The 57,671-nt window shown below is 68.6% G+C and carries 42 protein-coding genes (1 of these 42 running past the window's edge); 21 read left to right on the forward strand and 21 right to left on the reverse strand.

Features of this window, described 5'->3' with window-relative positions; all coding sequences use genetic code 11:
* The 3 genes from ON21_RS05110 to ON21_RS35600 form a co-directional block, all read right to left on the reverse strand.
* On the reverse strand, window positions 1–14,326 hold a 14,326-nt coding region (locus ON21_RS05110), incomplete at its 3' end, for a LuxR C-terminal-related transcriptional regulator (RefSeq protein ID WP_039796184.1).
* Window positions 14,327–14,489: 163 nt separating this feature from the next.
* Window positions 14,490–14,924 carry a YbaB/EbfC family nucleoid-associated protein gene (locus ON21_RS05115; RefSeq protein WP_157170711.1) on the reverse strand — a complete coding sequence of 145 codons (435 nt, stop codon included), beginning with the start codon at window positions 14,922–14,924 and terminating at the stop codon, window positions 14,490–14,492.
* Window positions 14,925–15,072: 148 nt separating this feature from the next.
* Complete coding sequence (locus ON21_RS35600) at window positions 15,073–16,764, reverse strand: hypothetical protein (RefSeq protein ID WP_051020359.1); 1,692 nt, start codon at window positions 16,762–16,764, stop codon at window positions 15,073–15,075.
* 218 nt (window positions 16,765–16,982) lie between these two features.
* On the opposite strand from ON21_RS35600, the gene ON21_RS05125 reads away from it, so the two are divergent.
* Window positions 16,983–17,447: an NUDIX hydrolase gene (locus ON21_RS05125; RefSeq protein ID WP_218004041.1), complete on the forward strand. Its 465-nt coding sequence runs from the start codon at window positions 16,983–16,985 to the stop codon at window positions 17,445–17,447.
* A 126-nt stretch (window positions 17,448–17,573) separates the two neighbouring features.
* On the opposite strand, the gene ON21_RS05130 is transcribed toward ON21_RS05125, so the two are convergent.
* Together ON21_RS05130 and ON21_RS05135 are read right to left on the reverse strand one after the other, a co-directional pair.
* Complete coding sequence (locus ON21_RS05130; protein ID WP_039796187.1) at window positions 17,574–18,455, reverse strand: phosphotransferase enzyme family protein; 882 nt, start codon at window positions 18,453–18,455, stop codon at window positions 17,574–17,576.
* Entirely contained in the window at window positions 18,452–19,759 is a 1,308-nt protein-coding gene (locus ON21_RS05135; RefSeq protein ID WP_039796188.1) for an NsdA family TPR-like regulatory protein, read from the reverse strand. The genes ON21_RS05130 and ON21_RS05135 overlap by 4 nt, the downstream gene beginning before the upstream one ends.
* 322 nt (window positions 19,760–20,081) lie before the next feature.
* Between ON21_RS05135 and ON21_RS38120 the strand changes: the two genes are divergently transcribed.
* From ON21_RS38120 to ON21_RS38130, 3 genes are read left to right on the forward strand one after another with little or no spacing between them, the layout of a single operon-like run.
* Window positions 20,082–20,363 (forward strand): hypothetical protein, encoded by a 282-nt coding sequence (locus tag ON21_RS38120; protein WP_157170712.1) that lies wholly within the window; start codon window positions 20,082–20,084, stop codon window positions 20,361–20,363.
* Complete coding sequence (locus tag ON21_RS38125) at window positions 20,360–20,551, forward strand: hypothetical protein (protein WP_157170713.1); 192 nt, start codon at window positions 20,360–20,362, stop codon at window positions 20,549–20,551. The genes ON21_RS38120 and ON21_RS38125 overlap by 4 nt, the downstream gene beginning before the upstream one ends.
* Complete coding sequence (locus ON21_RS38130; RefSeq protein ID WP_157170714.1) at window positions 20,548–20,739, forward strand: hypothetical protein; 192 nt, start codon at window positions 20,548–20,550, stop codon at window positions 20,737–20,739. The genes ON21_RS38125 and ON21_RS38130 overlap by 4 nt, the downstream gene beginning before the upstream one ends.
* A gap of 84 nt (window positions 20,740–20,823) precedes the next feature.
* On the opposite strand, the gene ON21_RS05140 is transcribed toward ON21_RS38130, so the two are convergent.
* Genes ON21_RS05140 through sdhC form a run of 4 tightly spaced genes read right to left on the reverse strand, consistent with a single transcriptional unit; the run spans window position 20,824 to window position 24,213 of the window.
* Window positions 20,824–21,597 carry a succinate dehydrogenase iron-sulfur subunit gene (locus ON21_RS05140; protein ID WP_039796189.1) on the reverse strand — a complete coding sequence of 258 codons (774 nt, stop codon included), beginning with the start codon at window positions 21,595–21,597 and terminating at the stop codon, window positions 20,824–20,826.
* Window positions 21,597–23,366 carry a succinate dehydrogenase flavoprotein subunit gene (gene sdhA / locus ON21_RS05145; protein WP_039796190.1) on the reverse strand — a complete coding sequence of 590 codons (1,770 nt, stop codon included), beginning with the start codon at window positions 23,364–23,366 and terminating at the stop codon, window positions 21,597–21,599. The genes ON21_RS05140 and sdhA overlap by 1 nt, the downstream gene beginning before the upstream one ends.
* A 15-nt stretch (window positions 23,367–23,381) precedes the next feature.
* Complete coding sequence (locus tag ON21_RS05150; protein ID WP_039796191.1) at window positions 23,382–23,813, reverse strand: succinate dehydrogenase hydrophobic membrane anchor subunit; 432 nt, start codon at window positions 23,811–23,813, stop codon at window positions 23,382–23,384.
* A 1-nt stretch (window position 23,814) separates the two neighbouring features.
* Complete coding sequence (gene sdhC / locus ON21_RS05155) at window positions 23,815–24,213, reverse strand: succinate dehydrogenase, cytochrome b556 subunit (protein WP_083880403.1); 399 nt, start codon at window positions 24,211–24,213, stop codon at window positions 23,815–23,817.
* Between the two features lie 276 nt (window positions 24,214–24,489).
* On the opposite strand from sdhC, the gene ON21_RS05160 reads away from it, so the two are divergent.
* The 4 genes from ON21_RS05160 (at window position 24,490) to ON21_RS05175 (ending at window position 28,260) form a co-directional block, all read left to right on the forward strand.
* Window positions 24,490–24,891, forward strand: a complete 402-nt coding sequence (locus tag ON21_RS05160; protein ID WP_039796192.1) for a cytidine deaminase — start codon at window positions 24,490–24,492, stop codon at window positions 24,889–24,891.
* A gap of 60 nt (window positions 24,892–24,951) precedes the next feature.
* Complete coding sequence (locus ON21_RS05165; RefSeq protein WP_174372125.1) at window positions 24,952–26,241, forward strand: thymidine phosphorylase; 1,290 nt, start codon at window positions 24,952–24,954, stop codon at window positions 26,239–26,241.
* A gap of 167 nt (window positions 26,242–26,408) precedes the next feature.
* Entirely contained in the window at window positions 26,409–27,506 is a 1,098-nt protein-coding gene (locus ON21_RS05170; RefSeq protein WP_039796193.1) for an adenosine deaminase, read from the forward strand.
* A 97-nt stretch (window positions 27,507–27,603) separates the two neighbouring features.
* Window positions 27,604–28,260, forward strand: a complete 657-nt coding sequence (locus ON21_RS05175; RefSeq protein WP_039796194.1) for a hypothetical protein — start codon at window positions 27,604–27,606, stop codon at window positions 28,258–28,260.
* Here the strand turns inward: ON21_RS05175 and ON21_RS05180 are convergent, their stop codons facing one another.
* Genes ON21_RS05180 through ON21_RS05200 form a run of 5 tightly spaced genes read right to left on the reverse strand, consistent with a single transcriptional unit; the run spans window position 28,261 to window position 31,654 of the window.
* Window positions 28,261–29,520 (reverse strand): SatS C-terminal domain-containing protein, encoded by a 1,260-nt coding sequence (locus tag ON21_RS05180; RefSeq protein WP_039796195.1) that lies wholly within the window; start codon window positions 29,518–29,520, stop codon window positions 28,261–28,263. It lies immediately after the preceding gene.
* Window positions 29,521–29,546: 26 nt separating this feature from the next.
* The gene (locus tag ON21_RS05185) at window positions 29,547–29,894 is read right to left on the reverse strand and encodes a YbaB/EbfC family nucleoid-associated protein (RefSeq protein WP_039796196.1); all 348 of its coding nucleotides are present in this window, start codon (window positions 29,892–29,894) and stop codon (window positions 29,547–29,549) included.
* Window positions 29,891–30,232, reverse strand: coding sequence for a hypothetical protein (locus tag ON21_RS05190; RefSeq protein WP_039796197.1), 342 nt, complete (start codon window positions 30,230–30,232; stop codon window positions 29,891–29,893). Before ON21_RS05190 ends, ON21_RS05185 begins: the two co-directional genes overlap by 4 nt.
* Window positions 30,229–31,338, reverse strand: coding sequence for a C40 family peptidase (locus ON21_RS05195; protein WP_039796198.1), 1,110 nt, complete (start codon window positions 31,336–31,338; stop codon window positions 30,229–30,231). The genes ON21_RS05190 and ON21_RS05195 overlap by 4 nt, the downstream gene beginning before the upstream one ends.
* 4 nt (window positions 31,339–31,342) lie before the next feature.
* The gene (locus ON21_RS05200; protein ID WP_444543658.1) at window positions 31,343–31,654 is read right to left on the reverse strand and encodes a hypothetical protein; all 312 of its coding nucleotides are present in this window, start codon (window positions 31,652–31,654) and stop codon (window positions 31,343–31,345) included.
* Window positions 31,655–31,806: 152 nt separating this feature from the next.
* On the opposite strand from ON21_RS05200, the gene upp reads away from it, so the two are divergent.
* On the forward strand, window positions 31,807–32,430 hold the full coding sequence (gene upp / locus ON21_RS05205) for a uracil phosphoribosyltransferase (RefSeq protein ID WP_039796200.1): 624 nt from the start codon (window positions 31,807–31,809) through the stop codon (window positions 32,428–32,430).
* A gap of 18 nt (window positions 32,431–32,448) precedes the next feature.
* Here the strand turns inward: upp and ON21_RS05210 are convergent, their stop codons facing one another.
* Both ON21_RS05210 and ON21_RS05215 read right to left on the reverse strand, forming a co-directional pair.
* The gene (locus tag ON21_RS05210) at window positions 32,449–33,945 is read right to left on the reverse strand and encodes a phospho-sugar mutase (protein ID WP_039796201.1); all 1,497 of its coding nucleotides are present in this window, start codon (window positions 33,943–33,945) and stop codon (window positions 32,449–32,451) included.
* Window positions 33,946–34,725 carry a purine-nucleoside phosphorylase gene (locus ON21_RS05215; RefSeq protein WP_039796245.1) on the reverse strand — a complete coding sequence of 260 codons (780 nt, stop codon included), beginning with the start codon at window positions 34,723–34,725 and terminating at the stop codon, window positions 33,946–33,948. It lies immediately after the preceding gene.
* Between the two features lie 131 nt (window positions 34,726–34,856).
* Between ON21_RS05215 and ON21_RS05220 the strand changes: the two genes are divergently transcribed.
* The 3 genes from ON21_RS05220 (at window position 34,857) to ON21_RS05230 (ending at window position 38,224) form a co-directional block, all read left to right on the forward strand.
* Window positions 34,857–35,561 carry an enoyl-CoA hydratase-related protein gene (locus ON21_RS05220; protein WP_039796202.1) on the forward strand — a complete coding sequence of 235 codons (705 nt, stop codon included), beginning with the start codon at window positions 34,857–34,859 and terminating at the stop codon, window positions 35,559–35,561.
* A gap of 156 nt (window positions 35,562–35,717) precedes the next feature.
* Window positions 35,718–36,959 carry a M20 family metallopeptidase gene (locus tag ON21_RS05225; RefSeq protein WP_083880404.1) on the forward strand — a complete coding sequence of 414 codons (1,242 nt, stop codon included), beginning with the start codon at window positions 35,718–35,720 and terminating at the stop codon, window positions 36,957–36,959.
* A gap of 59 nt (window positions 36,960–37,018) precedes the next feature.
* Window positions 37,019–38,224: a M20 family metallopeptidase gene (locus ON21_RS05230; protein WP_051020363.1), complete on the forward strand. Its 1,206-nt coding sequence runs from the start codon at window positions 37,019–37,021 to the stop codon at window positions 38,222–38,224.
* 234 nt (window positions 38,225–38,458) lie between these two features.
* On the opposite strand, the gene ON21_RS05235 is transcribed toward ON21_RS05230, so the two are convergent.
* Window positions 38,459–38,932: a gamma-glutamylcyclotransferase family protein gene (locus tag ON21_RS05235; RefSeq protein WP_039796248.1), complete on the reverse strand. Its 474-nt coding sequence runs from the start codon at window positions 38,930–38,932 to the stop codon at window positions 38,459–38,461.
* A gap of 174 nt (window positions 38,933–39,106) precedes the next feature.
* Between ON21_RS05235 and ON21_RS05240 the strand changes: the two genes are divergently transcribed.
* The 4 genes from ON21_RS05240 to ON21_RS05255 all read left to right on the forward strand — a co-directional run bounded on the left by ON21_RS05240 (window position 39,107) and on the right by ON21_RS05255 (window position 44,278).
* Entirely contained in the window at window positions 39,107–40,510 is a 1,404-nt protein-coding gene (locus ON21_RS05240; RefSeq protein WP_039796203.1) for an NAD(P)H-quinone dehydrogenase, read from the forward strand.
* A gap of 466 nt (window positions 40,511–40,976) precedes the next feature.
* The gene (locus tag ON21_RS05245; RefSeq protein ID WP_245562469.1) at window positions 40,977–41,867 is read left to right on the forward strand and encodes a hypothetical protein; all 891 of its coding nucleotides are present in this window, start codon (window positions 40,977–40,979) and stop codon (window positions 41,865–41,867) included.
* 73 nt (window positions 41,868–41,940) lie between these two features.
* A complete protein-coding gene (locus ON21_RS05250; RefSeq protein WP_245562470.1) occupies window positions 41,941–42,963 on the forward strand; it encodes a DUF8176 domain-containing protein in 1,023 nt (340 codons plus the stop codon).
* Window positions 42,964–43,099: 136 nt separating this feature from the next.
* The gene (locus ON21_RS05255) at window positions 43,100–44,278 is read left to right on the forward strand and encodes an aminotransferase-like domain-containing protein (protein WP_039796205.1); all 1,179 of its coding nucleotides are present in this window, start codon (window positions 43,100–43,102) and stop codon (window positions 44,276–44,278) included.
* 27 nt (window positions 44,279–44,305) lie between these two features.
* Here ON21_RS05255 and glpK read toward each other — a convergent pair whose 3' ends face one another.
* Both glpK and ON21_RS05265 read right to left on the reverse strand, forming a co-directional pair.
* Window positions 44,306–45,805 carry a glycerol kinase GlpK gene (gene glpK, locus ON21_RS05260; RefSeq protein WP_039796206.1) on the reverse strand — a complete coding sequence of 500 codons (1,500 nt, stop codon included), beginning with the start codon at window positions 45,803–45,805 and terminating at the stop codon, window positions 44,306–44,308.
* 77 nt (window positions 45,806–45,882) lie between these two features.
* Window positions 45,883–46,812 carry a zinc-binding dehydrogenase gene (locus tag ON21_RS05265; RefSeq protein WP_039796207.1) on the reverse strand — a complete coding sequence of 310 codons (930 nt, stop codon included), beginning with the start codon at window positions 46,810–46,812 and terminating at the stop codon, window positions 45,883–45,885.
* A gap of 123 nt (window positions 46,813–46,935) precedes the next feature.
* Here ON21_RS05265 and ON21_RS05270 point away from each other — a divergent pair, with 123 nt between their 5' ends.
* Together ON21_RS05270 and ON21_RS05275 are read left to right on the forward strand one after the other, a co-directional pair.
* Window positions 46,936–47,604 carry a TetR/AcrR family transcriptional regulator gene (locus ON21_RS05270; protein WP_039796208.1) on the forward strand — a complete coding sequence of 223 codons (669 nt, stop codon included), beginning with the start codon at window positions 46,936–46,938 and terminating at the stop codon, window positions 47,602–47,604.
* Between the two features lie 205 nt (window positions 47,605–47,809).
* The gene (locus ON21_RS05275) at window positions 47,810–49,543 is read left to right on the forward strand and encodes a glycerol-3-phosphate dehydrogenase/oxidase (RefSeq protein ID WP_039796209.1); all 1,734 of its coding nucleotides are present in this window, start codon (window positions 47,810–47,812) and stop codon (window positions 49,541–49,543) included.
* A 37-nt stretch (window positions 49,544–49,580) separates the two neighbouring features.
* On the opposite strand, the gene ON21_RS05280 is transcribed toward ON21_RS05275, so the two are convergent.
* Both ON21_RS05280 and ON21_RS36735 read right to left on the reverse strand, forming a co-directional pair.
* A complete protein-coding gene (locus ON21_RS05280; protein ID WP_039796210.1) occupies window positions 49,581–50,363 on the reverse strand; it encodes a DNA-formamidopyrimidine glycosylase family protein in 783 nt (260 codons plus the stop codon).
* Between the two features lie 36 nt (window positions 50,364–50,399).
* Window positions 50,400–55,445: an ATP-dependent helicase gene (locus ON21_RS36735; protein WP_444543659.1), complete on the reverse strand. Its 5,046-nt coding sequence runs from the start codon at window positions 55,443–55,445 to the stop codon at window positions 50,400–50,402.
* Between ON21_RS36735 and ON21_RS05290 the strand changes: the two genes are divergently transcribed.
* The 3 genes in view from ON21_RS05290 to ON21_RS05300 are tightly spaced (at most 47 nt apart) and all read left to right on the forward strand, a layout consistent with a single transcriptional unit that may run on beyond the window.
* Entirely contained in the window at window positions 55,410–55,958 is a 549-nt protein-coding gene (locus tag ON21_RS05290) for a histidine phosphatase family protein (RefSeq protein WP_039796212.1), read from the forward strand. The two genes, ON21_RS36735 and ON21_RS05290, sit on opposite strands and share 36 nt — an antisense overlap.
* A gap of 47 nt (window positions 55,959–56,005) precedes the next feature.
* The gene (locus ON21_RS05295) at window positions 56,006–56,953 is read left to right on the forward strand and encodes a patatin-like phospholipase family protein (protein ID WP_039796213.1); all 948 of its coding nucleotides are present in this window, start codon (window positions 56,006–56,008) and stop codon (window positions 56,951–56,953) included.
* On the forward strand, window positions 56,950–57,671 hold the 5' portion of the coding sequence (locus ON21_RS05300; RefSeq protein WP_039796214.1) for an SDR family NAD(P)-dependent oxidoreductase. The gene runs 115 nt beyond the window's last position; 722 of the gene's 837 nt are visible here — the first part of the coding sequence; its start codon is at window positions 56,950–56,952; the stop codon falls past the right edge of the window. The genes ON21_RS05295 and ON21_RS05300 overlap by 4 nt, the downstream gene beginning before the upstream one ends.

The raw sequence follows: 57,671 nt of genomic DNA on the forward strand, positions 1-57,671 counted from the left end.
TATAGAGAGCGACCCACGGAAGGTCACCATTCTTTGCGGCAATTGCGGCGAGCTGGGCGCGTGAACCACGACCATACACCTCGCGGGCATTGGCCAGGTGGGCTTTCACGGTCTCCCCCGTGATGCCGAGGATCGCCGCGATCTCCCGAGTCGTTCGGCCGGCGGCTACCAGCGCCAGTATGTCCAGTTGGCGGGCTGTCGGTGCGGGCGGGTTCGCTCTCGGTCCCTCCGAATGCTTTTCGTCCCGGCCCTGTGCGGTCCAGTTGTGCTGCTCTGCGGAATCCCCGGCGCGGGGAAGGGCGCCTTCCTTCTCGGCGACGGCGGCAAGCCGGGCGCGGGAACCGGACCCGTACAGCTTGCGGACGTTGTCGAGATGCTTTTCCACGGTCCGCTTCGATATGTGGAGGGCGGTGGCGATTTCGTGGTTCGTCAGGCCGGCGTCGACCAGTGCGAGTATCTGCTGCTGGCGGGTGGTCAGTCCGGTGCGCGGTGGTTCCGGTGTTGCGGGGTTCGTCGTGTCGGTTTCGTCGAGGTCGATCGCGACAGGGTCGATTGGGTTGCCGGGCGTGGGCGGGTGCTGGCTGTCGGTGTCCGCGGGAGGGTTCGGTGGTTGATCGGTGATGTTGCCGAGGTGGATCTGCGGCACGTCGGGTGCGTCGGTGCCGGATCGGGCAGCGGCATCGTTCCCGTACTGGTTGCGCTGGGAGCTCGCCGGGCTGCCGACATTCAGATCAACCCCTCTGCGTCGCGCCACCTCCAACATTTCCGCCCATTGATTGGTGCCCAGTTTCGCCGCGATCGAACGCATGGCGGTCTCGATCTCGCGGCGCGACAGTGACAGCAGCGTTGTGATCTCGCGATGGGGATGGCCCTTCGCCACGAGGGTGAGTACGGCGATTTCGCGATCGGACAGCTCGAGATTCTCTGTGTCGGAGAATGATCGGTTGACGCCCGTGGAAGGTACATGGGGTGCCGTATCGGTACGCGATGGTCTGGTGACGGTGGCTGCCGGGGCATCCGGGAGCGTCGAGCCGTCGGCTCCGTGTGGCGCGTCCGCGACTCGCAGCAGAACGTTCTTCTCCAGGCGCGACAACGATCGGATGCCTCCGCCGTGGCGGATGCTGTCCGCTGCCTCCAGAAACTTCGAACGTCGGTTGTGTTCGGCCTGGTCGAGGTTCCGCCGCAGCTCGGTGACGCTCAGGCCGGCAATCCGACGGTACCGAGGATCCGATTCGGCGATGCCATCGGTGCGCATTACTGCAAGAATCTCGGCGCGGAGCGGGTGGAACCATCTGTGTTCCACTAGTTTTCGCGCGGTTTCCAGCAATCGGTGGGCGATATCGCCGTCCCGGTTCGTCTCCGAGAATCGGAATACCTCGTCATTGATCTCCAAAGCCAACTGCACGGCGCGCGCCTGCCGTGGGCTTCGTGTACCGCCTGCCACCGTCGGTACTCCGAGCAGAGACAGCACGTACCGGAAGGTGTCGAGCCCGTATTGATCCCGCAGATCTGCCGAGGTTGCGGGCGGGGCGGTGTCGGGTATGGGGGGTGTCGGCTGCAGCTCCGCGTTCGACACCGACGGCGACGAGGCTGACTCGGTAGGACCGGTTGCGGCAGCTTCTCCGACCTTGTCGGTGCCGGGCAAAATACCGGCGTGGATGGCGACGGCTACCGTCTGCGGCCGGTTGCGGGTGCCGAGTTTCTCGCGGATACGGGTGAAAGCCTTGTCCACAGCGCTCGAGGACATGTCGAGGTCCTTCGCGATATCGGCGTTCGTATCGCCGTGTGCGATGCGGGTGAGCAAGTCGATTTCGGCGGTGGCCAACTCGGGCACTTCCACAGCCCTGTCCGTGCGAGGAAAGAGCTCGGAGCGGATGGCGACGGCTATCATCGCCGCCCGATTGTGCACGCGGAGTTTTCGGCAGACCCGCATCAGGTAGTCGTCCACGATGAGCGAGGACAGGCCCAGCGCCTGCGCGATGTCCTTGCTGGTCTCACCGTTCGCGACCCGAATGACCACGTTGGTTTCGTAATCGGCCAGCCATATTCGTCCGGTGCCCGGGACGGCGTCGGTAGGGTCGGCGAGCGGGAGGTCGCCGATTCTTACGGCGGCAGCCACGATTCCAGGACGGTTGCGTGCGCCCAGTTTCCGGCCGGCTCGACCCACCAACTGGTCCACGCTTCTCGGAGAGATCTCGAGGTCTTGAGCGATGTCGTCGCTGGTGTCTCCGTTCGTGATCCGCCCGAGTACGTGGATTTCGCGACTGGTCAGCTGGAGATCTTCGCGACCGGGTGTCTCTCCGTCGGCGCGGGGACCGACGGGGAGGATGCCTGTGCTCAGTGCGATGTACACCGCTTCCGCCCGGGTACGGGCACCGAGTTTCTGGCGAACCTGGGTCGCGTAGATGCTCACGGTCCCGGGGGACAATCCCAGCTCCGCCGCGATCTCCGGGCTCGTCATATCCGCGGCCATCAACTGGAGCACCGTGAACTGACGGTTGGTGAGCCCACTATCCGTCTGCTGTGACGAGTCGGTCGCGGGCGTTTCGGCGTCTGTTATCACCTGCTCCCCGGCGTCGACCAATCTGTTGAGCGCACCTCTTTGCACCACGCTGATCGCTGCACCACGACGCATTGCGTCCACCGCCTCGGTGACGTGTTTGCGCTGCGTGGCATTCATCCCGAACCAGCCGTCTACCAGGCCTCCCGCGATGCTGTGCAGCCATTCGCCGGGATTCGTGCCCGCATCGGCACGCCATCGGTGCGCCTCCGCGATCCGAAATGCCATGCGGTTGAGCTCCTGTGCCACCTGCAGGAGCGGCCGCAAGTCGCGGGCGGTCGGCGAGGCTGGAACCCCTAGCCGGGCAAGCACTTCCCGGAGTGCGGCCCGGCCGTATCGCTCGCGCAGCTCGTCGAACGCCGTCGCGTCCCCTTGCCGCGCGCGTTGCAGAACGGTGTCCAGCTCGTCGGACTCGCCGAGGTCGATCGCGACAGGATCGATGCGGGTGCCGGATGTCGTCTCATGGTCGCCGGCCGACAGCGCGACCGCGTCGACAGTTCCCATCGGCCCGTCCGGGTGATACCAGAACCCTATCTCGTCGGCCGCCGCACGTACCAGCCCCATGTTCTCGCTGGTGCCCGTCCCTTTCACCGCATCACGGACCGTGGCCTTGGCCGCGCCCGCTGCTTCGGCCAACGTCTCGCGAGATGGCTGCGGCTTGATCCGCGCGGGGACGAACTCGTCGCCGATCCAGCGCGCCGGGCGAACACGACGCGTCACGAAGTTCGGATCGGTGAGGGCCGCGATGTCCGCGCGGTCCGGCGGTACACCCAACCGGTGCGCCGCGGCCAGGACGCGTTGCGTAGTCTCGCCGTGCCACGGCTTCTTCGGGCCGAACCGTCCGTTGAAAACGCTGCTGACGTACGCCTCGCTCACACCCGCGAGCCGGGCGATATCGGCCCGCATGGGTTTCCGCACCGCTTCGATCCGGCGCAGGGTGAGGTAGCGCTCCGCCAGGCGGCGCGTCTGTGGCGCAACGGTCTCGTCGGCGGCCAGCGCTTCGGCGTGCGTGCGGGTCAGTTCGTCGTCGGCGACGCCCACCTGCTGCGCCAGCTGGTTGCGCAGCGTGTGGATCTGGACCGCGTCCAGCGGGGCTGCCGCCAGCGGTTCGAGAGTGGCACACAGGAAGGTCTCACTCGCGGCCACAAGGTGTTCCAGCTCCGGCGAGTCCGTCAGGCTCGTGAGCCAGTACAGCTCGGCCAGCACCTCGCCCGTCGTCATCGGCTGGGGTGGGCTCAGGTCTTGCAGTCCCAGCAGTGCCCGCAAGTCTTGGTCGAGGGCCCGGCGCCGGTTGTCGAAACCGTTCTGGTCCAGGGGATCAGCCTCAGGCTCGGCCGCATCCCGGAGACCGGGTTCTTCGCCGTCGCGCCGCTCCAGCTCGGCAAGCGCGCGCTCGTGAGTGGCCGCTTCCTGATCCGCGTGCAGTTCGAGCTGGGACCGGATCCATCGGCTCAGCGCCTGACCGTCGATGCCGGTCACGGCGGTGGGCATGGCCTGTGTCTGTTCCGCGACGAGGGCGAGTGCCAGGCGTACCGCTCCCCGCGTCACCGCACCGGGTGGCAGCCCGAAGTGCTCGGCCAGCGCGGTCTGGGCCGGGTCCGAGGCCGCTTGGGCGGGCCGGGCCGATTGTGCCCCGCGGGATCTGTCGATGTCGGTGGGGAGGGTCGAGGCCTCCTGGGAGTCGGGCGCCGACTCGTCTCGGTCGTTGTCGGTATCCGTCGCCGTTGCCCGCCGCAGCGCGTCCGTGACGCGCGCCTGCAACTCCGGGTCCGGGGCCTCCGCGGGATCCTCGGCGGCGATACCGCTGTGCACTGCCCAGGCGACCAGCCCGGCGGTGTCGTCGATACCGAGTTTGGTACGCAGGCCGCGCCGGATGTACTTGACCAACGGCACCGAGATGCCCAGCTCTGCCGAAATAGCCGGGTTCGTGAACCGCCGGGCCACCAGGCGCAGGACACTGGTCTCCTGCGGTGTCAGACCGACGTCGGCAGTTGGTTCGGGTATCGGTTCCGGATGGTCAGCCGACCATGCCCGCTGCGCCGCCATCAGGAGCACGCCCCGATCGGGGGTTCCGAGCTTCACCGCGATGCTGTCGAGTTCGTTGATCACGGTGGCGTGCGATCCGCCCAACGTGCGAGCGATCGCTTTGAGTGACAGACCCTGTGCGGCCAGCCGCAGCACCTCGGGTTCACGCCCATTCAGTCCGGACGGGTGGGTGGCGATCCGAGATCGGAAGGCGTGCACAGTGGCCCAGGACACCGCTGCCGGATCACGGCTCGTGCCCGGCAGCGACTCGGCGAGCGCTTCGAGCCGCTCGCGCTGCGATGACGGTTCTCCTCGCTGCGCCGACACCCGGATCCTGCCGCGCGTACCGATCTTGTCGGCCAGTTGCACCAGCAAGGGATCCAACCGGCTCTGCGACATGCCGAGTGCGGTTGCGAGGGCCTCGGATGGCGCTCCCTTGGTGACCAGGTGGAGGAGGAGCGCCTCGACTTCGCTCACTTCGACGGTCCGCGCCTCTGCGTGAGGCGACTGGAGGCTACGCGCCCGGGCTGCGAGTTCCTCGTGATCCGAGGTGCCCAACTTGGCCTGTATTTGGCCCCGATACCCCCGTGCCGTAGATGCCGTGACTCCCAGCTGGTCACCGATCGCCTGATCGGTGAGACCGGCCGCGACCAGGTCGAGAACCTCGCGTTCGCGGGGGGACAGGTCGACGTGCCTCCGCGTTGCCGCGGAGTGGGGATCGCCAGGCTGGAACGCCCCCTGCCGCTGTGCCGCCAGCAGACCGGGCAGCCTGCCCTCGACACCCAACCGGCCGGGGAGCGCGGCCATGAACGTCCGCACTCGATACCGCGTCGTCGCCAGCTCGGTAGCGATCTCGCGATTGCCCAGGCCGTTCGCCGCCAGCTGGAGGATGGCGATATCGTCCGGGGAGAACTCGACATCGGTAGGTGGGCCGGATGGGTCGCCGAGCCAGCCCTCCCGATCCGCCGCGAGGACCGCGGGAATCAAACTCGGGCAGCGGAGTTTGGCGCAGGCATGTCGGGCATAGCTCTGGACGGTTTTGTGCGAGATTCCCATCAGAGGGCCGATCTCGGGGTACGACAGGCCGCGCGCACTCAGGCGCAACACCTCGAGCTCCCGGGGGGTCAGCCCGCCTCTGTCGGGTATCGGAGCGTCGGATTCGGTCCGATCTGGTTCCGTAACCGCCTGTGCGGGAGATTTCCCGGATGCCCGGACGCGAGCGATCGCCGAGGCGAATTTGCGAATCGGAGCCCACAGCAGAGGGTCCATGTCCTCGCCGGGAGCCGGTAGCACCGCTGCGGCCGTTCGGTCCGACTGGCCCGGCCAGAACTGGCGGAGTACCCGCTGCTGGGTCGGGTCGAGTCCGGCCTCGCGGAGAGCACGCCGCAGATCCTCGGGGTCGGCATCGGCCAGGGCGCGGGCTACCGCATCGCTCCGTTCGGTCGACGGGCCGGCGACGTAGATCGCCAAGATCTGCCGCCGGAAGCTGTCGAATGCAGCACGCCTCGACGCCTGGACCGAGCGAGGCACGGGTTCAAATTGCGTCGGGTCCGGTTGCGCATCGCCGAGGTCGATCGGGGCCGGGGCAGCTGCCCGCGCATGGGACTGACTGTGCTGCTGCCAGAACTCCGGTGGGAACGCCGACCTGCCGTCAGGGCGTCCGGGTGCGGTGCGTGATGAACCTTCTTGCTGCGCATGAACTTCCGGTGTTTGCGCGGTGCGATCCCGGGTCGATGCGACCGCGGCGCGGTGCTCCGCCTGGAGCCGGGCCAACTCGTCGAGCACGAACCCGGTGTCGGGGTTCAAGTATGCGATCTGCTGTTCCGCGTACTCGGCGCGGGCGGTGGGGGACATGGCGCGCCATCTCGCGGCCAGGGATGCCGCCGGGCCGTTCGAGGCGATGCTCGTGCCGGACTCGGACGCAGCCGGGACCGGACCGCGATAGTCCGCCTGCACCAGGGCATTGCGCTGCTCGGCTTCCCGCAACACCTGGAAATACGGGATGTCTCGAAGCAGGGCTTGCAGCACGTAGGCGGGATGTGTGCGATCGGCCGGTGCGGTCCTGCCGAACGCATTGTTCGCCTCGGCCAGTGCTTCTGCCGGATTGAACACTTTGAGGTCGCCCAGCCGGGGTTCGTAAGTGCCCAGTTCGTCCCTCTTCGTCGCCGCGTCCGGATCGGGATGGGCTTGTTCGAATTCGCCGGTGAGTATTTGTCTGCGAGTGTGGGGATCGAGCTGCTGCTGCCAAGCGTCGTATACGAGTCTCATATCGACCCAGCCCGCTCGATCGGCTTCTTCTGTTTGCTCGTCGAAAACCCGGCGCAGCGGACCGGTAACCCGTGAGATTCCGACTCGTTGCAGCCATTTGTCGAAAGCCGCCCGACTCTCGAATTGATTCGTCCACGATACGAAGGCCTTGTACAGGCGATCTTCTTCTGTGGACTTCTTCCTGCTGCTGCTGTACGAATCGAGCTGCCCCAGCCAATCGTCGAAATCGAGGTCCGGTGGCAGCATGCCGGCCTTTTTGAACTCAGCGAAATGCGTGTACAGGAATCCGAATGCTCGTGCCTCTTTGGAGTCTTCGTAGTCCTTCCCCTGGACGGCTCCGTCTCGTAGATGGGCAATCGGCTTTTTGTCGTAGAGCCCCTTCCGTGCGGCTCGATCCTGCAGATGGCCCATCTCGTGACTGACGGCGTCGTATGCTGGATCGCCGGTCGGGGCCATCAGGTGGCCTGCCTGCACCGCCTTCCGCATGGTGTTCCGGAATCTCTCCGGGTCACCGAAGAGGTTCTCGTTCAGCACCATGAAGGTCGGGGCGTCCTTCTCGATGCCTTCGGGAGTCCAGATACAGGCACCGGTATTGCCGACCATGGGGGCGACCAGTACGACGTCGAGCTTGATCTCCTGTCCAGCCGCGAAACCGTCGACTATCGCGTTCCTGATCGACAGAGCCGTGTCGACGGAGATCTCCGGCTTGTCCAGTCCGAGCACCTCGATGCCGAACCTCTTGAACAACTGCCGGGCGATGGCCTGCTTGGTTTTTCGATCGGCCTCGGCCGTCCTCGCGGAGTTCGCAAGGTCGCGGTTCTCGGCCGAGGGTTGCCGTTGCCGGGCGGTCGGGTCGGTCGCCTCTACTGCGATCTCCTGCGCGACCCACCCGAACAGGGCGACCTGAGCGTCGGTGAGGTCGTCGCCGCGGGTTCTGGGATCGAGCGCTTCGTTGACGAGTCGGCGTACGGCGGGATTCAGGTTATTGAGGCTGTCGAGCCACATATTTCGCGCTTGGCTGAGCAACCAGTCGCCGATGTCGACGCCCGGGGGGACTTGCCAGCCACCGGCGTCGGCGGCGCCGAGCGTGGCCCGGGCGACGGCGTGCGCCAGGAGTTGGATCCGCGCGGGTGGGGTGTCGTGCTCCGCATCCCCGCTGAGTACGGCACACATGGCCTGGGCGGTGGCGGGGCCGAAATGGCGGTCCAGCACCTGTGCGGCGGACCGGTCGCCCTGCTGCGCCCGCTGCAGTGTCTCGGTGCGGTCGCCGGGAGGCAGCTGGTCGAACGGGACGGTGGTACCCACCGGGGCCGCGAGGACGGGCTGGGCGGTCGGCACCTGCGCGACCAACTGGGCGACGGCCGCGGTGTGCGCGTCTTCGAGCCGGCGTCCTTGCTGCAGCAGCGTCCCGGCGTCGGTGACGAGTTGCCGCTGTGCAGGATCGAGCTGATCCAGGCTGGCGTGCAACAGATTTCGTGCGGTCTCGCGCACGTGGTCGGCGACGTCGGTACCGATGGGGATCCCTTGGGACTCGACCTGATCGAGTGCCGCGTCGCGGACGGCCTGCGCCACCGGCAGCAACGGTGCGGCCGCCTGTCCGCCGGGTGCGTCCAGCACCTGCAGGAGGTGGCGGAGGGTGCTGTCGCCGTGCTCGTCACGCAGGTTGGCTGCGACCGGTGGGTTACCGGAAGCCAGGTTGGATGCTGCCCCGGCGGCGAGGCCTGCGGCGGTCGGGACGGGGGTGCCGTTGTGGGTGGCGGCAGGGGCGTGCGAGGTCGCATGTGAACCGGTCGCATGCGGAGCCGCGGTCCCCGCAGATCGGGGAGGGGGGTGCTGGGGTTGCTGGGTCGCGGTGCCAGGTGCGTCCGCGGGTGGGGCGTTGGCTTGGTTGGCGCTCGCGTACTTGGAGGCGAGCTGATTCTGCTCGACAGCGTCCTTCATTGCAGGGACGGCATGCTTCCACAGGTCGGACTCGGCGTTTCGCAACGCCGTTTCAGTCCTGTTGAGTTCGATGCGCGTCGCCTCGGTGTTGAGGGCCTCGTGCTGTTCCTGGGCGGCCCGGTGGGCCTGGACGGCTTCTGTGTACTGGACGATCTGCTGTGTGACGCCGTGGTCGGTGACCCGGCCCAGAAAGTCCTCGGGGGAGACGTAATGCACCGCCGAACCCGGGGTGCCGCCGTGCTCCCGGTCGTCGCCGGATCCGCCACGGGCGCCACGACCATCGACCTGGTCGTTCACCCGCTCGGAGTACGACGGCCCGCCGCTGACCTTGACGTCGACACCGCCGAGATCGATCACCTCCTGCGACGGCGTCGGGTCGGCGCCGCGGCCTCCGTCCTTGTTGGTGATATAGATGGTGCCCTTGTCCCCGAATTCCTCGATCTTCTGCCTGACCAGGGCCTCGGCGTCGGCATTGCTACCGCCGTGCTCGGCGTAGAATTCCGCATCGACCACCTCGAACTTCAGCTCGAATTCCGCGCCGTGTTCTTCCTTCGCCGCCGTGCGGAGCAGGTCGATCAGTCCGATCCGCCCGGCATCCGGGTCGCCCCGGATTTCGCCGTTGTCCATGCACACGACCCACTGCGCACGGCCCGTTTGCTCCCCGTCGACCACATGGGCATCCCGCACGATGTCACGGGCCAGCTGCGTGAGTTTCGCATGCGTGTTCTCGTAGAATTTCGGCGGTTCCACGACCCGCTGCGATGTATAGAAAGTCGGAAGCTCCGGCACCGGCCCCACGCCGTACAGGTCGTAGGTGATGCCCTCGACGCCCTTCATGGTCCCCGACAGACCAGACGGATCGAACAGCAATTTGCTGCCGATCAACTGCTGATCCGACATGCGCAGCGAATGTTCCTGATTCGCCCGGACCGGCAGCCCTTCCTTGAGGTCGACGAACTGACCGACGTCCTGCCAGCGCACCTCGGTCGACTTCGTCCTGTCCCACATCGCCTTGTCGTTGGTTTCGTGCGCGAGGATGCCGATCTTCGCGCCCTCGCCTTCGTCCGCCCGGGTGATGTAGTGCGTGCCCTTCTCCAGCCCCCAGCGGGCGTTGGCGGCATCGGCATACAGCTTCAGCTCCGAGGCGGTGACCGGTCCACCCGCCACCCTCTCCAGCTTGGCGACCGCGGCCGGGGTCGTTTCCGCGGCCCACATTCCCCGGGTGTTCTCCGGCCTCTTGAAATCCGCTGCCGTCAAGCCGTGTTCGCGCTCTGCTGTCGTCAGCCGATCCCAGATCCCCTGTAGTTCGGCGCGCACCTCGGGTGGGGCCTCCTGCGCCGCCCCGGGGGAAAGTACGCATTCGGAATTGCCGTCGAAGATGGTGTCGAATTCGTCGATGGTGAGCTTGCCCGCCGGGAACGGGTCGTACCGGAGGTCCAGGCCGTGATCGGATGCCGCGGTATCCAGCCTCTCCTTGATCAGATCGATCGACGGCTTCGTGTTGAGGAAGTCCCGCAGTGCCGTCACCTCTTGGGGCGACATGCCACTGGCCGCGAGCTCGTTCATCATCGAATCCGCGACCTTCAACGCGCGGAACAGGTAGTCCTCTTTGGTGCCCACGACGATCCGGCTACGGCCGGGTACCGGATCCGGCAGCGGACCGTCCTGATCCATCCGGACCACATCGATCCCGGTGTCCGACTCCGGCCGCGCCACGAATGCATGCAACTCAGCGGCCAGCTCACCGGCGAGCAGATCACTACTGGTCCATGCATGTGCGGTGCCGTGATCGATGGCGTCGGACACCTTCTTCATCACCATGACGATGGTCTTGCCCTCACCGGTCTTCATATCGACCGGACCGTGCTCGAGCAGCAGGAACGCCGCGGCCTGTGTCTCACGCACCAGACGATGCCGGTCGTCACCCCGGCGAATCCATTCCGTCATCGCCGCGACGCGCTCCTCCCTCGACCCCCGCACCATGGTGTCGGCCAACGACTCCGGTGATGCGTGTGCCAACGGGCTCGTACCGTCGGCCGTACTGCCCGGCTTCCGCAACTCCCCGATCGCGCGACCGGCATCCAGGGCCGCGCGTACCCGCTCCTGGGCAACCACGTCGAACACGGCGTCGCGATCGGTGAGCACCCCGGCCTCGTAGTCGCTCATCAGCGAAACACCCGCGTTGTCCGAGATTTCGACGAGGTCACGGGCTCTGGCCTGGGCTGCGGCGTCATGCTGGGCTACCGCCGCCTCGTACGCATCCCGGCACTCGGCCAACTTCGCCTGAGCCTGGCGGAGTTGTTCCTGAGCGGCCCGCGCGGCTTCGACGGCCACCCGATCCTCCGCCGTGCCCGACCCGAACAGATCGCGTATCTTGTCGCCGAAGCCGACGCGGGTGGCCCGCTCATGCTGCTGCGCCACCCGCACGGCCTCCTCCTGCCGCTGCAGCTCGGCATGGGTGGCCCGCTCGCGCTCGGCCGCGGCTTCGACACGCTGCCGGTGGTGTTCGCGCACCAGCTCGTTCTGCTGCCGCTCGGCCGCATTACGCTGCTCTACCTCGGCTCTCGCCCTCGCACGCGCGTCCGCGGCGGGGTCTTCCTCGCGAGCGGTGGGCGGTGCTTGCTGCTCACTCGCACCATCGTCGCCCGCACGACCGCCGGGAACATCGTCTCCGCTGGTGTCGGACTCATCGGGCTTCGGTTGCGATGGTCCCGCCTCGTCTGCATCGGGATGACTCTTGGCCTGTTGCCCATCCGCGCTGTCGTCGGCGCGTGCGTGCTCCGGTGCGTTCGATTCATCCGGATGCGTGCCTCGCGCGGTCTCATCGCCTGTGGTGCCGTCGGCCGTGCGACCGTGCTCCGACTCCGGTTCGGCGGACGCGGGCGGTGTGTTCCGGCTGTCATTGTCGGGGCCGTGGGCGGTCGCCGACCCGGACGGGGTATGGCCGTCCTCGGCCTGCCCGCGCGCTCCTTCGACCGGTTCGACGGCGGGAGGGCGCTCCGCGGCGGCAGCCTTCGGGGCGGACACACGTGGCGGCCGATTGCCTCCGGCAGCAGCGGGCGAACCGGCAGCGGGTGTGCCGGGCTGGGCGCCTGCGGCCGGTCGCGCCGGGCCGCCCAACGGCTGCGCGGTCTGCCGCTGCTGCCCGCCCGCGTCCACGAACCTGTCTCCGCCGGGGGAGCGCGGACCGGAGTCACCGCGTTGTGGAGCAGGCGACTGGTCGATGGTGACCGTCATACTCGGGGACACGTCGTGGTCCGAAGACAGGCCGTCGGCCGATTCCTTGTGCGCCGCCGCCGGTACCAGCTCGGGCACGGCCGGTTCGGGGTCGGTGGCTCCGTCGGCAACCCGGGGCGCCCCTTGGCCCTCGGTCGCAGGCACGGCCGGGCTCTGTTGCGCTGATGCGTCGTGCGGGTCTGCCGTGACGGGGCGCGGACCGGCTTCCTCATCCGCTGCGGCACCTCGTTGCCGTGCCGATGACGACGGCCCGGCCGCCGGATCGTCGCCTCGTGCATCCGCGACGGCGCGGCCTCGCCCGGCCGGCCGCTCGCCCGCCGGATCGTCGCTTCGGGCATCCGCGACGGCGCGGCCTCGCCCGGCCTGCCCCTCGCCCGCCGTGTCCCGGCCGCCGGGATGCGGTCGGGCCGTGGCGGCGGCGTTGTCCGGCACCGCGGCGTGCTCCGGCGAATGCGGTACCGCCGGCGTTTCCTCGGAGCCGACCCGGTTGCCGTGAGCCGACCCGGGCGCGACATCTGCCGGTCGAGCACTGCCTTCGCCGGTATCCGTGGGGTGTGGCCGCACCGAGTGCTCGGGCCCGGCCGCGGGGTGATCATGTTCGGTGGTCTGCCGTGCTGTGCCCGCGTTCTCGCCGGTGCTGTTATTCGAGTCGTGCGGTGCTGGAGGCAGTTCCCCGTCGACAGGAGCTTCAGCGGCACCGACGGTTTCGGAATCCGGTCGTGCGGCGGGAGCGTTCCGTGACCCGGGCGCCTCCGCCGATGTCGGATCCGTCCCGATGCTCGGCACGCCGACCGGGTTGACGGTGGACGCGATGGCGGCCGCGGGGTAGGTGACGGTCTTGACGGGATTGACGTTGTCGATCAGGGCGCCGGGCATGCCTGCGGGCGCTTCCCAGTCCATGCTGTTGTTCGGCACGGAGAACGGCTGCTCCGGACGCGGCTTGTACTCTTTCGGCGGCGACACATCGAGCGGTTGATTGCCTCCGTCCGCTTTCGGCGTTGTCCCTGCGGGGGCCGGATCCGCAGGTGTGGCAACGGCGTCGGAGGGGGGCTTGACAGACTTGACCGGGTTGAGGTTGTCGGGCGACACATTCGGCACATTGGCGGGCTGCCAGTCGGCATTGTTCAATGGGAGTGCGGGACGGGCTGGCGCGTCCGCAGTTGGCCCAGCTTGGCGCAGCAGCGCCACAAGATTGTCGATCTGTTGTTGCTGATGAGTGTGGGAGGGGTTGTTCGGATCGAAGTCGGCGGTGACGATGCCATGCGAGCGCAGTGCGTCGACGAGCGAACCAGGCGACGGTTCGGCCGTGGTGACCTCCGGTGCGGCAGCGGGGTCGGCAGTCGTGTCGGGAAGTGGCGCCCGGCTGCGCATCCCCTGTGCCGCGAAGGCTGCCGCGCCGATGAATCCGCTACCCATACCGGGGATCAGGCCCTCGGTGAAGGCCTTGCGGCTGAACGGCTGGTCGGACAGCACAAGCGAGACGGCGGTGCCGCCGAGAGCGCCGACGGCTCCGGCTCCGGCGCCGACCATGGTGGTGCCGGCGAGCTGCAGGGCCACCCGCCCCGCGGTGCTGTTGGCGTTCACGCCGATGGCGGCGACCTTCGGCCCTGCCCAGAGTCCGAACAGCATGCCGAGTGCGCCACCCACACCGCCGGCGGCCGTTGCCACGCCGACGGATTTCCAATCGATCTGTTCGCGGTCGCCCTTGGCGACCTGGATCGCCTGGGCGCCGGCTTGGGTGCCGCCGCCCAGCGCTACTCCCATCACGACTCCGTTGCGCAGCAGCACCATCGAGCCGCGTTCCGCGGCCAGTTCCGCACCGCGTCCGGAAAGGAACGCCACGAACCTCATCCACGCGCGCTGCGCCGCGGTCCGGGTCGCCATCTGTGCAATGGCGGCCTGGATCGGACCACCGGCCGCGAACATCAGTGCGCACCGGGCCAGCTGGAGGGCCAGGATCACGGCCATGCTGATGATGACCATCTTCTGCAGCTCGGTGGCGTTGGCGCTCTCGTAGAGCTGCCTGGCGAGGCTGTCGCAATTGGTGGCCTGCTGCCGGAAGCGCTCGGCCGTGCGCCGGTGCTTGTCGGCGATCGCGGTGACGGTCTCGCCGTGTGAGCCCTCGGGCGGCTTCGCCTTGGCTTCGTGATATTCAGCCTGCTCACGGCACCATTCGGCCTTATCCGACCAGGCATCGGCGGCGCGTCGTTCCGCGTCCTCGTCGCCCAGCGGGAAGTGCCCGGCGACACACATCACTACGACCGGGGGGAGCCAGGCCGGCAAACGCAGCGTCATGTGGGCACGCGTTCATCGATGCGTGTCCGGCAAGCGGCTCCGGGAACGCTACTGCCGCCGCCATCGTACGGTCGCACCCGAATCCCATGCCCTTCCGCCGGCGGGAGGTTCCTCTCCGGTCGTCGGCAGGTACGCAGCATCATCTGCACTACGCGGCCCCGTACTATCTCGGGGAACCTTCGTTGTCCCTGCGGAAGAAGGCGCGAATCTCGTTGAGGCTGGGGGCGCCCGGCGAGATATCGGGCAGGTCGGGCAGGTCGTCGAAGTCGTCGTCGAGGGGTGCGGCGAGCTCCTCGGCGTGCTGCTTCGCCCGGTGCGCCGCGGCCCGGGTGACCTCCACGATGGCCCTGCTCAACTGCTCCGGTGTCTGGCGCATCGCCGCGGCCGTGAGGCGTAGGTCCGTCAGCACGCCGGCGGCGTCCACGGTCACCTCTACCGATTGGTCGGGAGAACTCGCCTGCGTGCGAGCATTCTCCAGTTCTCCGAACACATCGGCGAGCCGGCTCTGCTGACGTTCGAAGGAGTCGAGGAGGTGTTCGAGCTGGTTGCGCATGCCGCTGTTGGCCGAGCGCAGGCCTTCGCGCTCCCATCGATCCATGCCACGACCTTCCGACTCGAAATCCTCAGCGGACAGCGACGACCGCGGACCTCCGAACGTGCCCATAATGATGACCGACAGGTGCGTGGTTCACCGCTGGTGGGAAGGGAGAAGAACCAGACGCCGTCCGCCCAGGCCGCGACGGGTCTCATCGCCGGTCCGGCAACGCCCCACGCGACATCACCACCAGCAGCCGACCCAGCACCTTCTGTGGGCCGTTGGCCTCGTCCTCACTCGATTCGACCGCGGCGAATCCCTCGGCCAGCGCCCTGCCCGGAACGAACAGACCCTGCTCGAAACAGTTGTCGCCGAGCTGCGCCCGCCACCGCTTGTAGCCGGCGACCACCCGGCTCAGCGTCTGGCCTCGGGGGTCGTTGATCCGCACGTATTCGGTGATGAGCGCGCGTTGCGCCTCCTTGTGTGCCCGGAAACCGCCGGTGAGGTCGATCGCGGCGCCGAGTTCCCGCAGGATCGCGGCATACATCGGTCGCCGTGGAGGACCGGATCGGGTCGTCGCCCGGGAGCGGCCGGCCAACATCCGAGGATCGATCACAGCGGTGTGAGCCAGCACGATCCACGGCGCCACCTCTCCCGGTTGCTCTGCCCTGCTGCGATTCTCGACGGCAGACAGCGAATCCGTCACATCCCGGATCTCGATTCCGCGCAGCACGACCGGCATCCGCGGGAGGACGGTGTCGACAGCATCGGCGATGTCCTGGACCGTTGCCGCGGCGATACCCGCCGCGTCGAATCCGACGATTTCGATGTTGTGCCGAGCGGCCATCTCCCGAGCGATCCGCATGGCCTCGGCGTCGGTTGCTCGGCGCGCCGGTACGCCTGCGGGTTTCGGGGCCCGCTTCCGCTCGGTACGAGCCGGCTCCGGCTTCTTGCCCGCGGGCGGGCGGTCCGGGGTGCGTGGCGGAGATACCCGAGGCGGGGTTTCGTTCGCCGGCGCGCCCGAGGGGCTCGGAGCCTTTGCCCAAGGGGTGCCCGACCCGTTCCGCGTCCACGGCGTACCCGCAGGCGGCTTGCCGGCGTCGTTGCGGCCGCCCGGCATCGTCTGCGGACCTGCCTGCTGCCTCGTCGGTGTACTCGCCGGCGTTCCCTGTCGCTCTGCGCCGTTACCGGGCGTCGTCGGCGATCCGGTCTCGGCCGCCGGGGGTTGGTCACTGGATTTGTCCTCGGGCGATTCGGTTTCTCGGGAATTGCTCGTCGAATCGTCCTGCTGTCCGGGTTCCGGAGGTTGCTGTCCGGACTGCGCGGGCTGCTGGCCAGGATTCGCGGGCTGCTGACCGGATGTCGAGGGTTGCTGACCGGATGCCGTGGGTTGCTGTGTATCGACGCTGCCGCGGTCGTTCGGGGCGTCCGGCTGTGGACGGGCGGATTCTCCGTTCGCCGTGCGATCGAACGTGCCCGGCGACCGTACGAAATCGTCTGTGGGACGGAGGGATTCGCTAGAAGTCGCCTGCGGAATGGGTCCTGCCGGCCGGTTCTGGCTCGGTGCGTTCGTGTACGGGATGCCATCGTCGGCCGACTTTCGGATGTTCTGCCTGCCGTAGTGGTCCCGGTCCTCGAACGCGTCGGCCGCATCCTTCATCGCGGAACTCATCGCCCGTATGTCCGCGACGAGGTCGTCGAACCCATCCAACGTACGGTCGGCACCGGGCTGGTAGGTGTGGGCGAACGTCTCGCCGGCTTCGTCGTCACCCCAGAACTCGCCTTCGTCGGCGAGTGCCGCCTTCAGTTCGTTCGCCACCCGTTCGGCGTCTTCGGCCGCCTGCCGCAGCTCCTCCGCCGATTCGCGCAGCTGGGCCGGGTCGACCGCCAATGCTTCGGCCACGCGACCCCCTAGGTCGATATCGAGACGGCACGGCCGTCTTCGGCTGCTGAACGGGACGTCGCGCATCGGCGAATCGCCACGCGCCAGGTCGACCCGAGCCGAAGCATAGGCGACGTGCGCTGGTGTTCTCGTCGGCGGGAACGTGTGCGGTGGGCGCTGCTGCGCTGGTGATCTACTGCTGACTGCTGGACGAGAATCGCCATATCAAGTTGTCGACCGTGGACGTCGAGCTACCAGATGGAGTGAAGTTCACCCAGTATGTGGCGCGGATGCCTCGGTGCGCGATGAACTTGGTACTGAACGAGAGGCGCGAGGCGTTGCTCATGTACCGCCACCGCTTCATCATCGACCGCTGGGTGTGGGAATTGCCGGGCGGGTATGTGGATCATGCCGAAAATGTCACCGCCGCTGCCGCACGGGAAGTCGAAGAAGAAACGGGATGGCGCCCACGGTCGATGGAACGCCTGGTCACCTACCAGCCGGCGATCGGCACATTGGACCAGCCGCAGGAGATCTACCTCGCCTGGGGCACCGACCTGACCGACACCGAACCCGACGTCAACGAGGCAGAAGACATTCGCTGGATTCCGCTCGAGGAAGCGGCCGCGATGATTGATCGCGGCGAGATCGTCGGCGCGGCGACAGTGGTGGCGGTGTACCGGGCGCTCAGTCTGCCCGCCTAACGATCGGGAGCACCTGCTGGGAATTACCAGCCATCTCGAGTGCTATCAGAAGATGAATGCCGAGAGTTTTCGGCGAACGAGCGGGGTAACCGCCGCAATCCGGGTTCCCGGCCCTATGGGCTCCGCTTATAGCGCCTCCCACCGCCATGGCCGCGTTACCTTTCCGCGCAGACACGCGATCCGATGTTCGGCCTGTTGTGCAGCTGACTTGCCAGCTTCGGCTTGTCCTATGGCAAAGGCCGCCCACCGAAGTTCCTGGATGTCGGCGAAGAGTCGGAAGGTCGGCCATCTCGTGACGTCGTAGCCGCCATAGGCGTGCACGAAAGACAGGTAGTCAGCTTCGGAGACTCGTGCGAAGTCCGCGTAGTCGACGGCGAGTTGAATGAGGTCCCATTCCGGTCGGCCAAGCGACACCTTGTCCAGATCCAGCACCGTAGGAATGCCCGTGGGTGGCACGACCAGGTTGCCTTGCCAGGCATCGCCATGAATCACCGAGAGTCGCGAGGTCTCCGATAGCTCATCATATTGCCGCCGTAGCTCGTCGTAGCGCGTCAGCAGCCACGTTCGGTCATCTTCGTTCACCGTGCCCGCAGTGGCCAACCGCGTGCGAAGACCGCCGAAGGGGGCATATCTCGGCAAGCCGGGGTCGGTGGGTGGTGTCAACGAATGGAGCGCTCGCAGCATGGCTCCGAGTTCGGCAGGCGTAGCTGGCCGATGGTCTGGAACGAGATGCCACCAGGTGACCGGTCGGTCGTCCACCAGGATCGGCTGAGGCAGTTCTGATAACGCTTCCACTGTTGGGATGCCGGAGCTGTTGAGCCACTTCGACACGCGCAGCTCCCGCTCTGCATCGCTCAGACTTCCGGGCTTTCCGATCCGTGCGACGATGTCACCAACCCGGTAAATGGAATGGGATCCTTCGCGGATCACCTCTTGTTCAGTCAGTTTGAGGTCCGCTCGTCGAGCAGCTTCCGTCAGTATCGCCTCGGATGACGTCGCTGCGGTCATAACGATGCTTTCGCCGCAGTTCGACGGGTGATGACTTCGCGCAGTGCCACGACGTCGCTCATCCGCCGGTGACGTGACGAAGCAGCGGCCAATCGTTGAAGTTCGTTCTGGATACGATGCGAATCGAGCCGGCTGGCCTGCGTGGCTGCGCGAATCCCAAGGACAACTGCTTCCTTCGGATCGCCGATCTGCATAGTGAGGGTAGCCAAGCGCGTGAGCGAAAATGTCTGTGAACGGGGGTATTCCGCAGCCTGGAGCTCTACGGCTCGCCGAATTCTAGAGGCTGCCAATTCGATTCGGTGCCGCTTCTGCGCGATCGGGATCAGGGCCTTGCCGGTGCTGCCAAGGTGCTCCGCCTCGTCGTAGAAGCACAGCCAGGGGGCGTCGGTGGCGGGATTGCGCTCAGCAAACTGCTCATCGGCGCGTGCCACCTCGGAGAGTGCGTCGCCCGGTCTTTCCATGGCAGCCAAGTATTGGGCTCGCAGGGCACTCAGCATGGCGCGGGTTGTGGCGGACAGCCGGTCGGACCGCACCTGGGCCAATTCGATGAGCGACAATCCGCCATCAGCGTTGCCAATATATGCCGTCTTGCGTGCCATGTCGGCGAGCGCGCCGGCGCGCAGTTCCCAGGATCCGGCGGTGTCGGCGCACCAAAGTGCGAGCCGGAACCTTCGCTCAGCCGCCGTGTGATCGCCGATGTCGAAAGCGGCGTGCCCGGCGACGCTGGCGAAGTTGCCAATAGCTTCGAGCAGGGCCCGGCGGGTGCCCGGCGACGTCTTTCCTCCGAGTAGCCGCGCGAAGCGGCCGAGTTGTCTGCCCGCGACAAGGCTGATCGAGCCGCCGCCACGCATGTTCTCCACCGAAGCGATTGTGCGCGTTGCTGTTTGGATGTCGATGACCTCGGCCGTGCCGACACGGCTGATCGGCTTGTCGTCTGTGCTCGGGCCGAAAAATTGGGCAGGACCGATGTTTGGATCGAAAGGGCTGAGCAGGTTGATCGCGAGCGTGCCGTCCGACATTCCCGACGCTTTGCGGCGTTGACGATTCGGTACGAAGCCCAGTTCACGATCGGTGGCGTGCAGGATGGCGCGGAAGGCCTCGCGGTAGAGATCGTTGGGCCAGCGGACAGTGCCACGCTCGTAGCGTGCGATGGTGCGGGCATCTAGTTCGCGCCGCTGACCGTGCTGTCGCCAGATGTAGGCGTTGACGGCTTCTGCCAGCTCGGCGCGGCTCATCGTCTGACCAGATGTCATCCGCGACGGTGTGGCTTCCCGTCGCTGCTGGAGTTGCACGTTCGGCTGCATGCGTCCCCTCATCGGTATCGGTCGGTTCAGTCTATCCAGCGGCGCCGATGCTGGGTCGCGGCCGAATTATCTGCCCCGTAACTTGCCCTCTTTCAGAAGGGCTGCGTGCATGAGGCTGGAACCACGGCTCCGATGTCCGGGGCTGTCATGCAAAACGTAATCAGTCGGGGGAGTCGATGAGACCACTTGAATCCGTCCGAGGTGCTCTCGGCGCGGCGCGCCTTACTGACGACGGTATGCGAGCGGTCTTTTGAAAAGGTTCAGCGCCGTCCGGCTCTACCCACGGTAGGCCACAATACCCACACAATAGCCGAGGCCAGTCATGCACCCATTTGTCGCTATTTTGGTAGTCGCGATCCTCGCCACTGCCGCCGCCTTTTGTCTGGGTTTGCGTTTCCTCGATCGCGAGGATGAATCCCCTGCTGCAACGGAACGAATCACGGATGTCTTACCTCGTGTCTCCGTCGCGGAGGCGCACCGGATCATGCAGCAGTATCGCGATTGCCCGGCAGAAACCTGTGACATCAAACGGCTTGCCTACTGGACTTTGGTCGACGCCGGACACATCACACCGTCGCTGCGGGCAGAACGGATCAGCCGATGACCATTACCTTGGCGGACGTAGAGCAGTGGCGTCATTTCCATCGTAACTGTTTCGTGGAGGGTGCTTTTCGTTCCCTCGACGAGGCCAGGTTCGTCCTCAATGCTCATTCGGGGCACGGCCCGAACTGCCTGCAATATCTCGCTGCATCGGCGTACAGCAGCGGCTTGGCAGACGAGGCGCTGGCATGACCCGCATCGGTTGGCTGCGTTGGGATGACGGGACCTGGGCTGCGGTCGACCAGTATGGAATTCCGCATCCGATCGATGTCGACGATTCGGAAGCTGTCGACGACTGCGACGCAACGACGGATTGCCTGCCACCTCGAGTGCTGGCAGAAGATGAGTGCCGACAGCCTCCGGCGAACGAGCGGCCGTGACGAATACGGTCCGCTTCAGCAAACACGAAGGCCGCCTTCACCGGGTGGTGAAAGCGGCCTTCGGTTTCCGGCTGAGCCGGGAAATCAGCGAGTGAACAGCAGCGCTCGCTTGACTTCCTGGATCGCCTTGGTGACCTCGATGCCGCGGGGGCAGGCGTCGGTGCAGTTGAAGGTGGTGCGGCAGCGCCAGACGCCTTCGACGTCGTTGAGGATGTCGAGGCGTTCGCGGGCGCCTTCGTCGCGGCTGTCGAAGATGAAGCGGTGGGCGTTCACGATCGCGGCCGGGCCGAAGTAGCTGCCGTCGCTCCAGTACACGGGGCAGGAGGTGGTGCAGCAGGCGCACAGGATGCACTTGGTGGTGTCGTCGAACCGGGCGCGGTCGGCCTGGCTCTGGATGCGCTCGCGGGTGGGCTCGTTACCCGAGGTGATCAGGTAGGGCTTCACCGCGCGGAACGCGTCGAAGAACGGCTCCATGTTCACCACGAGGTCCTTCTCCACGGGCAGGCCGCGGATCGGCTCGACGGTGACGGTGATCGACTTGCCGTTCTTGGGCAGCATGTCCTTCATCAGCACCTTGCAGGCCAGCCGGTTGACGCCGTTGATCCGCATGGCGTCGGAACCGCAGACGCCATGCGCGCAGGACCGGCGGAAGGTCAGCGTGCCGTCCAGGTAGGACTTGATGTAGATCAAGACGTTCAGGAAGCGGTCGGTCGGCAGGGCGGGCACCTGGAAGGACTCCCAGTGCGCTCCCTTGCCGTCCTCCGGGTTGAACCGGGCCACCTTGACGGTGATCATGACCGAGCCCTCGGGGACCGGAGCGGGCTTCTGCGAAGAGGGTGCTTCGGCAACGGCAGTCATCAGTACTTACGCTCCATCGGCTCGTAGCGGGTCTGCACCACCGGCTTGAAGTCCAGGCGGATGTCCGACAGGAGCTCCGAGCCCTCCTTGTAGGCCATGGTGTGGCGCATGAAGTTCACGTCGTCGCGGTCCGGGTAGTCCTCGCGGGCGTGACCGCCGCGCGATTCCTTCCGGTTGAGCGCGCCGACCACGGTGACCTCGGCCAACTCGAGCAGGAAGCCGAGCTCGACGGCCTCGAGCAGGTCGCTGTTGTAGCGCTTGCCCTTGTCCTGCACGGTGATCCGCGCGTAACGCTCCTTGAGCGCGTGGATGTCGGTGAGCGCCTGCTTGAGCGTGTCCTCGGTGCGGAACACGGAGGCGTTGTTGTCCATCGAACGCTGCAGCTCGGTGCGGATGTCGGCGACCCGCTCGTCGCCGTGCTCGCTCAGCAACTGGGTCAGCCAGTCCTGCACCATCTGCGCCGGGTTCTCCGGCAGGTCGACGAACTCGCTGCGCTGCGCGTACTCCGCGGCGGCGATGCCTGCGCGGCGGCCGAACACGTTGATGTCCAGCAGCGAGTTGGTGCCCAGACGGTTGGCGCCGTGCACCGAGACGCACGCGCACTCGCCCGCGGCGTACAGGCCGGGGACGACGTCGCTGTTGTTGCGCAGCACCTCGCCGCGGATGCGGGTCGGGATGCCGCCCATCACGTAGTGGCAGGTGGGGAACACCGGCACCAGTTCCTTCACCGGGTCCACACCCAGGTAGGTGCGGGAGAACTCGGTGATGTCGGGCAGCTTCTCCTCGAGCACGTCCTCGCCGAGGTGGGTCACGTCGATGTAGACGTAGTCCTTGTTCGGGCCCGCGCCGCGACCCTCCAGCACCTCGAGCACCATCGAGCGGGCGACGATATCGCGCGGCGCGAGGTCCTTGATGGTGGGGGCGTAGCGCTCCATGAACCGCTCGCCGTCGGCGTTGCGCAGGATGCCGCCCTCGCCGCGGACCGCCTCGGAGATCAGGATGCCGAGCCCGGCCAGGCCCGTCGGGTGGAACTGGTGGAACTCCATGTCCTCCAGCGGCAGGCCCTTGCGGAACACGATGGCCATGCCGTCACCGGTCAGGGTGTGCGCGTTCGAGGTGGTCTTGTACATCCGGCCCGAGCCGCCGGTGGCGAACACGATCGACTTGGCGTGGAAGACGTGGATGTCGCCGGTGGCCAGCTCGTAGGCGACCACACCGGTGGCGACCGGGCCGCGCTCGGTCTCGGTGAGCACCAGATCCAGCACGTAGAACTCGTTGAAGAACTCCACGTCGTGCTTGACGCAGTTCTGGTACAGCGTCTGCAGGATCATGTGGCCGGTGCGGTCGGCGGCGTAGCACGCGCGACGGACCGGGGCCTTGCCGTGATCGCGAGTGTGCCCGCCGAAGCGCCGCTGGTCGATCTTGCCCTCGGGCGTCCGGTTGAACGGCAGGCCCATCTTCTCCAGGTCGAGCACCGCGTCGATGGCCTCTTTGGCCATGATCTCCGCGGCGTCCTGGTCGACCAGGTAGTCACCACCCTTGACGGTGTCGAAGGTGTGCCATTCCCAGTTGTCCTCTTCGACGTTGGCCAGCGCGGCGCACATGCCGCCCTGGGCAGCGCCGGTGTGGCTGCGGGTCGGGTACAGCTTGGTCAGCACCGCCGTCCGAACACGCGGGCCGGCCTCGATCGCGGCGCGCATGCCCGCGCCACCCGCGCCGACGATGACGACGTCGTAGCGGTGCTCCTGAACGGGTCGGGATTCAGTCATCGAGGGGGCCTGTTCCTAACTGATGTTGGGGTCGAAGGTGAAGATGACGTAGGTGCCCACGCCCATGATCAGGATCATCGAGACGGCCAGCAGGGTCTTGAGCCAGAACCGGGTCGAGTCCTTGCGGGAGTAGTCGTCGATGACGGTGCGCAGGCCGTTGCCGCCGTGCAACTGCGCCAGCCACAGCATGGTCAGGTCCCAGAACTGCCAGAACGGGCTGGACCAGCGGCCCGCGACGAAGGCGAAGTTGAGCCGCTTCACGCCGCCGTCGAGCAGCAGCATGATCGCCATGTGGCCGAGTACGAGCACGATCAGCAGCAGGCCGGAGAAGCGCATGAACAGCCAGGCGTACTTCTCGAAGTTGTTGTTCGAGCGCGCTCGCGGCGAGCGCGGCAGGTCCAGGCTGGCCGGACGGTCGTACGACTTTCCGATGACGGGTGCGCTCATTTCAGTGCTCCGTGAACAGGTAGAAGAACTGGCGCCCGATCGCCGGAACGGCCAGCAGGAACCAGATCGCGAGAATGATCCAGAGCATCAGGCGCTGGTACTTCGGGCCCTTGGACCAGAAGTCCACCAGGATCACGCGGACGCCGTTGAGCGCGTGGAACAGGACGACGACGACCAGGGCCATCTCCATCAACGCGACAATGGGCGTCTTGTAGGTCTCGATCGCTTCGTTGTATGTATCCGGGCTCACGCGCACGAGGGCGGTGTCCAGCACGTGGACGAAGAGGAAGAAGAAGATGGTGACGCCGGTGATCCGGTGCAGCGCCCACGACCACATTCCGGGGTCGCCTCGGTACAGCGTCTTCCGCTTCGGCTGGGCCGGAGCTTCAATCGTGGTCATAGAGTGCGGTGCCTCCAACGTCGTTGATGGACCCGGTCGCAGGTCCGACGCCGACGGCGTGGCGGGCGAATGCCCAGGTGGCTGTACTCCGGCCCGTCGCAGGGAACCTGAACCGATCTGTTCTGGACTCTAATCCTCCAGCAATCCCGGAACTAATTCGGCGTACCGTGCGTTGCGCGACACCGGATCGGGTTAGGCTTACCTTTCTTGATGGGTGCGGGGTTCCGTCGTGGCCCTCGCGCGGCCGTGATCGGGTCGATCCTGGAGGGGTCCCTTATGTCGGAAATCGACTGGAAACTGTTGCGTGACAACGCATTCCAAGTTATGCGCAACGCCTATGCACCGTACTCGCGGTTTCCGGTCGGCGCCGCGGCTCTCAGTGTCGATGGCCGAATGGTGAGCGGTTGCAATGTGGAAAATGTCTCATACGGTTTGGGCCTGTGTGCCGAATGTGTACTCATCGGTAACTTGATTTCGGGGGGTGGGGGGCGCCTTCGGGCCATCTCCGTCACCGATTCGCGCGGCGAAATCCTGATGCCCTGCGGGCGCTGCCGCCAATTGCTCCACGAGCACGGTGGGGCCGATCTCCTTGTCGATCACAAGGCCGGGCCGGTGCCGTTGCGCACGCTGTTGCCGGACGCGTTCGGCCCCGACGACCTGGACGCCGGGCAGGTGTAGGGGGCTCCATCCCATCGGCGAGAACCCGGGCACGCGCCGGCCCATGCCAAACTGGCGACCGTGACGGCACTGGACGCGGTTTCGATCATCACCACCAAACGAGACGGCGGGGAGCTGTCGGACGCGCAGATCGACTGGGTGGTCGACGGCTTCACTCGCGGCGCGGTTGCCGACGAGCAGATGTCCGCGCTGGCCATGGCGATCGTCTGGCGCGGGATGACGCGGCGTGAGACCGCGCGGTGGACCGCCGCGATGATCGCCTCCGGGCGGCGCATGGACCTCACCGGCCTGCCGCGCCCCACCGTGGACAAGCACTCGACCGGCGGGGTGGGCGACAAGATCACGCTGCCGCTGGCGCCGCTGGTCGCGGCGTGCGGCGCGGCGGTGCCGCAGTTGTCCGGGCGCGGTCTCGGCCACACCGGCGGCACCCTGGACAAGCTGGAATCCATACCCGGCTGGCAGGCGGACGTGCCCGCGTCGCGCATGCGCGAACTCCTGACCGATCCCGCCATCGGCGCGGTGATCTGCGCGGCGGGCGCCGACCTCGCGCCGGCGGACCGACGGCTCTACGCCTTGCGCGACGTCACCGGCACGGTCGAATCCATCCCACTGATCGCCAGCTCGATCATGAGCAAGAAGATCGCCGAGGGCACAGCGGCGCTGTTGCTGGACGTCAAGGTCGGCTCCGGCGCGTTCCTGAAGACCCTCGACGGGGCGCGGGAACTGGCCACCGCGATGGTCGAACTCGGCGCCGACGCGGGTGTGCGGACGGTCGCGCTGCTCACCGCCATGGACACCCCCCTCGGCCGCACCGCGGGCAATGCCCTGGAAGTGGCGGAATCGGTGGAGGTGCTCGCGGGCGGCGGTCCCGCCGACGTCGTCGAGCTGACCATCGCCTTGGCGCGCGAGATGGTGGCGCTGGCCGGTCTCGACGCCGACCCCGCCGCCGCGCTGGCCGACGGCCGGGCGATGGATCACTGGCGCGCGATAGTCCGCGCCCAGGGTGGCGACCCGGACGCGAAGCTGCCCACGGCGAAACACACCGAGATCGTGCGCGCCGACGCCGACGGCGTGCTGACCCGGCTGGACGCGATGGGTGTCGGCATCGCCGCCTGGCGCCTCGGTGCGGGCCGGGCACGTCAGGGCGATCCCGTTCAGTTCGGCGCGGGCATCGAAATGCACGCCAAGCCCGGCGACGCCGTGACAGCAGGTCAGCCTCTGCTCACGCTGCACACCGATACGCCCGAGGCGTTTCCCGGGGCCATCGCGGCCTTGCGCGACGCCGTCACGATCGGAACCGATGCCGCACCCGCTGCGGACTCGCTGGTTCTCGACCGCATCGTGGCCTGAGGGGTACATCCGCAGGATCCGAGCGCGGATGCTGCGCCGCGCTCGCTGCTGTGGCGCAGAACCGGTCGGTGTCCGGTGGTGGACCGGTCCGCATCCGGTGGGCAACGAGATAGTGGTAACAGCTGGAGTCGGCTGCCGTTTGGGCGCGCTGCGGCTACCGTCGATACATGACTGGACCGATGCCTTTGACCCTCGCCTCGATCCGCCAAGCGCCGAAAGCGTTGCTGCACGACCACCTCGACGGTGGCCTGCGGCCCGCGACGGTGCTCGACCTCGCCGTGCAGTGCGGCTACGAGGATCTACCCGCCGACGACGAGGCGTCGCTGGCGGCCTGGTTCCGTGACGCGGCCGACAGCGGATCGCTGGAACGGTACCTGGAGACCTTCGCGCACACCGTCGCCGTGATGCAGACCCCGGAGGGCCTGCGCCGGGTCGCCCGCGAATGCGCCGAAGACCTCGCTGCCGACGGCGTCGTGTACGCGGAGGTGCGGTTCGCCCCCGAACAGCACCTCGAGCGCGGACTCACGCTGGACGAGGTGGTCGAACACACGCTGGCCGGGTTCCGGGAAGGCGAGGCGGCCGCCGCAGGCAGTGGACACCCGATCGTGGTGACCTGCCTGCTCACCGCGATGCGGCATGCCGCACGCTCGCGGGAGATCGCGGAACTCGCGGTGCGCTTCCGCGATCGCGGAGTGGGCGGTTTCGACATCGCCGGTGCGGAGGCCGGTTACCCGCCGAGCAGGCACCTGGACGCCTTCGAATACATGCGCGCCAACAGCGCGCACTTCACCATCCACGCGGGCGAAGCCTTCGGTCTGCCGTCCATTCACGAGGCACTCGCGTTCTGCGGCTGTGACCGGCTCGGCCACGGCGTGCGGATCACCGACGACATCAGCGTGCCCGGTGCCATGGAGGACGCACAGCTCGGGCTGGTCGCCAACTATGTCAGGGACATGCGCATCCCGCTGGAGCTGTGTCCGTCGTCGAACGTGCAGACCGGCGCCGTGCCCTCGCTGGACAAGCACCCGTTCGACCTGCTGGCCCGCCTGCGTTTCCGCGTCACGGTCAACACCGACAACCGGCTGATGAGCGACACCAGCATGAGCCGGGAAATGCTCAAGCTGGTCGAGACGTTCGGCTACGGCTGGAGCGATCTGGAACGGTTCACCATCAACGCCATGAAGTCGGCGTTCATCCCGTTCCCCGAGCGGCTGCGGATCATCGACGACATCATCAAGCCCGGATACGCGGTGCTGATCGGGTAGGACCGGGGGTAGGCGGCGCCGGTCACCGCTCTGCGACGGAAGTGGTCGGCGGCGAGGTTCCGCGGCCGGTCGGCAACCGGTTCGCTAGCGTGGCGTAATGGCGACTTTGCGCATCCCCCGACGGTTCAACGGACCGCCCGACTCCGGCAACGGCGGCTACGTGGCCGGTCTGCTCGCCGACCAGCGCGACGAGCAGACCGTCACCGTCATCCTGCGCAGCCCGCCGCCCCTGGAGACGCCGCTCGACGTGCGGGACGAACGGCTCTACGACGGGGACCGGCTGATCGCCGAGTCCAAGAGCGGCGAACTCGAGCGCGACGCACCGCGTCATGTCGCGTTCGCCGACGCGGCGGAGGCGTCGCGCAGCTACACGAGCATCGAAATGTTCGCGTCCTGCTTCGTCTGCGGCAGCGGCCGGGCGGACGGTCTGCGCATCGAACCCGGTCGGGTCGACGCGCACCGAGTGGCCGCGCCGTGGGTGCCCGACGCCACCGTGCCGCTGGGACCGCCACTGCTGTGGGCCGCGATGGACTGTCCCGGCGGCTGGTCGCTGCCCGGCATGCTCGAACGTCCCGCGCTGCTCGGCTCGATGACCGCGACGGTGCACGGCATTCCCCAGGTCGACGAGCGCTGCGTCGTGGTCGGCGAGTTCCACGGCGAGCAAGGCCGCAAATGTTTTGCCTCGACCGCGGTCTACGGCGCCGACGAACGCCTGCTCGGGCAGGCCGAGCAGGTCTGGATCCGCCTGACCTGATTACTGCTTGTCGAGCCGGGATTCCAGGTTGCGTTCCAGTTCCCGCCAGGCCTGCGCCTCGGCGGTGAACGGCGGGTTGGGCGCCAACCGGGTGGGGTCGGGATTGAGCAGGTAGGAGACGTACCAGCCCAGCGGGGTGGATTGGGCCAGGGCCTGCTCGACCGTGTCGTCGTCGGCGTAGTCCGCCGCGTCGGTGAACAACTCGACCGCCAGATCGAGCTGTTCGATGTCGACCGCCTCCGGGCCTTCGGCCAGGTCCTCGGCCAAGCCGGGCAGCACGTAGACGTTCTCGTCGGTGACCTCGACCTCCAGCGAGCCGTCCACCGCCGCGGTCTGCACGTCGGCGAAGGTGCTCACGCGGGCCAGATCGTGCTCGTGGTCGTCGGCGAGGTAGCGGGCCAGCGCGCGCTCGGAGGGGAACACGGTGATCGAGCCCTTGGAACCGAGGAAGATCGGTTCGTCGTCGAGGTAACACCGCAGCGTGAAGACGCTGCCCTCGGACGTGATGATCTTGACCGGGTCGATGCCGACCTCGTGCCAGAACGACTCGTCCTCGTCGTCGTCCTCGTCGTCCTCGTCTTCTTCTTCGAGGTCGACGGGTTCGAACTCCTCGTCCTCGTCGCTGTCGGCCGCGTCGTCGGCGTCGACCACGTTCTCCTCGGCGGCCAGCAGTTCGGCTTCGGCGACCGCGACCGCCTCGGCGTCGACCTCCGGCGTCCGGACCACGGAGTCGATGGCGTCCAGAACGTCGTCCCAGCCCTTGGCGATGGCCGCGCCGATCTGGTCCCACAGCTCCTCGCCGTCGCGCCCGACGAACGCGTTCACGCCACCGGGCAGCGCGCCGAGCACCGGATGCGAACCGAAGAACTTGGTCACCGTCTCGAGTTCGCACACCTCGCCGATGTTGCGGACCATGCCGAGTGTGTCCTCCAGCTCGGCGACGGTGTCGACGTCGGGCTCGCCCGCCGCCAGCTCCGGCACCGCGACCAGATCGAAGGAGAAGTTCTCCTCCGGCTCCAGCTCGACCGCCGACAGACCCGCGACGACCTTCCACGCCGGATGGTCCACGAGGTCGTTGTCGGCGTTGGTGCGGATGAATGCGGCCAGCTCCGCCACGGACTCGAAACCGTAGAGGGCGTCCTCGTGACCGAGGAACGCCTCCCACTCGTCGTCACCGTCTCGCCAGCGCGGTGCCCACAAGGTGACGAGATCGCCGTCGGTCAGGCCGAGCTCGATCGGGACGATGTCTCCAGAAGCCATGTGCGGAAGCCTATCGACCTTCCGCGTCAGGCACTATCCGGCCCGCCCCCATTCGTGCCCGCGGGCGGGTCCGCGGCGGGGACGAACGACTCGTTCAGTGTCGCAACGACCTTGGATCGCTGTGCGCCGGCGTCCTCGGCGGCCTGCCTGCACGCCCAGACGATCAACTGCCCGACCTCCGCGGGCGGCAGCGAGGTGACCGATTCCGCCAAGGTCAGACCGACCAGCGCGCCATCGCTGTTCACCTCGACGCTCACCGCGCCGTCGTCCGAGGTCCACCGCCCACGCACCTGCTTCAGCCCGTACAGCGCGGCCTCCAGCGCCTCCAGTTTCTGGGTGGCCGACGCGACCAGGGCGTCCATCTCCGCACTCATACCGGCCTCATCCAGCTCGTCGGTCCCGTGTCCGCGTCGTCGATCCGGTCCAGCTCGTCCACCGCCTGCTGGCGGGTGGGCAGGCCGAGCCGGTCGAGGATGTCCGAGGGCATGCCCGCCTCGGCGAGCAGTTCGCGCCGCCGCGCCCGCGCCGCGATGGCGGAACGCTGGGTGAGCCGCAGGATCTCGTTCGCGAGCGACTGTGCGCCGTAACGGTATTCGCTGCGCTCGAATTTGATCTCCACCGGCATGCCCTGATCGGTGGCGCGCACCGAGATGGTGCCGGACCGGTTGCTGCTGGCCGCCACCGTGACGTTGGGGATTTGGGGTCGGGTCATGCCGTCGGCCTGTAGAAGCCGTGGAAGTCCATGCCTGAGTTCTCCGTTCGAATCGAGCTGATCTGGACCGGGTCACCCGCCTCGACGAACTGTCCGTTGCCGATCACCATGGCCACGTGGCCGTCCCAGATCGCGAGGTCGCCGGGCATCAGGTCGCCGGCGGACACCGGCGTGGCCCCGCTGCTCTGGTCGGCCGCGAGCCGGGGCAGGTCGACGCCCGCCTCGCCGTAGGCGTATTTGGTGAGCCCGCTGCAGTCCAATCCCGCGCCGGGGGTGTTGCCGCCCCAGACGTAGGGCGTGCCGACGGCGCCGATCGCGGACCGGACCGCCGTTGCGGCCTGTTCGTTGGGGGCCTCGACGACACTGCCGTCGGGCAGCGTGATCTTCACGCCCTTGCCGTCGTCGGGCGCCCCGGACGAACCGGTGTCCGGCCTAGGAGTGCCCGATGTGCCCGGCGTGCCTCGGGAACTGCGCGAGGACTGCGACTGTAGCGGTGTGGCCATCACGGTGCTCAGTAACGAGCCGGCACCGTTGAGCACGCCGGACGCGGCGGACGCCGCCTGCTGCACGCCCGCGGCGGGCACACCGGCGAGCGACGGGGTGGGCGGCGGCGGGGTCAGGTCGTTCATCGACGCGGTGTGCGTCTGCAATTCGTTCTGCACTCGGCCGACTACGTTGAGCGCTTGGTTGAGATGGTCGATCGCCGAGCCGACGAGCACCGTCAACCCCTCCGGCGTCGCCAGCACCGGACCCATGCTCGCCGCGGTGTTCACAAACGACTGCGCGATGTCGGTGAGCTCTTTCTGGCCCGTCTCGACCTCGCCCGCGGCTTGGTTCACCACCGTGGCCATCTCGTTGCCGCGATCGGAGATGGTGGCGGCGGAGGTCTGCACGCGCAGCGCTTTCGCGGTGGCCGCGTCGGCGGCGCGGCCGTCCCACGCGGTATTCATCGCGTTGATGCTGTCGCGGCCCATCTGATGGATCTGGTCGACCACGACCGAGGTGCTGCGCAGCGCGTCGGTGGGGCCGCCCGCGGGCAGCACGCCGCTGCCGAAGCTGGCGAGCAGGTCCAGGATCGGCTGGGCCAGTGCGTTGACATCGATCACGCGCTCACTCCAGCTCGGTGGACGCGTTCCGCAGCGCTCCGGCGTGGGCGGCGTCGGTCTCGGTGAGGACGGCCGCCGCACCGGTGGCCGCGCCGCCCATGCTGGTCAGGACCGCCGACAGCTGGCCGATCGAGGCCACGTGCCCGGCGTGCGCCGCGGCGTAGGCCGCCATGAAGTCACCACCGATCAGCCCCATGATCGGGCCGAGCAGCGCGGGCTCCGCCGCCGCGGCGCTCGCCCCGGCCGCCGCCATCTCACCCGCCATGACGTGGGCGGTCGCGCCGTAGGCCGCGATGCCTTCGGTGTCCGCCGACATCTTTCGCATCAGAGTTCCCCCATCTGTTGTTCCCAGGCAGAGTACGTCATCTACTTGGTTCGACGCGCGCTGTTGCGTTTCGGTTCCGCCGCTTCGAAAAAAAGTCCGGTGGCGTCCAGCGGTGCGTTCGCGACCGACCTTATCGTTCCCTCATGCGCACCCACACCGTGGACCATCCACTCGCCGCAGCCTTGCTCACCACCATGCGGGACGAGCGAACACCGAATCCGGGTTTCCGTGCCGCGCTGCGGGATCTGACCGGGATCCTGATCTACGAGGCGCTGCGCGACGCGGAGGTGGAGCGCTTCGAGATCGTCACCCCGGTCGCTCCCACCGAAGGCACCAGGCTGGCCCACCCGCCGCTGCTGGTTCCGGTGCTGCGCGCCGGACTCGGCATGGTCGACGCGGCCGCCGAGCTGATCCCGGACGCCAGGATCGGATTCGTCGGTCTCGCCAGGGACGAGGACACCCACCTGCCGGTGCCCTACATGGAATCGCTGCCTGCGGATCTCGCCGGGCTGCCGGTCTTCGTGCTCGACCCGATGCTGGCCACCGGCGGCTCGATGCGGCACACCCTGGAGCTGCTCGCGGCACGCGGCGCCACCGACATCACCGCGGTGTGCGTCGTCGCGGCTCCGGAAGGCATTGCGGCACTGGCCGACTCGGGCCTGCCGGTGCGGCTGGTCACCGCCGTGGTCGACGCGGGACTGAACGAGAACGCCTATATCGTTCCCGGCCTCGGCGACGCCGGCGACAGGCAATTCGGCCCGCGCTGAACCTGTCAGGAGCGCGGGTCAGAACTTCTCGCAGAAGTCGCGCAGCGCCGAGAGGCGTTCCCGTGCGGCGGCTCGCGCGGCCGGAAGATCGGCGCGCGAGCCGACCGGTTCGACCACCTCCAGGTAGCACTTGAGCTTCGGCTCGGTGCCGGAAGGGCGGACGACCACGCGGCAGGAAGCACCCTCGAAAATCAGTGCGTCGGTGCGCATCCTGCCCCGCACCCGGAGTTGATCGGTGTACTCCACCGGCTCGCCCGCGATCTCGTGTGGCGGATCCGCCCGCAACCGCTCGACCGCGGCAGCCGCCTCGGCGGCCGAGGCGAGTCGCAGCGACACCTGATCGCCCGCATGCACGCCGAATTCCACCGCGTAGTCGTCGAGTTGGTCGTTCAGGTCGCGGCCCTCGGCCTTCAGCCGGGCCACCAGGTCGGCGGCCAGCACCGCGGCGGAGATTCCGTCCTTGTCGCGGACCGCCGCCGGGTCGACGCAGTGGCCGATCGCCTCCTCGTAGGCGTAAACCAAGCCGTCGCCCGCCCGGGCCAGCCATTTGAATCCCGTGAGCGTTTCCGCGTAGCGGCCGCCGCGCGCGGGCGCCAGCTTCGACAGCAGCCGCGAGGACACGATCGTCGTGGCCACCAGCGCATCGTCCGGGGCGGTGCGCAGTACGCAATCGCCGAGGAGCACGCCGGTCTCGTCGCCGCGCAGCATCCGCCAGGTGCCGTCCGGGCGCGGGATGCCGACCGCGCACCGGTCGGCATCCGGATCGAGTGCGATCGCCACATCCGCGCCGACCCGGGCCGCCGTCGCGAGCAACAGATCGGTCGCGCCGGGTTCTTCCGGGTTGGGGAACGCGACGGTGGGGAAGTCGGGGTCCGGCTCGAACTGCTCGTCGACCACATGGATATCGGGAAAACCTGCCGCGCGGAGCGCTTCGACAGCGAGTTCGCCGCCGACGCCGTGCAGCGGGGTGAGCGCGATCCGGATTCCGGCGCGCTCGCCCGGTCCGCCGATCCGGGCGGGCAATCCGGCGACGCGCTCGAGGTAGTGCCGCACGACCTCGTCGTCGGCGGGGGTGACCGGCACGCGGTCGATCGGCTCGGCGACCGCCTCGATGCAGCGCTCGATCTCCGCGTCGGCCGGGGCGATCAGCTGTGATCCGCCGTCGAGGTAGACCTTGTAGCCGTTGTCGGTGGCCGGATTGTGCGAGGCGGTGATCTGCACGCCCGCGACCGCGCCCAGCTCACGCACCGCGTATGCGACCACGGGGGTGGGCAGCGGCCGCGGCAGCAACGTCACCGGGAAGCCCGCGGCGGCGAAGATCTCCGCGGTGGCCGCTGCGAACTCGGCGGAACCGTGCCTGGCATCGCGTCCGACGACCACCGTGCCACCGCCGAGGCAGCGGTCGCGCAGCCATGCCACGAGCCCGGCGGTCGCCCGGCTCACCGTGGTGACGTTCATGCCGTCCGGGCCGTCGCGCAGCGGTCCGCGCAGGCCTGCCGTGCCGAAGCGCAGCATCTACACCCGTTCCAGCACGCCGCGCAGCAGTTTGCCGAGCCGGGGCGCTGCGGCGTGGCCTTCGGCGAGCACCTCCGCGTGGGACAGATGGGCGCCGGTGACCCCCGCGGCCAAGTTGGTGACCAGCGAGATGCCCAGCAGCCGGGCGCCGAGCGCACGGCAGGCGATGGCCTCCAACACCGTGGACATGCCGACCAGATCCGCGCCGATGGTGCGCAACATCCGGATCTCGGCGGGCGTCTCGTACTGCGGCCCGGTGAGGCCCGCGTAGACGCCTTCGGCCAGGCTCGGGTCGATCTCCCTCGCCAGCGCCCGCAACTCCGGATCCCAGGCGTCGACCAGGTCGACGAAGGTCGCGCCCGCCAGCGGCGTGCGGCCGGTCAAGTTGAGATGGTCGCTGATCAGCACCGGCTCACCCACCCGGAGACCGGATCGGATACCGCCCGCGGCGTTGGTCAGCACCACGATCTCCGCGCCCGCCGCCACCGCCGCCGACACCGGGTGCACCACATCGGCCGGCTGATACCCCTCGTAGAGGTGCTGGCGGCCCATCAGCAGCAGCACGGCGTTGTCGTCCACCTGAACGGAGTGGATCATGCCGACATGGCCCTGTGCGGTCGGCGTCCCGAAACCGGGCACCTCCGGCATCGGCACCGACGCCCGCGGCGCCCCGATCTCCGCGGCCGCGTCCTGCCAGCCCGACCCCAGCACCACCGCGACCCGGTGGCGCGACACTCCCGTACGTTCGGCGATCGCCTCGGCGGCCTGTTCGGCAAGCATGATCGTCACGATAGTGGATTTCCAGCGCCGGGCCGCGAACGGAACAAGCTTCGGTCGCGCTTTCGCTCTGGTCGGCGGTCGACTGCTACCCGTCAGTAGGGGGTCTTGCGAGGCCCGTTACGCTGCACCGCATGCCGTATCTGGAACGCCAAGGGGAAGTGTTCGTCGTCTACCTCGGGGCCGAGGGGCAGACGGATAGCGAGAACCGTTTCCACCCGGATTGGATCGACGCGTTCCACGGGTTGCTGGACGAGGTGGAGAGCTCTGCGGGGCCTGCCGCGCTGGTGACGACGGCGACCGGGAAGTTCTTCAGCAACGGTCTGGACACCGATTGGCTGTTCGGCAACCTGGACAAGATGCACGGCTACCTCGACCGCGTGCACTCGCTCTACACCCGCCTGCTCGCCTTCCCGCTGCCGACCGTCGCGGCGATCAACGGCCATGCCTTCGGCGCGGGCGCCATGCTCGCGACCTCGCACGATTTCCGGGTGATGCGCGCCGATCGCGGCTTCTACTGCCTGCCCGAGGTGCACCTGGGCATGCCGTTCACCATCGGGATGAACGCCCTGCTCGCCGAGCGGCTGACCAACCAGGTCTGCGTACAGGCGATGACCACCGGCCACCGCTACCCGGCCGACGAGGCGATCGCCGCGGGCATCGTGGACGGCAAGGCCGAAGCCGACGAATTGCTCGCGACCGCCGTCCAGCGGGCCGCGGCACTGGCGAGCAACCGCAAGCCCAATCTGCCGGTGATCAAGCGCGCGCTGCACGCGAAAGCGCTGGCCGGCCTCGCGGTCCCGACCACCCCGGAAAACCTGGCCTTCGGCGCGAGCTGACCGCCGCGCCCAGGGCACTTCAACCGCGTCTTGCGCGCGAAGCGAGACCGAGCCTGTTCGTTCGCGGCCCGGCTCGCGCAAACGCGAGCCACAAAGGGGCCGCGAACACGCCGCGCGAACGCGCGGCCGAACAAACACAGTGCGAGACTGTGTTGCATGCCACCATCGCGCAGCGGTCGCCAGGAAGCGCAGCACGACGGCAACGCGGTCCGCGGGGTCGACGCCACCGCTCGCGGTGACGCGGCGATCCGCGCCGCGTCCGCCGAGCTGATCGCGCTCTCGCACGCGATTCACGACGAGCCGGAGCTGGCGTTCGAGGAGACCCGCAGCGTCGCCAAGACCATCGCACCGCTCGCCGAGCGCGGCTTCGAGATCGAGCGCGGCGTCGCCGAACTGCCCACCGCCTTCCGCGCACGCTACGGCAGTGGCTCGCTGACCGTCGGCATCTGCGCCGAATACGACGCCCTTCCCGAGATCGGCCACGCCTGCGGGCACAACATCATCGCCGCCTCCGCGGTGGGCGCGGCGCTCGGTCTCGCCGAGGTCGCCGATGCGCTCGACCTCACCGTGCTGGTGTTCGGCACCCCGGCCGAGGAGAGCGGCGGCGGCAAGGTGCTCATGCTGGAGCGCGGCGTGTTCGACGATGTCGCGATGGCGATGATGGTGCATCCGGGCCCGCTCGACATCGTCGGCGCCCGCTCGCTGGCTCTCGCCGACGTGTCGGTGGTCTTCCACGGGCGCGAGGCGCACGCCAGCGCGGCGCCGGAACAGGGCCGCAACGCCGGCGACGCGGTCACCGTCGCGCAGGTCGCCCTTGGGTTGTTGCGGCAACATCTCCTGCCCGGCCAGCAACTGCACGGTATAGTCGGCGACGGTGGCGTAGCTCCCAACATCGTGCCCGGACGTGCGGAACTGCTGTATTACCTACGCGCAGTCGACTCCGCATCCCTCGACGATCTGATGCGACGAGCGTCGGCTTGCTTCGAGGCGGGCGCCCTCGCGACCGGCTGCACCCACGAAATCCGGACGCTCGCGCCGACCTATACCGAGCTGACCCCGGATCCGGAGCTGTTGCTCGTCTATCGCGAGCAACTCATCGGATCGGGACGCGTGCCGCTCGCTCCGGAGTTCGAGGCGCAACGGCCGCTGGGCAGCACCGATATGGGGAACGTCACCAATGTCATTCCGGGCATTCACCCGGTCATCGGCATCGACGCCGGTGGTGCGGTGACACATCAGCCAGGCTTCGCCGCGGCCAGCGTCAACGCCTCGGCGGATCGTGCGGTCCTCGACGGTGCGCTCGCGCTCGCGCGTACCGCAATCGCCGTCGCTCGCGATGACATCCATAGAGACAGGTTGTTGCAACGGCTAGTTCAACGACAGGAGGACATTCGGTGAGCACAACCGGCCGTTCTGCGGCGCCGGCGACGGGCCCGGCAGCGGGCATCCGTGTGGCCATGGAGGGCCTCGGCAGCTCCGCAGTGTCGGAAACCGGGGGATCAGGGCGGGAAGCGGTGGAGTCGTGGTTGGCCGATCACACGGTCGATCTCGTCCAGTGGCGCAGGCACATCCATGCCAATCCGGAGCTGTCCCGCACCGAGTTCGGCACCACCGAGTTCGTCTCGGCGTGGCTGACCAAGGCGGGGCTGACGCCGCAGGTGCTGCCCGGCGGCACCGGCCTGATCTGTGACCTCGGACCGGACGGGCCGCGAATCGGCCTGCGCGCCGACATGGACGCGCTGCCGCTGCAGGAGTTCACCGGACTGCCCTTCGCGTCGACGGTCCCCGGCGTGTCGCACGCGTGCGGCCACGACGCGCACACCACCATCCTGCTCGGCACGGCGCTGGCGTTGGCCGAGGTGCCGGAGCTGCCGGTCGGCGTGCGGCTGGTCTTCCAGCCCGCCGAGGAGGTCATGCCTGGTGGCGCGGTCGACGTGGTCGCCACCGGCGCGATGACCGGCGTCGAGCGAATCTTCGCGCTGCACTGCGACCCGCGTCTGGAGGTCGGCCGGGTGGGTATCCGCGTCGGCGCGATCACCTCCGCGGCCGACACCATCGAGCTGGTGCTCGATTCGCCCGGCGGCCATACCTCGCGCCCGCACCTGACCAGCGACTTGGTCTACGCGATCGGCTCGGTCATCACCGGCCTGCCCGGCCTGCTCAGCCGCCGCATCGACCCGCGCACCAGCACCGTGATGGTCTGGGGCGCGGTGAGCGCGGGCAAGGCGCCGAACGCCATCCCGCAGACCGGCATGCTCACCGGCACCATCCGCACCGGAGATCACGCGACCTGGTCGTTGCTGGAGCCGATGGTGCGGGAGATCGTCGACGGCCTGCTCGCCCCGACGGGCGTGCGGTACCAGCTCAACTACCGGCGCGGCGTGCCGCCCGTGGTCAACGACGAGCACTCCACCCGCATCTTCGAGGACGCCATTCGCGCACTGGGCCCCGACGCGCTGGCCGACACTCCGCAGTCCGGCGGCGGCGAGGACTTCTCCTGGTATCTGGAGGAGGTGCCGGGCGCGATGGCGCGCCTCGGCGTCTGGTCCGGCGAGGGCGAACAGCTGGATCTGCACCAGCCGACCTTCGACATCGACGAGCGGGCGCTCGCGGTCGGCGTCCGGGTGTTGAGCAACCTCGCGCTCGGCGCGGGCTCTGTCTGACCTGGCTGTCTGACCCCCAGCGCCTGCGGCGCCGGGTGTTCGCGGCCCCTTTGCGGCTCGCGTCCGAGCGGGCGAGACTCGCGCCCGCGGCGCATGCGCTTCGCCCCTCGGATGCGAGCCGGTCCGCGAACGGTGCTCGATGGCCTCGCGCTCGGCGAGGCCGGGAGCGTGACAGTGGTCCGGTCCGACCGAGAGGGTACGGCCACACCGCCGGCGTTGCGGGGTGACGCGCGGTCAGCCGAAGTTGCCCGGGCCGACGTTGCGGCTGTTGCGGGTGCGTAGGGCATGTACGTAATCCTCTGGCGCACCGGCCTTTTCGGCGGCATCGGCGATCACGCCGAGGTAGCGGGCCGAGGGCAGGCCGCCCTCGTAGGCGTCCAGCACGTACAGCCAGGCCAGCGTGGGTTCGCCCCCGTCGCCGTTGCGGGTCACACGCAGGCGGATCTTCTTGTGGATGCCGAAGTCCGAGCCCTCCCAGCGGTCCAGCCGCTGCTCGTCCTCCGGGGACACGTCGTAGAGCACGACGAACACCCGGGAACCGGGATCCTCGACGACCGTCGCGAGAGGCCCTTCCCAGCCGATGTCGTCACCGGCGAAGGTGAGCCGCCAGCCCTCCAACCAGCCCGTCCCGGACATGGGGGAGTGCGGACAGCGCTCGAGCATCTGCGTCGAGTCCATGTTGGACCCATAGGCGGCATAGATCGGCACCAGCAAAGGGTAGCCAATAACCTTCGCAGACCGCGTTCGATTGCCGCACCTGCGGCGCGCCGCCCGCCGGGGAACCGTTGCGCACCGGTAACGCGGTCGATAGTGCGAGGTGGTTGCCGGATAACGTTTACCCCGTGCCGGAGATCCCGGTGCGAAGCACGAGCGGAGGTATCAATGACCCGCATCGCGATCATCGGTGGCGGACCGGCCGGCTATGAGGCGGCCTTGGTGGCGGCCCAGCACGGAGCGTCGGTGACGCTGATCGATTCCGACGGTATCGGCGGGGCGTGCGTGCTGTGGGACTGTGTCCCCTCGAAGACTTTCATCGCCTCGACCGGCGTGCGCACCGACCTGCGCCGCGCTCGCGATCTGGGCATCACCCTGGACCCGGCCCAGGCGCACGTGGAACTGTCCGAGGTGAACGCGCGCGTCAAGGCGCTGGCGTTGGCCCAGTCCTCCGACATCCGCTCGAAGCTGCAGACCGTCGGGGTGACCGTGCTGGCCGGATACGGCGAGCTGATCGACCGGGGCACCGGGCTGGCCGCGCACCGGGTGCTTGCCAAGCTGGCCGACGGAGCGCAGCAGATCATCGAGGCGGAAGTCGTGCTGATCGCGACCGGCGCGAGCCCGCGGGTGCTGCCGGGCGCGGAGCCCGACGGTGAACGGATCCTCAACTGGCGTCAGCTCTACGACCTGGAGGAGCTGCCGGAGACCCTGGTGGTCGTCGGTTCCGGTGTGACGGGTGCGGAGTTCGTCTCCGCCTACACCGAGATGGGTGTGCGGGTGAAGTTGGTCTCCAGTCGTGACCGTGTGCTGCCCGGCGAGGACGCCGACGCGGCGCTCGTGCTGGAGGACGCGCTCGCCGAGCGCGGCGTCGAACTGGTCAAGCACGCGCGCGCCGACGCCGTCGAGCGCACCGCCGACGGCATCGTGGTCAAACTCTCCGACGGGCGCACCGTCTCCGGCTCGCACGCGCTGATGACCGTCGGCTCGACACCCAACACCGCGGGCCTCGGACTGGAGAAGGTGGGCATCGAACTCGATCGCGGTGGCTACCTGCGGGTGGACCGCGTGTCGCGCACCTCGGTGCCGGGCATCTATGCCGCGGGCGACTGCACCGGCCTGCTGCCGCTGGCCTCGGTGGCCGCGATGCAGGGACGCATCGCGATGTACCACGCGCTCGGGGAAGGCGTCAGCCCGATTCGTCTGAAGACCGTTGCCTCCGCGGTGTTCACCCGGCCGGAGATCGCGACCGTCGGCGTCAGCCAGACCGCGATCGACAATGGTGAGGTGCCCGCGCGCACGGTGATGCTGCCGCTGAACACGAACCCGCGCGCCAAGATGTCCGGGCTGCGACGCGGTTTCGTCAAGATCTTCTGCCGTCCGGCGACCGGCGTGGTGATCGGCGGCGTCGTCGTCGCGCCGATCGCCTCGGAACTGATCCTGCCGATCGCGCTTGCGGTGCAGAACAATCTGACGGTCAACGACCTGGCCCAGACCTTCTCGGTGTACCCGTCGCTCACCGGTTCGGTGACCGAGGCGGCGCGTTTGCTGATGCGGCACGACGACTTGGACTGAGCGCCATTTGGCGTATCCGGTGTCATGTCCCATCCCGGACATCGCGCCCGGTGAACTCGGGGTGGGCGCGGGGTGCGGGCGGTCTTGCCACCCTTGGCTATTCATTGCGTTGCCCATCGTGCGCACATGTGGTTCACTCTCGGCAGAGATGCGATCGGCTGGACGGTCGCGGAGTTCGGTGTGGGGGGATGGGTCCTTTCCAAATCGGCACGAGCGAACGGCCCGGGCCGTTCGGCGATCAGGCGTCTCACCCAGGGACAACTGAATGCGGCCTGCCGGGCCGCACCCGGGAAGGGAATTGCGAAAAGTGAAACATCGTAAGCCGAGTCGGGCGCAGCGAGCGATGGCGAGCACCTCGTTGCCACTGGCCACTGCGGCTGCCGTGGCCACTCTCTTCGCTGCGCCGGCGGGGGCGGCACCCAACGATCCGACCACTCCGCCGACGCCTGCTCCGACGCAGCCGGGCGTGAACGAGTCGCCGAGCACCCCGGAGACCACTCAGCCGGAGCCGAACAAGCCGGAATCCAAGCAGGATCCGCAGAAGCCGGAGAGCAAGCCGACGCCGAGCCAGCCCGGTGTCACCACCCCGGAGTCGGATCATGCCGCGCCGGACCAGAAAGACCCGAAGCTGGCCAAGCCGACCCAGCCGGGCGTGACCCCGCCGCGCGTCGCGCCGCTGCCGGTCCCCGGTCAGCAGAAGCCGAGCGAGCCGCTGCCCGCGGTCGTGCCGGACCAGGCCGCGCCGCAGCCGGGTCAGCAGGCCGTGCCGCAGCCGGGCCAGCAGGCCGCTCCGCAGCCGCAGCAGGGCACTCAGAACGACAACGCCCAGGCACGGCAGCCGGAGAGCTCCACGCTGGTGCAGCCGCAGGCGCAGCCGCGCTGGCAGGCGCCGCGTCTGGAGTCGGCCCCCGCAGCTCCGGTCGTGGAGATGACCGGCCCGCACGCGGAGATCGGCGCGAACATCGACGGCGGCACCCTCCTCCCCGGCCACGTGGCCAACACCCACCACTTCAGCAACGAGGCCGGTTACGTCGGCACCATCGGCTACCGTACGCCGACCGGCTCGGGTGAAGCGGGCGTCTCGGTGGAGTTCGTCGACAAGAACACCGTCAAGCTGACCACCTACACCGGTGGGGAGGGCTTGGCCTCGAACAACACCACCACGGTGTTCGACACCACCCAGCTGAACCAGGCCAAGGCCGCGGTGGAGGACTGGATCCGCGAGCAGCCGGGCGGAGCAGCCGCCCTGGATGCCGCCGCACAGGTTAAGCTTCCGCTTCAGCCGGGCGATTTCGCTCCGCAGACCGTCGACGTGGGTGGTGTCACCACCCAGTGGGGTGGTTCACTCCAGTACTGACACGTGCTGTTCTCGACGGGTGGGGCGGTCGTTCGCGGCCGCCCCACTTGTGTGTCCTGGGAAAGGATTGGGTGTGACCTCCGAGGGTGATGCGAGGGAGAACGAATCCGACCAGTCCGGTTCGGAGTTCGGTCCGTCGTTGGGGGAATTCGGGCCGCCGGTTGCCGAATTCGGACCCCCTGTTTCGGAATTCGGTCCGCCCGTTTCGGAATTCGGTCCGCCGATGGGGGCCGACACCGGGCCGCGCTGGCAGGTGCCGCAGCAACCTACCGATCACCCGGAACTGACGTGGCGGCCCGCGGGCGAGCCGGAAACGACCCCCGCACTTCCGTCGCAGTTCCGCGCGCCGGATTCCACCGTCTATGCCGGGCCTGCTTCCGCCGCTCCCGAGCAGCCTTCTGCCGGAGCCGAGGGCTCGCAGTCCAAAGGCGGCGAGCCGCAGGAGTCCTGGTGGAACCAGCCGACCGCGGAGGGGGGCGTGCCGAAACCTCCGGCGCCGTCCGAATCGGGTCTGTCCTGGGCCGAGGACCCGATCGCCATGCGGCTGGCGCTACGCGTGCCCACCACGCCGGCGCCTGCCCGGCGCAAGGGCTCCTCGCCGCGGTGGATCGTGCTCGGTGTGGTCGCGGCGGTCGCGGTGCTGATCGCGCTGACCGTGACCATCATCGTGTCGAGCGGGAGCGATGACGGCGGAGGCGACACGGCGGCCGCGGGCGCCACGAGCACCGCGGTGGTGGACTGCCCGACCCGCACCGAGGGCAAGGTCACCTTCGGCAATGGTGCGGGCGACACGAGCAGTGGGGTCCGGGCGATTCTCGGCTTCGAGCACGCGTACTACTCCGAGCGCAGCGCCACCCGCGCGCACACGTTCGTGGCACCGGGGGCGAACGTCGAACCACCCGCGGACCTGCAGAAAACGATCGACCAGCACATCCCGCAGGGCACGGCCTATTGCCTGCGGATCGCGGAGATCACCCCTGACCGCTACAACGTCGAGATCACCGAGCGCCACCCCGACGGCACCGAGGCCCAGTACTTCCCGGTGATCACGACCGTGACCCTGGACGGACGGACCCTCATCTACCTGATCGATTGAGTCTCCCCGGCGGCCGCGCCGCCGACGGAAGCGGTGCGCGGAATATGTCTCATATATTGGGAATAAGATTTCATATTCTGGTAGGCGATGTGAAACAGTGAGGACACGCGTACCGTGGCGTCCTTCTGGAGGTTTCATGTCGGCGATCACTCCACCCCTGGCCAGGCGTCTCGACGGCCTGACGAGCTCGGCGATTCGTGATCTGCTGAAGGTAGCCGCGCGCGAGGACATCATCAGCCTGGCCGGTGGCCTGCCCGACGAACAGTTGATGCCGCGGGACCGGATCGCCCAGGCGGCGGAGTCGGCGCTGGCGGACCGGGCGCGTCTGCAGTACACCGAATCGGCCGGGTGGGGGCCGCTGCGTGAAGTGCTCGCGGCGCGCGAGACGCAACGGCTGGGGCGGCCGGTGCCGCTGGAGGAGGTGTTCGTCACCCACGGATCGCAGCAGGCGTTGTCGCTGCTCGCCGAGGTGCTGCTGGATCCGGGCGCGCTCGTCGTGGTCGAGGATCCGGCGTACGTCGGCGCGTTGCAGGTGTTCCGGGCCGCCGGCTCCCGCATCGTGACGGTCCCGCTGGACGCCGAGGGTATGCGGGTCGACGCGCTGGCCGAACTGCTCGGCCGCGGTGAGCGGCCCGCGGTGGTGCACACGGTGAGCAATTTCCACAATCCGCGCGGTGTCACCATGAGCCCGCGGCGGCGACGGGAGCTCGCCGAGCTCGCCGGCCGGTTCGGGTTCTGGGTGATCGAAGACGATCCCTACGGCGAGCTGTGGTTCGACCGGCCCTCGCCGGAGCCGATCGCGACGTATTCGCCCAACGTGATCCGGCTGTCCAGCGTGTCGAAGATTCTCGCGCCGACCTTACGGGTGGGCTGGATGGTCGCGCCGAACGCGGTGTGCAGGGGCGTGGAGTTGCTGAAGCAGGGCGCGGACCTGTGTGGTTCGGCGCTGACCCAGCAGATCGCCGCCGATCTGCTCGCCGACGCGGGCTGGGTGGCCGGACAGGTCGAGGAGATCCGGCGGGTCTACGGTGCGCGTGCGCGCGTCCTGGTCGACGAACTGCGCACCCGGTTCGGCGACCGACTGGTGAGCACCGATGCCGCGGGCGGGATGTTCGTGTGGGTCGACTTCACCGATGGGACCGACACCGTGAACTTGTTGCCCCACGCCATCGATCTCGGCGTCGCCTACGTCCCCGGCGATGCGTTCGCGGTATCCGGCGCCCATCGGAATTCCATGCGCCTGTGCTTCACCACCTCCGACGCGGCGACGCTTCGCGAGGCGGTCGCGCGCTTGGCGACGGCGATCGGTGGATAGCTTCGGGCAAGGAAACCGGTACGCCCGTCAGTCCACCCACCCGTAGGTGCGCTCGACCGCCTTGTTCCACGCGGCGAAGCGCTCGTCCCGGTCCGCCTCCGACATGGTCGGATGCCAAGTTTTGTCGGCGGTCCAGTTGTCGCGGATGTCGTCGGTGCCCGACCAGTAGCCGACGGCGAGCCCGGCCGCGTAGGCCGCACCCAGCGCGGTGGTCTCGCTGACCACCGGGCGCACCACGGGCACGTCGAGGACATCGGATTGGAACTGCATCAGCAGGTCGTTGGCGACCATGCCGCCGTCCACCTTGAGCGTGGTCAGCTCCAGGCCGAGCCGCTGGGACTCGGCGTCCGCGCGCATCGCGTCGACCACCTCGCGGGTCTGGAAGGCGGTGGACTCCAGCACCGCCCGCGCCAGGTGCGCTTTGGTGACGAAACGGGTGAGACCGGCGATCACGCCGCGCGCGTCCGGACGCCAGCGGGGCGCGAACAGACCGGAGAAAGCGGGCACGATGTAGGCGCCGCCGTTGTCCTCGACGCTGCGAGCCAGCGGCTCGATCTCGTCGGCGGAGGAGATGATGCCGAGATTGTCGCGGAACCACTGCACCAGCGAGCCGGTCACCGCGATGGAGCCCTCCAAGGCGTAGACCGTGTCCGCGTCACCCAGGCGGTAACACACGGTGGTGAGCAGGCCGTGCTTGCTGAACACCGGCGTGGTTCCGGTATTCAGCAACATGAAATTGCCGGTGCCGTAGGTGTTCTTGGCCTCGCCGGGCGACAGGCACGCCTGGCCGAAAGTGGCGGCCTGCTGGTCGCCGAGGATGCCCGCCACCGGCACCCCGGCCAGCGGTCCGGAACCGATCGGCGCGTACACCTCCGAGGAACTGCGTACCTGCGGCAGCATCGACTCCGGCACGCCGAACTCCCGGCAGATCGCCGGATCCCACCGCAACGTCCGCAGATCCAGCAACATGGTGCGGGAGGCATTGGTCACGTCGGTGATGTGCTCGCCGGTGAGCTTCCACAACACCCAGCTGTCGACGGTGCCGAAGCACAGCTCGCCGGCCTCCGCGCGCTCCCGCGCACCCGGCACGTTGTCCAGGATCCAGCGCAGCTTCGGCCCGGCGAAGTAGGTGGACAGCGGCAGGCCGGTGCGGTCCTGGTAGCGGCCCGGTCCGGCGTCGCCGCCCAGCTCGGCGCACAGTCGGTCGGTGCGAGTGTCCTGCCAGACGATCGCGTTGTACACCGGACGGCCGGTCTCGCGATCCCACACCACGGTCGTCTCGCGCTGATTGGTGACGCCCACCGCGGCGATGTCGCCTGCGTCGAGGCCGCTGCGCTCGAGAACCTCGCCGAGGACGAGTTCCGTATTCCGCCAGATGATTTCGGGATCGTGCTCGACCCAGCCCGGTCGCGGGAAGATCTGCTCGTGCTCCCGCTGGGCGACGCCGACGACGCGCCCCTGCCGGTCGAAGACGATGCACCGACTAGAGGTCGTACCCTGGTCGATGGCGGCCACATAGCGACGCATCCGTGCAGTGTATTTTGGCCGCGACTTCGTCGCGGCGTTTCGCGGCTGTGTTGATCTCCCACGGGTGTCCGCCCACCTCAGCGCAGTTCGAGCACTGCCTTGCCGTGCAGACGGCGGGAGAGCAACGCTTGTGCGGCTTCACCGATCCGAGTCCAATCCCCGCGCCAGGCGATGCTCGGGTCCAAGGTGCCGGTCGCGACCTGTTCGGCCAGCCAGCTGAGATCCGGGCCGAGATCTGCGCACGCCAACAGAAAGAACGTGGTGATCGACCGGTCGTGGCGGCCCCGATCGCCGAAGAACGCCCCGAAGGGGAACGTCTCGTCCGCGCCGGCGGCATGACCGACGGCAACCACGGTGCCGCCCTCCGACAAACGCTGGTAGGCGTCGACGAGTTGCGGGCCGCCCACCAAGTCGATCACGCCGTGGACCGGGGCCCGCAGGGCGGCGGGACCGCTGATGACTTCGGCCGCCCCGAGTTCGCGCAGGCTTCGCTCGTGGGCGGCGGGATCGCCGGTCGACGCGATGACATGCGCTCCACCGAGACGAGCGAGCTGGACCGCATAGCGGCCGGTGCCGCCGGTCGCTCCGGTGATCAGTACTCGCCGCCCCAGAATGGGTCCGAGTCGATGTAACGACCGCAGCGCGCTCGCTCCCGCGACCGGAACGGTGCTGATGGCCGCCAGGTCCGCGCCCACCGGGATCGTTCCGACGAGATCCGTGTCGACCGCACGCAATTCCGCCCAGGCCCCGGTCCAGCCGAGCGTGACCACCGGCGTGCCGACCGGCGGTCCGGAGCCGTCGGCGGCCGCCTGCTCCACAATCCCCGCCGCGTCCCACCCGAGCACGGAACCTTCGGGTGCATCGGCGAGCACGTAGCGGCACTCTCCGTCATTGAGTGAGGTCGCGGTCACGCGCACCACCGCCTGATGCGGCGTGGGGTCCGGATCCGCTACTTGCCCGATACGCAACCCCGAGGGCACGGAGCGGTCGACAACCAATGCGCGCATTGCACAACGCCTTTCGAGGGAGGGGAGGCTGTGTGGCCTGGTGACGCCAAACATGCCACTGAGTGGCAAATGGTGTCAAGTGGCGATAGCTCCTCGGAAGCGTAAAGGCGTTATGCTGAAGTCATGACCGAAGCCGCGATCGATCGCCTGCCGCTGCGCGAACGCAAAAAGCAGCGCACTCGTCAGGTTTTGATCGACACTGCTCTGGAACTGTTCACCGACCGCGGCTTCGACGACGTCACGCTCGACCAGCTGTGCGATGCCGTCGACGTCTCCAAGCGCACCTTCTTCCGGAACTTCACCAGCAAAGAAGACGTGGCGATGGCGCCGCTGCGGCAGCTGTGGGCCGAATTCCTCGCAGATCTGGCCGATCGCTCGACCGGCGCCGGGCCCCTGCATCGGACTTTGCAGGACAGCCTGCTGGCGGCCCTGAGCCGGATGCCCCCGGATGGCTGGGCGGATCGTGCCGCACGCAGTCACCGCCTCGCGCGGTCCACACCATCGATGGGCGCGAACAACCTGCAATTCTGTTCTCGGACGGTCGGCGAGGCCCTGGAGGTCCTGCGAGAACGTTTCGACATCGACCCGTGCGCCGATCAGCGCCCCCGCCTCGCGCTGGACATCGTTGTCGCCGCATTCCACTGCGCACTCGATATCTGGAGCGCCGGCGCCGACAAACCCGAAACGGGTTCGCTCGCAAATCACCTGCGTCGCGCGTTCGACGCCGTACCCGAGGCTCTCGCCATGATTCCGGTGCCGCGATCGGAAAATCGATCCGGTGATTCCCGGTAGCCGCATCCGATGGGACGCGACCGTCGGTGCGGGCCGCCTCACTGGGTTGTGGCATGTCCTCGACGTTCGGCTAGGGTTGGAGATTGTTACCGACGAGTAGGCCAGGATGACACGAACCGGGCGCGGGTGGTCGATTCGCGCGGTTCGCCTAGCCTGGAGCTGAACGCTCGATCGGACACATCCGCGTCGGCTGGAGGAGTCGAGCATGGCCAAGAAACCGGAATCGCAGCTTCTCGGGCCGGAGCAGCGCAGGGCGGCCTGGGAGCGCTTCGGCAAAGATCATTTCGATGTGGTCGTCGTCGGTGGGGGCGTGGTCGGGGCCGGTATCGCGTTGGACGCGGCGACCAGGGGCTTGCAAGTCGCTTTGGTCGAGGCCCGTGATTTCGCGTCCGGGACCTCCAGCCGGTCGTCGAAAATGTTCCACGGCGGGCTGCGCTACCTCGAGCAGCTGGAGTTCGGATTGGTGCGCGAGGCCCTGCGCGAGCGCGAGCTCACGTTGTCCATGCTGGCGCCGCACCTGGTCAAGCCCCTGCGCTTCCTGTATCCGCTGACCAACCGGGTGTGGGAGCGTCCGTACGTGGCGGCGGGACTGGTCCTGTACGACACCATGGGTGGGGCGAAATCCGTTCCAGGGCAACGTCATCTCACTCGCGCGGGCGCGTTGCGGCTCGCGCCGGGGCTGCGGCGGGACTCGCTGATCGGCGGTGTCAGCTACTACGACACGGTCGTCGACGACGCACGTCACACCATGATGGTGGCGCGCACGGCCGCACACTACGGCGCGGTGATCCGCACGTCCACGCAGGTGGTCGGGTTCCTGCGGGAGGCGGACCGGGTGGTCGGCGTCAAGGTGCGCGACACCGAGGACGGTCGCACGGGCGAGGTCCGTGGACATGTGGTGATCAACGCGACCGGCGTGTGGACCGACGAAGTCCAAGCGTTGTCGCATCAGCGCGGCCGGTTCCATGTGCGGGCTTCCAAAGGCGTGCACATCGTGGTGCCCCGCGACCGCATCGTGAGCGACACCGCGATCATCCTGCGCACCGCGACCTCGGTGCTGTTCGTCATCCCGTGGGGCGCGCATTGGATCATCGGCACCACGGACACCGAGTGGAACCTCGACCTCGCGCATCCGGCCGCGACCAAAGCCGATATCGACTACTTGCTGGAACGCGTGAACGAGGTGCTGGTCACCCCGCTGACGCCGGACGACATCGACGGCGTGTACGCGGGCCTGCGCCCGTTGCTGGCGGGGGAGAGCGACGAGACCTCCAAGCTCTCGCGCGAACATGCCGTCGCCCGGGTCGCACCCGGGCTGGTCGGCATCGCGGGTGGCAAGTACACCACCTACCGGGTGATGGCACTCGACGCGGTGGACGAAGCGGCGCAGGACATTCCGGCGCGGGTCTCGCCGTCGATCACGGCGAAGGTGCCGTTGCTCGGCGCCGACGGCTATTTCGCGCTGGTCAACCAGACGGTGCAACTGGCCGAGACCTATGGGGTGCATCCGTACCGGATCAAGCATCTGCTGGATCGATACGGCTCGCTGATCAGCGAGGTCATGGCCTTCGCCGACGAGAAACCCGAGCTCCTGCAACCGATTACGGACGCACCGTCCTACCTCCAGGTGGAGGCGGTCTACGCGGCGGCGGCCGAGGGCGCGCTGCATCTCGACGACATCCTGGCCCGGCGGACCCGGATCTCGATCGAGTACCCGCATCGCGGAGCCAACTGTGCGGAACAGGTCGCCGGGCTGGTCGCGCCCATCCTGGGCTGGGACGACGAGGAGCTCGACCGGGAGGTCCGCACCTATCAGGCGCGGGTCGACGCCGAGATCCACTCGCAGACCCAACCGGACGATGCGTCCGCCGACGCTCTGCGGATCGCCGCGCCGGAGCCGCGCCCGCAGATTCTGGAGCCGGTGCCGTCCGAGGGCTGAGTTGCTCGCAGCTCCGGCGGCCCGCCGTCGAACGGGCTCATTCGGCCGGGACGGGCTGACACCGGGGACAGAAGAAGATGCCGCGCTCTCGTTGCGCCACCCGGTCGTAATCCGGTGCGGTGTCACCGAGCAGGTCGGCCGCGAGCGGAGTGCCGCAGCGCTGACACGGGCGATGTGTCCGCCCGTAGGCCAACACGCGCCGCGGAGGCTTCGCTACCGCTTCGGCCAGGATGCGGTGTGCTTCGTTGACCAAGGCCAGCAGGTCCGGGACATCGCCGACCCTCGTCGCGGGGTGGACGCGGCGCAGAAAGCAGACCTCGCTGCGGAAGACGTTCCCGATACCGGCCAGATTGCGCTGATCCAGCAGCGCGACACCGATGGGTTGATCCGGATACCGCTCCAGACGCCGGACGGCTTCCGCCGCATCCCAATCCGGGCCCAGCAGATCGGGTCCGAGATGGTCGACGATGTGGTGCTCGTCACGCACCCGCACCACCTCGACGGTGCCCAAGGAGAACCCGACGGCCTCGACATCCGCGGTGCTCAGCACTACCCGCGCGGCGACGCGCGGTTTTGTCCAGCGCTGTCCGCAGTGGAACACCCGCCAGCTGCCCTCCATCTTGAGGTGAGTGTGAATACTCACCGTGGGCGTCCGGATGAACAGGTGTTTCCCGTAACTGCCGACGCTCTCCACCGACTGTCCGCGCAGATCCACCGTCGCGTAGCGCGGCACCCGGAAATCACTGCGGGTCAGTTCTTTTCCCGCCAGAGCGGCGCGCAGCCGTTCGGCGGCGAGAAAGACGGTGTCACCCTCGGGCACGGGGCAGCTCCGTCGAGTCGGCGCGGGGTCGCGGGCTCACGGGCGGCTCCGGAGGCGCAGGCCGCGCGGGGTGGCCGAGAAACCCGCTTCGGTGAGGAATCCGGCGAACGTATTGCCGTGCACGGTCTCTCCGTTGACCCGGTCGATGACCAGCGAGTCCACCCGGCGGCGGTGGACCAGATCGGCCAGCGCCGCGGCGGCCGCGCGGCGGGCGTCGGGGTCCTCGGTGAAGGTGAGCAGGGTCTTGCCGCCCCGCTCCAGATACAGGACCAGATCGCCGTCGACGAGCACGACCAGCGCCCCGGCTTTGCGTCCGGGGCGATGCCCGCCGTCGACGTCGCTCTTCGGCCAGGCCAGCGCGGCGCCGTAGGGGTTCGCGGGATCGCACGCGGCCAGCGCCAGCACCGTGCCGGTCGGTTCCCTGGACTCGGGGCGGGCGCGTTCGGGGTCGAAGGAGCGCAGCCGGTCCACCACATCGGTGGTGGAGAACTGGGCGCCGCCGAGCAAGTCGACGAAATAGCCGCGGCGGCAGCGGCCCCGGTCCTCGAATTCGGTGAGCACCCGATACATCAGCGCGAAACCGCCGGGCACGCCCTCGTTCTGCACCGAGCCCCTGGTCAGCACGCCGTACCGCTCCAGAAGTAGATCCGCGGTCGCGTGTGCGCGCACCGTGTTGTCCGAAACTCGCTCCGGAAGCAGCGACCATCGCCCGGCGACCGAGGGCGGCCCGGAACGGGTGGGCATGCTCGGCCGGGGCAGGTAGGCCCGCCCGCGCGGCGCGCGCCGGGGAGTGCGGTGGGCCGTCGTGGTCCGGGTCGTGCCGGACAGCAGCGCCCGCACCGGCGCGAACGTGTCACCGGAAACCATTCCGGCCCAGACCAGTTCCCACAGCGCGGCGGCCGCCGCGGTGTCGTCGAGCAGGCCGGTGGCGTCGGACAGCTGCCGGAAGAAGTACGCACCGCCGCCTTGCGGCACGGGGATGAGTCGCTGTGCGGGGGCGTCGGAGATCGAATGTCCCGCACCGTCGGCGTTCTTCGAGCCGACCGGTGATCGCCTGTCACGTCGGCCGTTGTCCGACCCGTTCGGTGTGGCGCCACCGGTGTGGTCGGCCGTCTCGGTGGATCGCCGGTGGGTGCCGTGACCGTCGGCCGCGCTGCCGGACGGCGGATCCGGCTCGTCCAACGGCACGGGCGCGCGATCCGGAACGGTTTCCGCTGGGTCGGGCGGCGTCCACGGCACCAAGGTCGCGCCCAGCGCGCCGAGCAGGCGCAATTGGACGTCGGTGAGGTCGACCTCGTCCGGCGGCGGGAGGGTGAACGGCGCCTGCTCGGCCGGATGCAGGGCGATCCATCCGTCCTTGGCGGTGATGGCGCCGTGCCCCGACCAGATCACCTCGCCCGTCGCCATGAGTTCGTCGAGCATGGCGGGGGTGTAGTCGCGCACCCGCGCGGGCAGGACGAGTGATTCCCAGGCGGACGCCGGGATCGGTACGCCCGCGAGCTGTTCCACCACGGCCGCGACGCCGTCGACGCCGCGCAACTCGCCGCTGCCGACGTGCTGCCAGGACGGGAGAAAGCGTCCGAACGCGGCGGTGGAGACCGGCTCGACCTCGTGCCGGGCGGCGGCGAGCGATCGGCGGCGCAACCGGCGCAGCACCTGCGCGTCACACCACTCCGCCCCGGCCGCTCCGGGCGTGAATTCGCCTTCGACCACCCGTTTTTCGGCCACGAGCCGGTGTAGTGCGGTGGCGGCGACCGCGGTGCCGAGCCCGAACCGGGCCGCCACCGCCTCCGTCCCGAACGGGCCGTGCGTGCGGGCGTAGCGGCCCACCAGGTCGCCGAGCGGATCGGCCACCGGCTCGATGAACGCCGACGGCGTTCCGATCGGCAGCGGAACCCCGAGCGCGTCGCGCAACCGGGCCGCGTCCTCCACCGCTGCCCACCAGGTGCGCCCCGCGAAGGAGACCTCCAGCGCACGGCGTGCGGACACGAGGCTCTCGAACCAGGGGACGGGATCGTCGTCGGAGCGTTCTGCGGCTTCGGCGGCGGTGAGCGGCCCGAGCAGCCGTAGCAGATCCGCCAACCCCTCGGCGTCGCGTGCGTGCCGCTCGGGGGTGAGCCGTTGCAGTTCCCGCTCGGTTTGGTCGATGACCGCGGCGTCGAGCAGTTCGCGCAACTCGACCCGGCCGAGCAGTTCGGCGAGCAGACCGGAATCGAGGGAGAGCGCGGCGGCCCTCCGCTCGGCCAGCGGGCTGTCGCCGTCGTACATGAACTGCCCGATGTAGTCGAACAGCAGGGCGTTGGCGAACGGTGACGGCGTCGCGGTCTCCACCTCGACCAGCCGGATCCGGCGCCGCCCCACCTGACCGAGCAGGTCGCGCAGCGACGGCAGATCGTAGACGTCGCGCAGGCATTCGCGCACCGTCTCCAACAGGATCGGGAATTCGGGGAACTTGCGCGCCACGTCCAACAACTGGGCCGAGCGCTGCCGCTGCTGCCACAGCGGAGCTCGTTTACCCGGGTCGCGGCGCGGCAGCAGCAATGCGCGCGCGGCGCATTCGCGGAAACGGGAGGCGAACAGCGCCGAGCCGCCCACCTGTTCGGTGACGATGTCGTCGATCTCGTCGGACTCGAAGACGAACAGTTCGGCGCCGGGCGGATCATCGGTGGTATCGGGCAGTCGCACGACGATGCCGTCGTCGGAGGCGTTCGGCGCGGCGTCCACGCCGAACCGTTCCCGCAGCCGCGCCCCGATGGCCAGCGCCCAGGGGGCGTGTACCGGAAGACCGTAGGGGGAGTGCAGCACCAGCCGCCAGTCGCCTAGTTCGTCGCGGAACCGCTCCACCACCAGAGTGCGGTCGGTGGGCAGGTGCCCGGTCGCGGTGCGCTGTTCGTCCAGGAGTGTGAGCAGATTTCCGGTCGCGTTGTCGTCGAGCCCGGCGGAGCGCATGATGTCGGCGATGCGTTCCGGCGCGGACGTGCCATCTGTGCCGTCGTTTCTCGAATCCGACTGCACGCGAGCCTGTTTCGAGGCTTTCGGCGGTGCGCCGCCGCGTCGTGACATCCGCTCGGTGCTCGCGGGACCGGCCGATTCGGCAGCGCGGTCCTGGGCGACCGTGCGCACGAACTCGCCGAGAGCCGCGCCGAGTTCGGCGGGACGGCCGAGCCCGTCGCCGTGCCAGAACGGCAACCGTCCCGGCTGTCCGAACGCGGGCGTCACCAGCACCCGATCGAAGGTGATCTCCTCGATCCGCCAGCTCGTCGCCCCGAGCGCGAACACGTCGCCGACCCGGGACTCGTAGACCATCTCCTCGTCGAGCTCCCCGACCCGGGACGCCTTCTCGCCCACCATGTACACCGCGAACATGCCGCGATCGGGGATGGCTCCGCCCGAGGTCACGGCCAGCCGTTGCGCACCGGGCCGTCCGGTGAGCGTGCCCGCGTCGCGATCCCAGACCAGCCGGGGACGCAGCTCGGCGAACTCATCGGACGGGTACCGCCCGGAGAGCAGGTCCAGCACCGATTCGTAGGCCGAGCGCGGCAGCGACGCGTAACTGCCGGTGCCGCGCACGACGTCGAACCACGCGTCGACATCGATCGGGTCTAGCGCGCACGCGGCGACGGTCTGCTGCGCGAGGATGTCCAGCGGATGCGCCGGGATCTGGATCGCCTCGATCTGTCCCGCCGTCATCCGCCGCGACGCCACCGCGCAGTGGATGACGTCGGTGCGGTGCTTGGGGAAGATCACCCCGCGCGAGATCTCGCCGACCTGATGCCCGGCGCGGCCGATCCGCTGCAATCCGCTGGCCACCGAGGGCGGCGCCTCCACCTGGACCACCAGGTCGACCGCGCCCATGTCGATGCCGAGTTCCAGGCTGCTGGTCGCGACGACGCAGCGCAGCCGCCCGCTCTTGAGATCGTCTTCGATCAGCGCACGCTGCTCCTTGCTGACCGAACCGTGATGCGCGCGCGCCAGCAGCGGCCCAGCGCCGTGGATGACCTCGGTGGACGGGCCGAGCTGGGCGGGCGGCTTGTGCTCGGTCTCCACCGGCTCGCCCAGTCGCGCCGCGTAGGCCTCGTTCAACCGGGCGGTGAGCCGCTCGGCCAGTCTGCGGGAATTCGCGAACACGATGGAGGACCGGTGTTCCAGCACCAGCTCGACGATCGCCTCGTCCACATGGGGCCAGATCGATCCCGGCTGATCGGACTCGCCCGGCTCGGTCATGTCCGCCACCGGCACGCGCACCGACAGGTCGAACGTCTTGGGCGCGGGCGGCGCGACCAGGGTGATCGGCGCGTTGCCGACCAGGAACCGTCCGACCTCCTCCGGTGGCCGGACGGTCGCCGACAGCCCGATGCGCTGGGCGGGCCGCTCGGTGAGCAGATCCAGCCGGGCCAGGGACAGCGCCAGGTGCGAGCCACGCTTGGAACCGGCGATGGCGTGCACCTCGTCCACGATCACCGTGCGCACGTCGCGCAGCGTCTCCCTGGCGGCGGAGGTCAGCATGAGGAACAGCGACTCCGGCGTGGTGATCAGGATGTCCGGCGGGGTGCGCAGCATGGACCGCCGATCGGACGCGCTGGTGTCGCCGGAACGGACCCCGACGGTGATCTCCGGCGGCTGCAGCCCCAGGCGTTTGGCGGTCTGCGTGACGCCGACCAGCGGCGCCCGCAGATTGCGTTCCACGTCCACCGCCAGCGCTTTCAGTGGGGACACATACAGCACGGAGGTGCCTGCCCGCTCCGGCCGCTGCTCCCGCCCGGCCAGCTGGTCGATCGCCCACAGGAATGCCGAGAGCGTCTTGCCCGACCCGGTCGGCGCGACGACCAAGGTGTGCTCGCCTGCCGCGATCGCCTTCCACGCCCCGAGCTGAGCGGAGGTCGGCGCGGGGAACGCGCCGTCGAACCACTCCTGGGTCGCGGGGGAGAACTGGGCCATGGATTCAGTGTGCACCGGCCCACCGACAAGCACGCCCGTACCGTTTCGTCGAGCGAAGCGGGAGCAATCGAACAACGGCGGCCGACGCCGGGCCGTACGCTTCCACAGGTGCAAAAAGTGCTCAGACTCGACCTGGTCAGCCATGGCATGACCGAGGCGATGCGGAAGGCACGTTTCCCGGTGGACGAGTCGCTCACCGAGGCGGGCAGGCGGGCGGTCGCCGGGTGCGGGCCGCTCACCGCGGCGCGCGTGCTGACCGGCCCGGAACGCAGGACAGTGGAAACCGCCGCGTTGCTGGGGCTGCTGCCGGACGAGGAGGACAACCGGCTGCGCGACCTGGACGCGGGCGCCTGGCGCGGCGGCGAACTGATGTCGGTGCCCCAGGACGAGCTGTACGCGTGGCTGACCGACCCGGCGTTCCGCGGCCACGGCGGTGAATCCGTGCTGGACGTGATCGAACGGACCAGGCTCTGGATGGCCGAGGTCGCCGCGCGGTCGGTGTCCACCATCGCGGTCACCCACCCGGCGGTCGTGCGGGCCGCGCTGCTGGTGACGCTGGATGCCCCGCCGAAATCTTTCTGGCGCATCGACATCCCGCCCGGCAGCGTCACCCGCCTGCACTATCGCGGCGAATGGACACTGCACTTCACCGCCTGAGCCGATCGGGGTGGCTTTCGGGCCGAGTCGGACTAGTGTCTGAGACTATGGGTAACAACAAAGGGTCGCGACGGCGCGGCCTGGCCATCGGATGCGGGGGCACCGTGGGGGCGGCCTGGATCGTCGCCGCCCTCGCCGCCGCCCGGGACGTGCTCGATTGGGATCCGCGCGAGGCCGATGTGCTGCTCGGCACCTCCGCGGGCGCCGAGACGGTGACGATGCTCGGCAGCGGCGTCTCGGTGGACGACCTGGTCGCGCTCCAGCGCGGCACCACGACCGACCCGATCCTGCGCGAGCATCGCGCCGCCGAGCCCGGCCGTTTTCCGCCGCTACCACGCCCGCGGCTGGGCTCGCCTCGACTGCCGCTGCGCCGCCACCAGCCGGGCCAGGCGCTCTTGGCCGCGGGCAGCGGACTGCTGCCGGTCGGCGGTGGCGACCCGAGCTGGCTGCAACGGCTGGCCGATCGACTGAACCCCGGCCGCTCCTGGGTGTCGCATCCGGCGACCCGGCTGGTGGCGATGGACTACGCGACGGGCGAGCGCGTCGCGTTCGGTGCGCCGGGCGCTCCCGCCGCGACCATCGGCGCCGCGCTGCGAGCATCCTGGGCTGTTCCCGGCTGGTTCCCGCCGGTCACCATCGGGGGTCGCCGCTTCGTCGACGGTGGCGCGGGCTCGACGGCCTCGGTGGACCTGCTGGTCGCCGAGGACCTGGACGAACTGCTCGTGCTGGCTCCGATGGCGTCCGCGGCTCGGATCCCGGCCACCGGCCCCGGTCACCTGCTGGAACGGCAGCTGCGCGATCGGATGAGCGACAAACTCCGCGCCGAGATCGCGCGGCTGCGCGCCGCGGGCACGAAGGTCCTCTTCGTGGGGGCGACCGCCGAGGACCTCGCGGTGACGGGACCCAACTTCATGGACGGCCGCCGCCGCCTGGCCACCTTCGAACACAGTCTGCGCAGTACCCGCCGCGCGCTCGAACAGGGAGCATTCGCATGAGATTCCTCGGATCCGATTACCCCGCGATCGACCTGCGCGAGGCGACAGTCCTGATCACCGGAGGCGGACGGGGAATCGGCCGGGCCACCGCCGAGGTGTTCGCCGCGAAAGGATCCCGTGTCGTACTCGCCGACGTAGACAAACCCGCCGCCGAGGAGGCGGCCCGCGCGATCGGTGCGAGCGCGTTCGAGCTGGACGTGCGCTCGCGCGGGCAATGGGACGCGGTGGCCGCGGCGGTCGGCGGAATCGACGTGCTGGTCAACAACGCCGGTGTCATGCCTGCGGGCGCTTTCCTGGAGGAACCGGACGTGGTCGGTCAGGCCACGCTGGACATCAACGTCTGGGGTCTCATCCACGGCATGCGCGCCGTCGCGCCGGGCATGATCGAGCGCGGCCGCGGCCATATCGTCAACGTCGCCTCCCTGGCGGGCAAGATCCCGATTCCCGGGCTGGCCGTGTACAACGCGAGCAAGTTCGCCGCGGTGGGACTCTCGGCGGCGACCCGCCTGGAATTCGCCGGGCAGGGCGTCAGCGTCAGCTGCGTCCTGCCGTCGGCCGTGCGGACCCGGCTGTCCTCGGGATTGACGCTCGGCCGCGGCATGCCGACCGTCGACCCGGAGGATGTCGCCGCCGCGATCGTGCGCACCTGTGTGACTCGCAGAGCCGAGGTGGCCGTGCCGAATTACCTCGGTCCGGTGGACATCGCGCTGGCCGCCGC

The sequence above is a fragment of the Nocardia araoensis NBRC 100135 genome (genome assembly GCF_000308435.1).
Classification (GTDB): Bacteria; Actinomycetota; Actinomycetes; order Mycobacteriales; family Mycobacteriaceae; genus Nocardia; species Nocardia araoensis.

Coding starts and splice junctions, on each gene's coding strand:
- ON21_RS05115 (WP_157170711.1), bottom strand. CDS start 14,924: ATGGATCGATGGGAGCGCGAAGGCCTGCGCTCGGCCAACAGCGGCATG.
- ON21_RS05130 (WP_039796187.1), bottom strand. CDS start 18,455: ATGACCGCAGCGACGTCATCCGAGGCGATACTGACGGAAGCTGCTCGA.
- ON21_RS05135 (WP_039796188.1), bottom strand. CDS start 19,759: ATGCAGCCGAACGTGCAACTCCAGCAGCGACGGGAAGCCACACCGTCG.
- ON21_RS38120 (WP_157170712.1), top strand. CDS start 20,082: ATGCACCCATTTGTCGCTATTTTGGTAGTCGCGATCCTCGCCACTGCC.
- ON21_RS38125 (WP_157170713.1), top strand. CDS start 20,360: ATGACCATTACCTTGGCGGACGTAGAGCAGTGGCGTCATTTCCATCGT.
- ON21_RS38130 (WP_157170714.1), top strand. CDS start 20,548: ATGACCCGCATCGGTTGGCTGCGTTGGGATGACGGGACCTGGGCTGCG.
- ON21_RS05140 (WP_039796189.1), bottom strand. CDS start 21,597: ATGACTGCCGTTGCCGAAGCACCCTCTTCGCAGAAGCCCGCTCCGGTC.
- sdhA (WP_039796190.1), bottom strand. CDS start 23,366: ATGACTGAATCCCGACCCGTTCAGGAGCACCGCTACGACGTCGTCATC.
- ON21_RS05150 (WP_039796191.1), bottom strand. CDS start 23,813: ATGAGCGCACCCGTCATCGGAAAGTCGTACGACCGTCCGGCCAGCCTG.
- sdhC (WP_083880403.1), bottom strand. CDS start 24,213: ATGACCACGATTGAAGCTCCGGCCCAGCCGAAGCGGAAGACGCTGTAC.
- ON21_RS05160 (WP_039796192.1), top strand. CDS start 24,490: ATGTCGGAAATCGACTGGAAACTGTTGCGTGACAACGCATTCCAAGTT.
- ON21_RS05170 (WP_039796193.1), top strand. CDS start 26,409: ATGACTGGACCGATGCCTTTGACCCTCGCCTCGATCCGCCAAGCGCCG.
- ON21_RS05175 (WP_039796194.1), top strand. CDS start 27,604: ATGGCGACTTTGCGCATCCCCCGACGGTTCAACGGACCGCCCGACTCC.
- ON21_RS05180 (WP_039796195.1), bottom strand. CDS start 29,520: ATGGCTTCTGGAGACATCGTCCCGATCGAGCTCGGCCTGACCGACGGC.
- ON21_RS05185 (WP_039796196.1), bottom strand. CDS start 29,894: ATGAGTGCGGAGATGGACGCCCTGGTCGCGTCGGCCACCCAGAAACTG.
- ON21_RS05190 (WP_039796197.1), bottom strand. CDS start 30,232: ATGACCCGACCCCAAATCCCCAACGTCACGGTGGCGGCCAGCAGCAAC.
- ON21_RS05200 (WP_444543658.1), bottom strand. CDS start 31,654: ATGTCGGCGGACACCGAAGGCATCGCGGCCTACGGCGCGACCGCCCAC.
- upp (WP_039796200.1), top strand. CDS start 31,807: ATGCGCACCCACACCGTGGACCATCCACTCGCCGCAGCCTTGCTCACC.
- ON21_RS05210 (WP_039796201.1), bottom strand. CDS start 33,945: ATGCTGCGCTTCGGCACGGCAGGCCTGCGCGGACCGCTGCGCGACGGC.
- ON21_RS05215 (WP_039796245.1), bottom strand. CDS start 34,725: ATGCTTGCCGAACAGGCCGCCGAGGCGATCGCCGAACGTACGGGAGTG.
- ON21_RS05220 (WP_039796202.1), top strand. CDS start 34,857: ATGCCGTATCTGGAACGCCAAGGGGAAGTGTTCGTCGTCTACCTCGGG.
- ON21_RS05225 (WP_083880404.1), top strand. CDS start 35,718: ATGCCACCATCGCGCAGCGGTCGCCAGGAAGCGCAGCACGACGGCAAC.
- ON21_RS05230 (WP_051020363.1), top strand. CDS start 37,019: ATGGAGGGCCTCGGCAGCTCCGCAGTGTCGGAAACCGGGGGATCAGGG.
- ON21_RS05240 (WP_039796203.1), top strand. CDS start 39,107: ATGACCCGCATCGCGATCATCGGTGGCGGACCGGCCGGCTATGAGGCG.
- ON21_RS05255 (WP_039796205.1), top strand. CDS start 43,100: ATGTCGGCGATCACTCCACCCCTGGCCAGGCGTCTCGACGGCCTGACG.
- glpK (WP_039796206.1), bottom strand. CDS start 45,805: ATGCGTCGCTATGTGGCCGCCATCGACCAGGGTACGACCTCTAGTCGG.
- ON21_RS05265 (WP_039796207.1), bottom strand. CDS start 46,812: ATGCGCGCATTGGTTGTCGACCGCTCCGTGCCCTCGGGGTTGCGTATC.
- ON21_RS05270 (WP_039796208.1), top strand. CDS start 46,936: ATGACCGAAGCCGCGATCGATCGCCTGCCGCTGCGCGAACGCAAAAAG.
- ON21_RS05275 (WP_039796209.1), top strand. CDS start 47,810: ATGGCCAAGAAACCGGAATCGCAGCTTCTCGGGCCGGAGCAGCGCAGG.
- ON21_RS36735 (WP_444543659.1), bottom strand. CDS start 55,445: ATGGCTGACCAGGTCGAGTCTGAGCACTTTTTGCACCTGTGGAAGCGT.
- ON21_RS05295 (WP_039796213.1), top strand. CDS start 56,006: ATGGGTAACAACAAAGGGTCGCGACGGCGCGGCCTGGCCATCGGATGC.